Raw genomic sequence first — 57,671 nt, forward strand, 5'->3', positions numbered from 1 at the left:
GGTATCTATCTTAAAATGTATCGTAAATTAAGAACCGCCTTGGTACGGATCCGTATGCCGGGTGGTGTGGAAGGTCGCCTAGGGAATTAATCCCTAGGCTCCTATCCGATTCTTATCATTCGTTGCCTTCAACGGATTAAAATCAGTTAAATATATCATTTCTCTGAAATCGTTCTTCAATAACGTTCCGTCGAAACAAATAGATATTGTAGGGATGGATTTTAATCCGTCCTTCGCAATGCATCTTTATCGCAGCAGTTTGTCATTTCTGGGAACGAGAAATCGCACCAGAAACTCTGCAATCAAAATCGTCAATCTTTGTCGAATTACGTGTGTGATTTCTCGTTCCTCGAAAATGATAAGTTTGTGTGAAAATTAGATTTAAAGAAAAAAGCTGTGCAAAACACTTTTCGGACAGCTTTTTTTATTTTTTATAAAAATTATTGTGATCAATATAATCCCAGACTTTAGGTGGTAAAAGCGGTTGAATGTTTTTTCCTTCCTTAATGCTGTTTCTAATAAAAGTAGAAGAAATTTCAACAATCGGGGCATCAATAATATGAACCTTAGGATGCGATTTTAATTCAATATTTTCCTCTTCTTCAGAAATTCTTGGATAAACATAAATGTCGTAGTGGTCTAAAAGAACCTCGTAATTTTTCCATTTATGCAGTGTTTTCAGATTGTCTTCTCCCATAATCAATGAAAAGTCATGGGTTGGGTACTTCTCATGCAAATGAACCAAAGTATTTACGGTATAATTAGGCTGAGGTAGTTTGAACTCAATATCAGAAGGATTAATTTTTGGATAATCTTCTGTAGCAAGATAAACCATTTCTAATCGTTGATGATCGTCTAATAGGGTGGCTTTCTTTTTTAACGGATTGTGCGGCGTAACGACCATCCAAATCTGATCTAAATCGGCAAACTCAGCCATATGATTGGCAATGATTAAGTGGCCAACATGAATGGGATTATACGTTCCGAAATAAAGGCCTATCTTCATAAAAAAGGTTTTTTCATAATTTAAAAAAGTAATTGTTACAGTTAAATTATGCTGTGGTATTAAAATAGTTTAGTAACGACTCTTTTTTGAAATCAAATAATCAATAGAGAATTTGCCGCTTCCGGTTACAAGAAGAACTAAATAAAATAACAAGTATAGTATTCCCATTTCTTTAACGTCGATTGGGTCAGCACCATGAATAACAAATACTGCAACCAGCATTGTAATTATCAATGGCAGTGTTGCCAATCTTGTTGCCAGGCCAATAAAAAGAAAAAACGAACAGATTACTTCTGCAAAAACGGCAAGAGTTAAAGAAGCTGTTTTTCCTACTCCAAGAGGGTCAGGAAATTGTATTTCGCCTCCTGCTAAAAGCATATTCAATTTAGACAAGCCATGCGAAATCATTAAGGTTGCAATTGATATTCTAATTACAAGAAGAATAATATTCAGGTAATTCTCGTTTCTTTTTATTTCAAATAAATTAATCATAATATAGATATTAAAAGCTGTTTACATCCAATTCTAACGGTTGTTTTTGTAAAAAAGTATTGTCTATGTGGTCTTTAATCTTTATTTACGAAAGCTTTTACCAATTGATATGCTTCTTCTTTTGCTGTATCTAAATCGTAATTTTTTATAATGGTATCAAATTGTGGAGCAGTTGCTAATTCTACAGAAGCTTTTGCAATTCGCATATTGATTTTGTCATCACTTTCAGTAGAACGTTCTTTTAATCGGCGTTTCAATTCATCTACACTTGGAGGTTTTACAAAAACAGCTAATGTTTGATCAGGGAATTTGTGTTTGATACGTAGTCCGCCTGCAACGTCAATGTCAAAAATTACATTTTTACCCAAAGCCCAGATACGTTCAATTTCCGATTTTAAGGTTCCGTAAAAATTATCGCGATAAACCTCTTCCCATTCCAGGAAATCTTCTGCTTTAATGTGTTTTTTGAATTCTTCTAACGAAATAAAATAATAATCTTTTCCGTGTTGTTCATCTCCGCGTGGGTCGCGTGAAGCCGCTGAGATTGAAAATTCTAAATTTAAATCTTCTTTCCCAAGTAAGTGTCTTACTATAGTTGTTTTTCCCGATCCTGAAGGTGCCGAGAAAACGATTAATTTTCCTTTGTTCATTCTTTATTTATAAGTGATCAATCGTTTCAGAGATAAAACTCTTTTTTTAGGATTGATAACAATTCATTATATGAGATTAATTCATTAACGTTTGGATAACGTTTTAAATAAGTTTCAGGATTATCAAAAGAAAAACTATTTTTTAGTTTTCCGTTTTTAACATAAACTTGATAACCTACACCATCTATAACAAGAAATTTCTTTTTTACTATAATTTCCTCTCCCTTTTCTGTATCAATAAAAGGTTTTTCAAACTTGTATTGTATGCTTGTCATACTTGGTAAAAACTCTACATTGGTTAATAGTAAATTAAGCCAAATCAAATTTGCATCTTTTGGTTTTAATTTTCCAAGATTTTCTTTAGGAAATTGTATTTGATCAGTCTTAGTCACACTATTAGAGCTTTTCGAATACCAAAATATTTCTACAATCCAATTGTTTTTTTCCTCATCATGCATTCTCAATATTTTGATGGTACTTGATGTTGAATAATCTTTATAAATACGAATTTCTTTTTCAAATCCTAACGTGTCCGGTATTTCTAAAACCTTATTGATTTCTGAAATGTTTTGAGCTTTGATGTTCAAACTTATCAGAAGAAGAAGTGAAAAAAGAAATGTTCTCATTCGTTTTTACAAAACATTCAAAACCTGTTCTTTAATCTTCTCTAATTCGTCCTTCATCATCACCACTAATTTCTGCATTTGAGCGTGATTCGATTTAGAACCCATAGTATTGATCTCGCGACCCATTTCCTGAGTAATAAAACCTAGTTTACGACCGTTAGCTTCAGTACCTTTTATAGTTTCTAAGAAATAATCTAAATGGTTCGTTAAACGCACTTTTTCCTCGGTAATATCCAGTTTCTCTAAGTAGTAAATCAATTCCTGTTCGAAACGATTTTCATCAACATTCACTTTCAATTCAGCTATTGCAGTTTGCAAACGATCTTTGATAGCCTGAACACGTTCCGGATCAAGAGCCAAAGCGTCATTCATATATTGACGGATATTTCCAATTCTCAGGTTGAATTCTTTTTCGAGAGATTCACCTTCATCTTTTCTAAAAGTCAGGATATTTTGAAGCGCCTCCTCGATAATCACCTGAATTTGTTCCCAGTCGTTTTCATCGATTTCCTCACGTTCCGTTTTTAGCGTATCAGGCATACGAACCGCCATTTTCATTAATTCAGTTTCATCAGCTGCGGGATATACTTCTCTTAATTGAGCAATATAGTTTTTTACAACAGGAACATTTACTTTAGTCGAAGTTTGTTCAGAAGTGCTTTCGATGTAAATCCCGAAATCAATCTTTCCTCTCTCAAGTTTCGTAGAGATCTGAGTCCTTAAACCTAATTCCATTTCGCGATAAAGCGACGGCATTCTTACGTTTAAATCTAAACCTTTACTATTTAAGGATTTTACTTCAACGGTAATTTTTTTTGTAGGCAATTGCAAAGAAGCTTTGCCAAACCCTGTCATAGATTGTATCATATAATTGAGTATAAAGGCGCAAAGATAAATAAAACTTTGCAGTCTTGGGTTGTAAATCGCTAATCTGTTTTATGCTGAACAACTTAAAGTTTTTTTGCCACGAATTACACAAATTATCACGAATTTAATTAGTGGAAAATCATTTAATCTGTGGCTTTATTTTAAGCATAACAAATAATTCTTGCAAATTTGTCTAATTTGTGGCTAACTTTTTTAGTCCTGAAATTTTAATTTGGGCGTTCCCCGCCGCGGCGGACTGGCTATCCGCTCCCAATCTTTTTTTGAGCAGAAAAAGCTCAAAAAATGGATTTCCGCTTCAAACGAAGTTCATTGAACACTAAAATAGAATAAAATTATAGTGAAGTAATCCCTAACGCAAACCCGTGTACTTTAGAACTTTATTTTTCTAAAGCTTTCGTTACCTGTAATGTAACAGGTTGCGTATTGCCAATATAAATTTTACCATCAATAATAAAAACCGGACGGCTTAAAAAAGTATAATGTTCTAAGATATATTTCTTATAATCATCCTCAGTCAAAGATTGATTCTTTAAATCCATAGATTTATATAATTGTGCTTTTTTACTAAACAAGGCTTCGTAACTTCCGGCAAGTTGGTACATTTCCTCCAATTCAGCTTCAGTAATAGGATTTTGTTTAATGTCATGAAAAACCAAATTATTGTCTTTCGGTAAGCTTTTAATAATTTTTCGGCACGTATCGCAAGAAGCTAAGTAATATATTTTATTCATGATTTTTTAATTTAAGAGACTGCAAAGAAAATTCATTTAAAACTGAAAAATGCCTAATTTTAGAAAAAAAAATAAAATTATGAATTCAGTTTTTGAAGTACAGAAGACCATTAGAGAAATTCTTCTTAAGGTTTTAGACCATCATTCATTAGAGCAATTGAATAAAATTCCAGACGGATTTAGCAATAATTTAATTTGGAATATTGGTCATTGTATATCGTCACAACAGGTTTTAATCTATAAGTTATCCGGTTTGCCAACAATGGTTTCAGATGAGCTTATCGCCAAATACAGGAAAGGAACAAAGCCGGAAGGTGATGTTTCACAAGGTGAGGTTGATGAAATTCGAGCATTGCTTTCTACAACTTTGCAGCAAACAGAAAGAGATTTCGACAATAAAGTCTTTGTTGATTACAATGAGTACACCACTAGTTTGGGTTTTACTCTTAAAAATATAGACGGCGCATTAAGCTTTAATAATTATCATGAAGGAATCCATACGGGAATTGTCATGAGTATTAGAAAGTTTGTTTAAGCTTTTGCTTTATTTTTTGGCTGTTCGCAATTTCTACAAATAATAAACCCGACAGGTTTTAAAACCTGTCGGGTTTGAATATCGAATATGATATTTTTATTCTACTATAGTTTCAATTGTAACTTTCATGGCGCCGGCGCCTTTGTTTTTGGCGATTTCCATAAAAGCTCTTTTCGATAGATCAAGTTCTCTTGTTTTTACAAACGGACCACGATCGGTAACTTTAACTATGACAAATTTTCCGTTAGCTTCATTTGTTACTTTAATTCGGGTTCCAAATGGCAGTTTTTTGTGCGCTGCGGTATATTTACTGTTATTGAATTTGATTCCGCTAGCCGTTTTCTTTCCGTTAAATCTGTCCGCGTAGTATGACGCATGAGCATTCTTTTTATAAGGCTTTAGTTTTAAACCCTTATCTGTAAATACAGAATCAATTGGCAAGGCAAGTATGTCTGGTCTTACTATTTTTACCGTATCCTGGGTGATTTTAGGTTTAGGTTCTGTTGGTTTTGTTTGACTTATGACATAAGTAAAACAGCTTAAAAAAGTTATTGTTAGTGTAGTAAGTATAATTTGTTTTTTACTTCTCATTTTTTATTTTTTTTCAGACTTGGGGGAGTTTGTACAAATAATATGCCGAGATAAAAAAAGCCCTATAATTTTAGGGCTTTAATTGGTTTTTAGAACCATAAGTTCCATGGGATTCTACTCAATATAAGCAATAATCCTAATCCGTAATAGATAGCAAAAGTTTTAAATTTAGCTTCGCTATTAATTAATTTTTTATGTTTAGACCATCCAATAGTAATCAGGGCGATTGCTATCAGATTGATTAATGGGTGTTCTAATGAAGTAAGTCTTAATTCTGCGTTAGACATTTGTCCAAAGGCTGCTTTACCTAATGGAGACACAAAATAAAGAATCAAACCAACTAATAATTGGGTATGTGTTCCTATTAAAGCAAACAATGCAATTTTGCGGTCTTTAGCGGTAAAATCCTTTTTTGATGTTACGCCAATGATAGCATTTACAACTGCAACTAATAAAAGCAAAAGCGCTAAATAAGCCCAGCCAGAATGGAATTTTTGTAGAAAATGGTACATAAATTAATTTTTTTGTTAAAACAAATATAGCAAAAAAGGCATAAAAAAAACGGCATTAGACTAAAAGTCAATGCCGTTTTTTGGTATTTATTTAGATTCTAAATATTAGAAATCGTAACGTAGCGTAAAGTTCCATGTTCTTCCAAAACCAAAGAATACAGTATTTGCGTTAGCAACTCCATTGTAAAGCCTGTTATTAGAAGCATAAGTTCCTAAAGCAGGATTTGATGAACTTACGTTATCATCAGCAAAAATATTAGTTCTTGCCTCAGCAATGTAAATTTTGTCAAGAACGTTGTTTACGTTTAATCTGAAGTTTACCGATTTGTCTTTGTTTTTACCAGTTAACATTTTGTAAGAGAAACCAGCATCCATCAATCCGTAAGAAGGTAATTCTAAAGCTCCTTTGTTTGTTGCAGATGTAAAGTTTACCGGGTTTAATCCAGCATATAAATTACCATTGTAGTTGTAGTTTGCGTCAATCGTTACTCTTGTAACAACTTCGTAAGAAGCTCCTAAAGAAGCAGTCAATTGAGCAGCATCACCTACTTTTACTTTGTCCATGTATACTGTTGCAGCAGTATATCCTTCTACTGGAGTGTTATCTGATTGGTTGTAAGCATTTACAGTAGCATTTCCTTTATATTCCCAGATTCCGTAAGAGAACATACCTGTAATTTTAAATTGTGGAGTAATATTTGAACTACCTTCAAATTCAATTCCAGAGTGAACCTCGTTAAGACCTACGAATTCTGTATAAGTTGAGTTTGCAGGAATAGTTGGTGTTGCAGTAAGGGCGTTACCTTTTAAGTACCTGTTATTCCAGGTTGTATTGTAAAGATTTACCGTAGCATTAAAGAATCTAGAACGGAAACCGTAACCAGCTTCAAATCCAGTGATTTCCTCATTAGTAAGGTTAGGGTTTACTGTAGATTTGTTGTTAGGATAAACTGAGTTAAAGAATGGTTGTCTTGAGTAGAATCCAGCATTAACATAAACATTGTTTTTCTCGTTGATGTTGTAGTTAGCTCCACCTTTAACATTTCCACCTGTAAGGTTTTTGTAAGGAGTAGACGCTAAAGGATCAGTTGATTTGTAAACAAAATTATCTTCTCTTTTGTATCCTTGTTGTGATATAGCTCCCTGAACGAAAGCTGTTAGGTTATCTTTAGAGTATTCTAATTGAGTAAATACACCGTACCATTTTACATTACCAGTACTGTTGAATGAAATTTTCTCGTAGTCTTTCTTTTGAAAAACATTCCATTGAACATCTGTATCATAAGTTGTAGTCAAATGTCTACCAGCTGGTTTTTGATCAGCAATAAAATTATCATAATACTCACCTCCGCCTAATAAGTTATTTAGAACTGTATAGTGGTATCCTTTGTAAGTTCTTCCGTCAAAACCAAAATCTAACGTTAATGTATTAGATAATTTTTTGTTTAAGTTGATTACTGCACCAAACCAGTCATGAGAGTTGATAGATGAAGTTTGTGAAATACCAGAAGTATTAATATTTGTTTGTGGGTTATAGTCGTTTATGTTTGAACTCGTATTAAAGTAAGAGCTGTTTTGGTAAACCCCACCAATTTGTTGTCTTTGTTGAAGACCTGTCATTCCGCCAATAGTAACTGCCTGACCAGCATTGTAAGCATAGATTTTATCATAATCTACTAAACCGTCCGGTGTTCTGAAAGCTACAGCATCACTGTACGCTTTTCCTTTAATTCCTCCACTTGCACTAGCTCCTGCACCACGTCCCATAGACGCATAAAGAACAGAAGAAAGTTTTGTTGTTTCGTTGATTTTATAATCCCAGTTGAAAGAAGCAACAGGCTTGTGGTAATAATTTTTTCTGATGTTATATTCAGATCCATTCAAATATCCGTTATCAGCATTGTATCTGATGTTTGGATCACCATTATTACCATATTGTTGGTAAGTAGCAATTGTAGATATTGTAGATCTTTGGTTGTGCCATTGTGGAGCACCTGTTACAGTAAGTTGAAAGTCATGTTTACCACTTTTGTTAGCATATCCTAAAGCAACATAATAGTTAGAACCTTCAAATTGAGTTCCGTCAACATAACCGTCTCCCATTGTTTGAGATAACAAGATAGAAGCAGAAAGTCCGTTGTCTAATTTTCCAGTATTGTATGAACCCTGAATTTTAAAGTTTCTTCCATTTCCAAAACCAGAAGCGAAAGATCCACCTTCTTTTTTGTCAGAAGATTTAGTTACAATGTTAATAGTTCCCCCAACTGATGGAGTTGCTAGTTTAGATGCTCCTAAACCTCTTTGTACCTGCATTGCAGAAGTAACATCTGCTAATCCCGCCCAGTTACTCCAGTAAACAGAACCATTTTCCATGTCGTTAACCGGCATACCGTTGATCATAACAGCGATGTTATTTTGGTTGAATCCACGAATATTGATTCTTGAATCTCCAAAACCACCACCTGATTTAGTAACATACACAGAAGGAGTGTTTCTTAAGATCTCCGGAAATTCCTGAGTTCCTAATTTTTCCTGAATTTCAGCAGCTTTAATTGTAGAAACTGCTACAGGAGTTTTTCTGTCCTTTGCAATATCGACAACTGTACTTTTTACAACAATTTCGCTTAATTCGTTAGAATTAGACGTTAAAACGATAGTTCCTAAGTTAGTTGTTCCACCGGATACTGAAAATTTTAAAGTTTTGTTTTCGTAACCTAAAAAAGAAATAACGATTTCTCCTGTACTTGTTGTTGTGCTGAGAGTAAATTTACCATCAAAATCTGTAGAAGTAGCAGTTGTAGATCCTTTGATCACTACGTTTGCTCCCGGTAATGAACCACTACCGTCGGTAATCATACCTGTAATTTTTCCTTGAGAAAATGCGGTTGAAACAATCATGAACAATAGTCCAGTGAGTAACCAATTTTTCATTGTCTTCATTTGTTATTTAGTTTATTGTTTTTGGCAAAATTATAACATTTTAATCAGATAGTGTTATCAAAATGTTAAGAAAAATAAGTTTTATCTAATGTGTTGCGCATTAAAATGATTTTTTCTTTTTTTATTACATAAAATAATGTTTTTTTGAATTTTATATACCGTTTTTTGTTAAAATCGTAATGATTTACACAGTGGTGTAGTGCTAAACTTGCAATAATCAGTGCTTTACGGGTTTTTCGGGGTGTATTTATACGAAAAAACGCCTTAATTTCTGTTAAATCAAGGCGTTTCAGTTTGTTGCGAAAAACTTTTTTTAAGTTTTATTTATTCTTTAGGAAGTGATTTAGCAAAAATGAAGTAGAGCTATCATGATTTTCCACCGTCTTAGTGTTAATTTCATGTAAAATAGAGTTAGCTAATTGTTTTCCTAGTTCAACTCCCCATTGATCAAAACTAAAAATGTTCCAGATCACACCCTGAACAAAAATTTTGTGCTCATATAAAGCGATAAGTGATCCTAAGCTTTTAGGCGTTAATTTTTGAATTAAGATCGTATTGGTTGGTTTATTTCCGGTGAAAACTTTAAAAGGCAATAAGTAAGATGCTTTTTCTGCAGAAAGTCCTTGTTTGTCAAATTCAGCCTGAACTTGTGCTGCCGTTTTTCCGTTTAGCAAAGCTTCAGTCTGAGCAAAAAAGTTAGACATCAATTTATCGTGATGATCTTCGTTCCCGTATAATGGTTTTACGAATCCAATAAAATCAGTCGGAATTAATTTCGTTCCCTGGTGAATCAATTGAAAAAAGGCATGTTGTGAATTTGTTCCCGGTTCTCCCCAAATAATAGTTCCCGTTTGATAGTTTACCGGTTTTCCGTCACGACCAACACTTTTTCCGTTACTTTCCATAGTTGCCTGTTGCAAATAAGGAGCTAATTTTGATAAATATTGCGTGTAAGGAATCAAAGCTTCACTTTCGGCACCAAAGAAATTATTGTACCAAACACTTAGTAAAGCTAAGATTACCGGAATATTTTCGTCGAATTCTGCTGTTTTAAAATGGTCGTCCATTTCATTAGCACCTTTCAATAAATCGTTATATTTATCAAAGCCAATGGCTAAGCTAATACTTAATCCAACAGCGCTCCATAAAGAAAATCTTCCTCCAACCCAATCCCACATTGGGAAAACATTGTCAGGATTGATTCCAAATTCAGTTACTTTCTGGATATTAGTAGAAACTGCCACAAAATGTTTAGCAATATCTTCCTGAGAAGCTGATTTCAAAAACCATTCTTTAATAGTTTCTGAGTTTGATAATGTTTCCTGTGTTGTAAAAGTTTTAGAAACAATTAAAAATAAAGTAGTTTCAGGATTTAGTTTTTTGATTACTTCGTTTACGTGATCGCCGTCAACATTCGATACGAAATGAAGGTTCAGGTGATTTTTATAAAATTGCAAAGCTTCAACTGCCATAACTGGTCCAAGGTCAGAACCACCAATTCCAATATTTACAACGTCAGTAAAAGCTTTTCCTGTAAAACCTTTTCTTTCGCCAGAAATAACTTCGTGGCTGAAATTTTTGATTTTATTTTTTACTTCATAAACTTCAGGAATTACATTTTCTCCATCAACTTTTATAACTGCAGATTCCGGTGCGCGTAATGCTGTATGCAGAACTGCTCTGTTTTCTGTCTGGTTGATAATGTCTCCACCAAAGTATTGAGCGATTGCTTCTTTTAATCCAATTGAATTGGCTAATTCTACTAAAAGAGAGATCGTTTCCTGATTGATATTATTTTTAGAATAATCAACTAAAAAGTCATTCCATTGTAAATTGAATTTTTCAACGCGACTATTATCTTGTTGAAATAATTCTTGTATTGTAGTTTCGTGAATTGCGTTATAGTGGTTTTGCAGATTTTTCCACGCTTCAGTCCCGGTTGGGTTTGTTGTGTTTAAAGCCATTTTATTTGTTTAATTGAGAATGTGGTTATAAAAAACAAAAATACTGAAATTAGTTTTAATAGGGTACGGGTTCACAATTATATAACAAATAGTTACGAAAACGATTTATCGACTTTTAGTTTTGGATTTTGTGGTTATGATAACAGCGCCATCATTTTCTTTGTCGTTATATACAATACGGCTACTGTTTATGTTTAAAAAATCTAAACTTAGTATTTCACTTCTTTTTAGAGGTAGTATAATTGTGTCCTGTTCTTTGTTGTATTTAAAAGGAATTCCATTTATTACAATCAAAGGCGATTTGTCAATTTGATTTTTTTCAAAGGCATTGTTGACTGATTCTAATACGAAATATTTATTTTCTTTCGTGTCATTTAGAATAAAAGCCTTTGGTTTAGAGCATGCAATTATTATTGTTGAAATAAATAGTAATAAAGCTCGTTTCATTAATGGGAATTTGTTGAATGTTGTTTTGAAGTAGCAAGTTTTTTTACCAAATCTTCCACCAGGGCTTTTTATTAACCTCAATTGTTTTCTTGGTAACATCGATTTCTATTCTTTTTGTTTCTTCGGTTTTGATTTTAGAATCATCAAAAAACAGTTTGCCATTTTCATCTATTCCAATCGGGGATTTAGTTCTTTCTTGCCACTTTTCAGTTTGCAGCTCAGGAACTAAAGGTAAATTGATTTTATCTGAAAATTTTTTTCGGGCTTTTTCTATAATCTCTTCCTCTAAGTTCGAAGTTGAGTTTTTTAGTAGTGTTATGGAATTGTCCGGAATGTTTAATAAAAAAACCTGCGTTTTGTCTTTGATTTTATAAACGTCCAATACTTTAAAATAAGCAATGGAATCTAAAAGAAAGTGACCGTTTTTTGCTGAATCAGGATTGAATTTCGATAGATCTTTTGGATGGGCACTTGCAATTAAATACCTTAAATTACCGGAAAGTCCACCGCCCATAGAAGTCATGTCAGTAAAGCCTTTTTCCTGAATTATTTGTCCAATTTTATAATTTGAAATTAAATCATCAGAAAGAGTAGTGTCTCTGTAAAATAGTTTTAAACCAGAAAAAGTTTCATTATAAATTGCTTTAAGACGTGTGTTTTTCATGATCCTTCTATTTTTAGAACTGATTTTTAATAAAAGGATTACAAATTCCCAATACTGTCCAATTCTCTTTTCAATGGTTCTATTTGCGCCATGAAACGGGTTCTGTCATTTCCTGTCAAAGATTCTCCGGTTGGCAAGTTCAGTCTCAGTGCGTCTACCTGAACGCCGTTTTGCCAGAAACGGTAACAAACGTGTGGTCCTGTTGCTAATCCTGTGCTTCCTACTAATCCAATAGTTTGACCTTGCGTAACTCTCTGTCCTCGTTTTACTAAAATCCTCGACATGTGTAGATATTGAGTAGAGTAAGTTCCGTTGTGTTTTACTTTTACAAAGTTTCCGTTTCCTGCTGTATATCCTGTTGCTTCTACAACTCCGGATGCTGTTGTTGAAATAGGTGTTCCGGTTGGTGCAGCATAATCAGTTCCTTTGTGCGCTTTCCAGGTATGTTGTACCGGATGGAATCTGTTTGCAGTAAATCGGGAAGTAATTCGGCTAAACTTGATAGGTGTTTTTAGAAAGAAGTTTTTCAGGGTTTTTCCCTGATCATCATAATATTCGACCTTTCCTGAAAGCGTGTCTTTTTTAAACGGAAAAGCATATATTATTTTTCCTTTGTACTCAAAAAAAGCAGCTTCGAGGTCTTCGACACCATCATAAGTTTTGCCATTTATAAAGCGTTCTGTGAAAATTAACCCGTAACGATCTCCTTTTTTAAGTTTAAAGAAGTCAATAGACCATGAGAATACTTTTGTAATTCTGCTTGCCAATGCTGCTTCTACGCTTTCGTTTCCTAAAGTTTCAGATAATGAACTTTTTAAAACTCCGCCAATAATTTTACGTTTTAGTGTAACAGGTTTTACTTTTTTGTAGGCTTTTGCAATACTGTCCCTAAAGTCAACCACATAATATGTCAAGGCATCCGGCTGATAAATAAAAACCTGAAGTTTGTTTGTTTTGTTTTTTGAGCGAAGAATAGTGTAAGGTTTGTGGTATCGAATCGATCTTACATTAAAAGAATCTTTAATCTGTTCGACAACGTCATAGATTTTTTTGTCGCCAATATTCTGGCGCTGTATAATAGAGCCAAAAGAGTCTCCTTTTTTTATAGTATCATGAAGAACATTAAAATCAGCATAATTAAAGCCAAATTCTACTTTTTTTGTTTTCGGTTTTGTGACTTTAATTTCAACTTTTTCTGCAGTTTTATTACATGAAAATATTGAGAATAACAGGATTATAAGGACGAATGCTTTTTTCAAACTTTAAAATTTTTTTCAGGAAATTATATGGTTGTTTCGTTTCCCCAATTGGACAATTCTTCTTCGGCCCACAATTTAGGAAAAAAGATGCGTCTTTGGTATTTTGGGTGCATATATTTTTGCCAATCACTGCCTCCTGTGGCCTCACCATTGCCTTTGCCACTTTCCAGAATGTATTTTCTTGCTGTGTTTAAATGTTGCATTACCCAAGTGATGTTCACAGTTTTATCATAATGACGCATGGCGTCAATTAATTCTGGGCTTTGCTGGTCTTCGATAGGTAATTGTGTAAATTTTTGCCAGATGTTTTTAGTTTTAAACTCCGACATTTGTCTCAAAAACTGACCTTTATATTTTTTCTCAAATTCCTGAAGTAAATATGATTTTTCACCTGTCTGATAATCTTTTCCGGCAGCCTGCCAGTATAAATGTTCAAAGCTGGTTTCTAAATCGGTATTTTCGTTAAAATTTTCCTTGTATCTGCGATCTGTTAGATTGATAACGTCTGTCGAAGCAAATTCTATCAATCTATATTGTGCGCTCTGAAAACCACTTGCGGGAGTTAGAGTATTTCTGAATTTCATGTATTGGTCAACATCCATTCCGTTTTCCATAATACTGAAAGAATTTGTCAGCATATCAAAATATCGTGTGATTCTTGATAATCTCTCGCTAAAAAAAGCTACCTGAATATTTTGGGTATCTGCAATTTGATCAATTTCCCATAAGATCATTTTAAAAATCAATTCATTTACCTGATGATACATGATAAAAACCATTTCGTCAGGAAGTGTGGTGCGTTGTGTTTGTAAACTTAATAGCGCATCAGTTTGAATGTAATCCCAATAAGTAATTGGTTTTGACCAAAGTAATCCTTCTAATTGAACCTCAGTTTTTTGATTTATAGCTTGGAATTTAAGGTCAATTTCTTTTAAAATTGATTCTGAATGATCAGTAAGGTTCATTATTTTTTTACTTTAAATGGATTTTTTAATCCTTTATATTCGTCAAGATCTGCTTTGAGTGATCCCACTGCCAGATCTGCTTTTATTCTAACCGGAACTTTGTTGTCGTCATCTGTGATCCAGAGTGTTACGCTTTCTTTTTCTTTAAAAACTCTTCCTGCTTGTACCAGAGGTTTGAACATCATGGTAGAAACGGTTCCAAATTTAGTTGTAATATCTTGACGGCCTACATATTTTAACTTAAATTTTGTGATTTCGTCGTCAAAAAACATATCAATTGTTATTGCTTCGCCTGGTTTAAGTTTGTCGATAGTAGGATGATTTCTCAGATAATAAAAAGAGGAAATAATATCCTGAACATTATCCGTAATCATAATGGTTTTTTCGGTTTTACGCTTGTAGTCTTTTACTAAAACCTTGTTAGCGTTTTGGTCAAAAAGGCCTTCCTGGTCTTTTGTGTAGCCGCCTTCATTAATTTTTCGAACGTAACGATACGGACTTCCGGTTTGTTTGTCAAAATAGCTTTCGTATAAGTCTTCGACCTTAAAGAAAAATTTTGACATTCCGGTTGTGTACCCTTTACCTATAGCATGAAACACTTTTTTATTGTTTACGGTAGCGTCTTTTATTTCGAGTGTGGCATATCCGGCATTTATAATTCCGTAGTGAATTCGGAATTTAAAGTATTCTCCAGTATCGAAAGCGTCCTCTTTCTGAGTGTCGAAACTGAGGGTCGTGAGAATTAATATGATGAGGATTAATTTTTTCATAGTACAATTTTTACATTTCATTATAAAGATAAAGAAATGCAAATTCTATTCCAAATGTACCAAAACAAAAAAACTCAGTCAAGGAATGACTGAGTTTTTATGCTATTAACTAACCAAAAAACTATAAATTATGAAATTTATATCAATTCAGAAGGAAACCACCCCTTCTTGATTTGCGAGTGCAAAGGTATGTTTAAAGTTTAGAAAATAAATCGTAAAATTCTAGTTTAACATAACATTTGCATAAAAACCATCGTTTTATAGAGAATTTTTCTGCATAATGCAAAAATATTGCGATTTTACAATGTACCTCTTAATTCTTGTTCTCTTTCGATAGACTCAAAAAGGGCTTTAAAGTTCCCTGCGCCAAATCCTTTTGCTCCCATTCTTTGAATAATTTCAAAAAATAGCGTTGGTCTGTCCTGAACAGGTTTAGTAAAGATTTGTAACAAGTATCCATCTTCATCCGCATCTACCATAATGGCTAATTTTTCAATTTCATTTATATCTTCTTTCATCATGCCCATATGTGCGCCCAATCTTTCAGGAATTGCCTGATAATAGGTGTGTGGCGGAGCAGATAAAAATTCAACACCTCTTGATTTCAAATCAGAAACCGTTTTTATAATGTCATCTGTTGCGATGGCAATATGTTGAATTCCGGGTCCGCCATAGAAATCTAAATATTCTTCGATTTGTGATTTTTTCTTTCCCTCTGCCGGTTCATTAATTGGAAATTTAATTCTTCCGTTTCCGTTTGACATTACTTTACTCATCAATGCCGAATATTCAGTATTGATTTGTTTGTCGTCAAAGGATAAGAAATTCACGAATCCCATAACATCTTCGTAGAATTTTACCCAGGTATTCATTTCATTCCAACCCACATTTCCAACCATATGATCAATATATTTTAATCCGGTTGGTGCTGGATTATAATCTGATTTCCATTCTTTGTAACCCGGTAAGAAAACACCGTTGTAGTTTTTTCTTTCTACAAAAATGTGAACAGTTTCTCCGTATGTGTAAATTCCCGAACGAACAACTTCTCCAAATTCATCAGATTCTACTGTTGGTTCCATAAACGAGCGCGCGCCACGTTTCATGGTTTCTTCATAAGCACTTCTGGCATCTTCAACCCAAAGAGCAGCAACTTTTACTCCGTCACCATGCTTTTTTAAATGTTCGTTTATTGGGGAATCAGCATTTAAAGGAGTCGTTAAAACGATTCTGATTTTATCCTGTTTCAAAACATAAGAAGCTTTGTCTCTCACTCCCGTTTCTAATCCGGCATAAGCCAATGATTGATAACCAAAAGCGGTTTTGTAATAATGTGCCGATTGTTTTGCGTTCCCTACGTAGAATTCTACATAATCTGTTCCTAATAAAGGAAGGAAATCTTGTGCTCCTTCAAAGATTTTTTCTAATCCGTATTCTACTGATTTAAGTTCTTTACTCATGATAAGCCCCCTAGCCCCCGAAGGGGGAATTCCTATTAGGGGTAAATAGGATTTTAGTTAAATAATATTGTAAAAGATCAGGTATTGAGAATTCTTAATTCCCCCTTCGGGGGTTAGGGGGCTTCCGTCCAGGATTTATAGTATTGCCCATCATCAAGACCCATTGCTTCTTCTGTAACCATAAGTGGTCTGAAAGTATCAACCATTACGGCTAATTCGTGGGTTTCTTTATGACCAATGCTGCGTTCCATTGCGCCAGGTGCAGGACCGTGCGGAATTCCTTTTGGGTGTAAAGTGATATGACCCTGCTCGATATTATTACGGCTCATAAAATCTCCGTCTACATAATACAGTACTTCGTCTGAATCTATATTGCTGTGATTGTATGGCGCCGGAATTGCTTTTGGGTGATAATCATAAAGTCTTGGGCAGAATGAACAAACGACAAAAGTGGCCGTTTCGAAAGTTTGATGTACTGGTGGCGGTTGGTGAACACGTCCTGTTATAGGTTCGAAATTGTGAATAGAAAATCCGTATGGAAAATTGTATCCGTCCCAACCCACAACGTCAAAAGGATGTGTGGCGTAAACCACTTCGTGAATCATGCCTTCTTTTTTGATTTTAATTAAAAAATCACCTTTTTCGTCGTGTGTTTCCAATTCGTTTGGCAAAATAAAATCGCGTTCGCAAAATGGCGAATGTTCTAAATGCTGACCTGATTGGTTTTTATAACGTTTTGGAGTGTAAAAAGGAGAGTGAGATTCAACATAGAAAAGTCGGTTTTCCGAAGTCTCAAATTCTATTTGATAAATAATACCTCTAGGAATAACCAGGTAATCGCCATATTCAAAAGGAATATTCCCTAACATGGTTCTTAATTTTCCTTTTCCTTTATGGATGAAAAGCATTTCATCAGCATCGGCATTTTTATAGAAATATTTTGTCAGTGATTCTTTAGGAGCTGCCAGACCAATGATGCAGTCTTTGTTGACCAGCATGGCTTTGCGGCTGTCTAAAAAGTCATTTTCAGGTTTTAATTCAAAACCTTTAAAAAGTAATGATTTTATGTTTTTTCCGATTGCAATTTTTGGTTCAACGGAATAGGAATTTAAAATTTCTTTAACCTGTGTTGGTCTGTGAACATGATAAGAGAGTGACGAGTGTCCGTGAAAACCTTCGGTACCAAAGAGTTGTTCGTAATAGAAACCTCCGTTAGGTTTTTCGAATTGGGTGTGTCTTTTTTTAGGAAAGTTTCCAAGTTTGTGATATAATGGCATGGCTTTTCAATTAGATAATTTGTAAATTAGATAATTCGAAAAATTTGAATTGTGTGAACAGATAATTACATCAATATTGTAATTGACTAATTATCTCAATTCGGTAGTTTTACTCAGGATTTCTCTTGATAAGGAATTGAAGATACTCTAATAAACCTGTCCATTTTGTTTTCATTATAACAAATGTCGTAATTTTTATTGATTTAAATTATATATTATATCAATTATTAACGTTAAAAAAATGCGAAAGATATTTTTAAGTATAAAATATAGGAATCTTATTAAAGCAATATTTTAAAGGATTTACATTAGAATTGGAATCCAATACTAAACCATGTATAACTTTTAGACATTTCAGGAGACCATGATTGTTTAATCTCAATTGGGCCAATGATGGTTTCTAATCCGTAACCAACAGCATATCCGGAGTATTTAGGCATTGATACCCAGTCGACTGATGCAAAAATATCGTCTCCTAAGTTGGCGAAATTAGCAGAGAGGTTAATGTGGTTTTTTTTGAAAATTTCGTAATCTAAAGATATGTCAGCTTTTATGAAGCTGTTTCCTGCAATACTTAAAAAGTCATATCCGTAGAAATAATTAAAATTGTTTATTTTGCTATAGCCGTAACCTCCTAATATAAAGTCAAAAAAGGGAACGCTGTCGCTGCCAATATTAAATCCGGCATCGGCTCCAATTTTAATAGTTGCTTTTCTGAATAGTGTTTTTGCAAAAGCAATTTCGGCCTTTGCGATTGAGAAAGGCTTGAATTGTTTGGTGTAATTTGACGATGCTAAGTAAGTTTGTACGTCTCCAGAAAAATACAATCCTGAATGTGGGTAATATTTATTATCAAAAGAATCATATTTCAAATAGCCAAACAGACTCACGTAGTTACTTTTCTCAATAATATTTTCTGTATTAGAAAGAGTTGGTGAGTTTATTTTTAAATATTTATATTCAACACCACCGCCCATTAAAAATTTCTGAACAAAAATGGTTTGAAAATAGGCCTGATTGGTAATGTCCATAAAGTCGACATTGATCAAATTTACATTTTGATTTTCCTGAAATAAATTGCTGATACTGGTGGTAACATTACGATTGAATTGATTTAATCGGGACCTGAAACCGAAACTAATATTAAAACCATTCTCGACATAATAGTTAAAATCATATCTAAAGTTATCTCCCAGAATAATATCCAATGATGTAATATCATTTTTTAGGAATGTTTTTTTATGAGTCAGATTCAACAAAATCGCACTTTTGTAAAGTCCGTCGTAATGTAAACCAAGTTTTAAGTACGTCTGTGTTGGGTTTTCTTTTAGTACAAGATCCAGATCATCTTCTTTACCGTCCGGTTCTAAGCAATAGGAGATAGTGCTGAAGTTTTGCGTCGCATTCAGGTTATTGATTCCTGTTTTAAGGTCAGCGTAGGTAATGGTACTTCCGGGTTTAAAACGTAGTTTTCCCCGAATGTATTCTCTGGTATAGTTGTCCAGGATCTCACTGTTTATTTTTTTGATTTCTAGAGTATCAGTTGCAATTTTAAGTTTTGGTTTTTTATAAAAATTGCTTTCGTTTGATAGTGTTTTGATTTTTTCATAGACGGCAAAAGCAGCTTCTTCACCTTTTCTGATGATTTCTTCGCCTTTGTCAAAGGAGATAACGCCATAATCACGAATGTCTGGTTTGATATAAACATCAGTGTCTTTTATTTTGCTTTTCATTTTATCAATCGACTGGAGATTGGTAATCTGAACTAATATTCGGGTGGCATTTTTCAGGCTTTTTCGACTCAGTAAATCGTCCTGGACGTCAACACCAATAATAATGTCAGCGCCAAGATTGCGAACTTCTTTTATAGGATAATTGTTGACAACGCCACCGTCGACCAATAAATTGCCGTCTATCTCAACTGGTGTAAATAACGAGGGAAATGCGGCACTTGCCATCATTGCCTGAACGAGATTGCCTTTGTTTAGTAAAACTTCTTCGCCGGTTTCGATATTAGTACCAATACATAAAAACGGAGTTGGCAGTTTGTTGAAATCGCGAACATGACGCACGTTTCGGGTAAGGCTGCTCAATAAATTATAATTGTACATTCCTTTTGAAAGTGCTTCAGGAATTCCGACTTTAAACTTGCTAAATGGTAAAACGATGGCATACAATTCATCATTTTTTTTACCATAAAAGTTTTTTGATGAACGCGGAATGTAGTCATTGATAAGTTCGTCGAAATTGGTTCTTTTAAAAATTGAATCAATTTGTGATGCATTGTAACCGGAAGCATAAAGACCGCCAATGATAGACCCCATACTTGTTCCGCCAATATAATCGATTTTTATTCCGGCTTCTTCCAGAACTTTCAGGACTCCGATATGTGCAAATCCTTTTGCGCCGCCACCACTTAAAACCAATCCAATTTTAGGTCTTCTGGCTTCGTCTTGTTTTGCTTTTTCGGTGTTTTCTTGTGAAAATGTATTTTGTGAATTGAAAAATAAAAGCGTGAAAAGAACCAACTGTGCACCCCAGATGGAAATGGAAAACTGCGAGTGACAAATCGATATTTTTTCTTTTGAAAAAAGAGCGGCTTTAGAAGCTCCTTTTTTTAAAGTAGAAAGAAATCGTTTTGACCGAGTGTTTGAAATGAACAGCTGGATTGGGTGCATACAAAATAACTAGTTGGTTTTGTAAAAGTCGACAATTTTTTTGGCTTTTGATACACCAATGACATCAGATATTTCTTTTTCAGTTGCCAGTTTCAATCTTTTAACACTTTTAAAATGTTGTATTAACGTTAGCATTGTTTTTTCGCCAATGCCGGGAATGCTTTCTACCGATGAATTAAGTGCTGCTTTGCTGCGTTTGTCACGATGAAAGGTGATCCCGAATCGATGCGCTTCGTTTCGCAATTGCTGGATGACTTTTAATGTCTCCGATTTTTTATCCAGATATAACGGAATAGAATCTCCGGGATAAAACAATTCCTCAAGACGTTTTGCGATGCCTATAATGGCAATTTTTCCACGTAATTCTAGTGCGTCTATACTTTTTAATGCTGCAGAAAGTTGTCCTTTTCCACCATCAATAATAATAAGTTGTGGCAAAGGTTGATTCTCGTCTAATAATCTTTTGTAACGGCGATAGACAATTTCTGTCATCGAAGCAAAATCGTCAGGACCTTCAACCGTTTTTACATTAAAATGTCGGTAATCTTTTTTGCTTGCTTTTCCATCTTTAAAAACCACACATGCCGCAACAGGATTTGTTCCCTGAATATTCGAGTTATCAAAACATTCTATATGGCGTGGCTCAGTCGGTAAACGTAAATCTTTTTGCATTTGTGCCATGATACGATTTGTGTGTCGGTCAGGATCAACAATTTGCAATTGTTTCAATTGTTCGATTCGGTAAAACTTAGCGTTTCGAATCGATAAATCTAAAATTTGTTTTTTATCACCGAGTTGCGGAACTGTTGTTTTGATATTCTCGCCCAAATTCATTTCAAACGGAACAATAATTTCTTTTGATAATAACTGAAAACGTTCCCGAAGTTCGATGATCGCCAATTCTAATAATTCCTCATCAGTTTCGTCCAGTTTTTTCTTCATCTCTAAAGTATGCGAACGAATAATCGATCCGTGGGAGATCTGAAGAAAGTTGACATAAGCTGCACTTTCGTCTGATACAATCGAAAAGACATCAATGTTGGTAATCTTCGGGTTTACAATCGTCGATCTCGATTGGTAATTCTCGAGAACTTCTATTTTTTCTTTGATTTTTTGTGCTTCTTCAAAACGTAAATCCTGCGCATACTGGTTCATCAATCGCTTGAAATCTTTCATACTTTCTTTAAAATTCCCTTTCAGGATTTCGCGGATCGCATCAACTTGTCTTTGGTATTCTTCAAGTGGTTCTAAACCTTCGCAAGGACCTTTGCAATTGCCAATATGATATTCCAGACAAACTTTGAATTTGCCTGAATCGATATTTGATTTGCTTAAATCATAATTGCACGTACGTAATGGATACAATTCTTTGATTAACTCCAGAATCGTATGTACGGTTTTGAAACTGGTATAGGGACCAAAATATTCTGAGCCGTCTTTGACCATACGGCGGGTCGAAAATATTCTTGAAAAAGGTTCTCTTTTAATACAAATCCAGGGATAGCTTTTATCATCACGAAGCAACACATTATAACGTGGCTGCAGGGTTTTTATTAAATTGTTTTCTAACAAAAGTGCATCGGTTTCAGTAGGAACAACGATGTGTTTGATGGTTACAATTTTTTTTACCAATACATTTGTTTTGGCCGTATCGTGTATTTTATTGAAATAGGAAGAAACCCTTTTTTTTAAATTTTTGGCTTTTCCCACATATAAGATCTTTCCCTCTTTATCATAATATTGATACACGCCGGGATTGTCCGGTAAAGTTTGGATTTGAAGATCTAAAGATGGATTTTGCATTCTGTTTTGTTTCTGAAGTACCTGAAAAGCTTTTTTAAAAGTGATTTAGATTCTAAAAAAAAGCTTAACACTGATTTAGTTTCAAATTTACGAAATCAAAAGAATAATTTCTATATTTAGATTTTATAATTCTACATGAAAAATAGTACACCCTTGGTTATTTTTGGCGAATCGATTTTGCCGGGAGAAAACAAAACAATAAACGTCGAAATTGCGAGGTTGCACACAACCACAAAACTTAATATTCCGGTTATTGTGCGTCGGTCAAAGATTGAAGGTCCGGTAGTTTTATTCTCAGCCGGAATTCATGGCGACGAAATAAACGGAGTTGAAGTCGTTCGTCAGATCATTAGCAAAAAGATCAATCGTCCTGCAAAAGGAACTATTATTTGCATTCCGATTATCAATATGTACGGTTTTGTGAATAAATCCCGTGAGTTTCCGGACGGACGCGATTTGAATCGTGTTTTCCCGGGAAGTAAAAAAGGTTCTCTCGCCAGTCGTTTTGCATATCATATCGTGGCCGAAGTTTTGCCAATTATAGATTATGCAGTCGATTTTCATGCCGGAGGTGCAAGTAGATTTAATGCGCCGCAAATCAGAATTACAGAAAACAATCCCGAATTGAAAGTTTTAGCAGATGTTTTTAATGCTCCGTTTACTTTATATTCTAAAAATATCAATGGCTCGTTTAGGAATACCTGTGAGAAAGCCAATATCAAAATGTTGCTTTTTGAAGGCGGAAAATCATTAGACATTAATAATGTGATTGCCAATGAAGGTGTAATGGGAGTAAAGCGTTTGCTGGATTATCTGAATATGCTTGATCCCAAACAAGTGGTCGAAAAAGCTCATGATCCATCCATTTATATAAAATATTCGGTTTGGCTGCGTGCTAAATGTTCCGGCTTGCTGCATGATTATAATTTGATTGGCAAGTTCGTGACCAAAGGAACTATTTTGGCTATTATTACAGATCCGTTTGGTAAATTTGAGCAAAAAGTAAAAGCGCCACATGACGGTTTTGTCATCAACGCTAATCACTCGCCGATAGTTTATGAAGGCGATGCGATTTATCACATGTCTAAAAATAACCCTGAAAATGCCGACGAATAAAAAAGAACTACGACTGCACTATAAAAATCTTCGCAAAGAACTTACCAATGATAATATTGAAGAAAAGAGTTTGGCTGTTGCCAATAATCTAATTCAATTGCCCATTTGGGATAAAACCTATTATCATGTTTTTCTGCCTATCGAAGAACATAAAGAAGTAAATACAGAATATGTTTTGCATTTGCTTTCCGGAAAAGATAAAGAAATTGTGGTTTCTAGAAGTGATTTTGAAACTCGTGGAATGTCGCATTTTTTATTAACGGATAATACCAGAATCAAAAAGAACGAATACAATATTCCGGAACCTGTCAACGGATTACCTGTACCATCGGCAACAATTGATGTGGTTTTTGTACCGCTCCTGGCTTTTGATCTTTCAGGAAATCGCGTGGGTTACGGGAAAGGTTTTTATGATAAATTTCTAACAGAATGCAAACCGGAAACGATTAAAATCGGGCTTTCTTTCTTTGAAGCAGAAAATGAAATAGAAGATGTTTTTGAATCTGATGTGAAGTTGGATTATTGTGTGACGCCTGATAAAGTTTACGAGTTTTGATTTTCTTACCATATAAGTGAAATAAGAAAATATAAAGCGGGATATTTTTTACTGCAATCCCGATATCTATCAAGTGCAAAGAAATTAGGTATGGTTTGGACTTATTTTAATTTTTACATCGCATTATATAGAGACAAACTGCCGTGCATCTTCGCAAAGTTATTGTTATGCCAGATTTAGACGCACTGCTTTGCGCCTCTACAATATGCTGGGTTTAATGTTTTTTACTATAAATAAAACATTGGTCTAATCATAGTCAGGCTTAAATTTACTTATATCACTTGTATGGTGAAGCAGAATATATTTTTTAGTATAAAATATTTAACAGGAATCTTGGCATTAAATTTGGATTGCGGGAATTGCAGATAATTTTCTTAGTACATCCGGAATGCTAATTATTTATTTGATCGAAAAATCAATTACTAATTCCTAAAATTTATTTTAAAATGAAAAATAAACCTTTTTATTTGTTGGCATTCCTTATTGTTGTTTTGGTTAGTTGTAAGAAACAATCTTATTCAGAGGAAGAGTATGCCGCAGAAGCTACAGATATGGCAGTTACTACTACTGATGCAGTTCCCGAAGAGTATATTTCAGATCCTAACACTGAAAGTTATGTAGGACTGGAAGAAAATCCTTTCGAGTCTCCTCAAAAATCTCCACTTTCTACTTTTTCTATAGATGTCGATAATGCTTCTTATACCAATATAAGACGTTTTATTAATGAAGGTCAAAAAGTGCCTAAAGATGCGGTTCGTGTCGAAGAGATGGTGAATTTCTTTAAATACAATTATCCGCAACCGGTAGGACAGCATCCGTTTTCGATCAATACGGAATTGAGTGATGCGCCGTGGAATAAAAACAGTCAGTTACTAAGGATTGGTTTGCAGGGGAAAAATATCCCGATGACCAATTTGCCAGCTTCGAACCTGGTTTTTTTAATCGATGTTTCGGGTTCAATGAGTGAGCAAAACAAGCTCCCATTATTAAAAGAATCCATGAAAATTTTGGTAAAAGAGCTTCGTGCTCAGGATAAAGTTTCTATTGTGGTTTATGCAGGTTCAGCAGGTGTTGTGCTGGAGCCAACTTCAGGCGATAGAAAAGAGGAGATTTTAGATGCTTTTAATAATCTAAGTGCCGGTGGAAGTACAGCCGGAGGTGAGGGAATAGAATTGGCTTATAAATTAGCACAGCAAAATTTTATTAAAGAAGGAAATAACAGAGTTGTTATAGCAACTGACGGAGATTTTAATGTTGGTGCTTCATCAGATGCGGATATGGAAAAACTAATCGAGGACAAAAGAAAATCGGGTGTCTTTCTAACTGTTTTAGGCTACGGAATGGGGAATTATAAGGACAGTAAAATGGAGGTTCTGGCTGATAAAGGAAATGGAAATTACGCTTATATTGATAACATTCAGGAAGCAAATCGTTTTCTGGGAAAAGAATTCAAGGGTTCGATGTTTGCTATTGCCAAAGATGTAAAAATTCAAATAGAATTTAATCCTAAACATGTTCAGGCTTACCGATTAATTGGATATGAAAACCGAAAATTAAAGCCTGAAGATTTTAAGAATGATGCTATTGATGCCGGAGAATTAGGAAGTGGTCATACCGTTACTGCTTTGTATGAGATTATTCCAACAGGCGTTGAAAGTAGCTACGTTCCATCAGATTTAAAATACACAAAAGTAAAAAAAGACGACTCTAATTATAGTGACGAACTGGCTACAATTAAATTTCGATATAAAAAACCTGATGGCGATACAAGCATCGAAATGGTAAACACGATAGAGAATAAAAAAGTTATTCTTGATAAAAGCTCTTCAGATTTCAAGTTCACAACCGCCGTTGCATGGTTTGGATTAAAATTAAGAGACTCAAAATTTATAAGTAATTCCTCTTCTTCTGATATAAAAAACTTAGCGAAATCAGGTATGTCAAATGATGAAGACGGTTACAAAGCAGAGTTTGTAAGACTTGTTGAAGCTGTGAACTAGATTAAGTTCTAAAATGTAAAATCCCAAATTCCATACTAATAATTGGAATTTGGGATTTTTTATTTTGGGATTTTTAAAAGTTTTATTTCACTTCTTTAATTGTCGAGCCATCAATCCAGCCTTCAGTGCCGTCTGTTAGTTCGATTTTTTTCCATTGGCCTACAGTTTCCATAACGTAAACTTTTGCGCCTTCATGCAATAAGAAAATAGCTGCGCCGCCTTTTTGCGGTTCACTACGAACTTCACTTAATTCAGCAAAAACAATCGCCGGGCGATCATTATCGAAATGATTTTTTTCTGACATTCCTGCAAAAATGCTTAATAATAATGCGACTAAAAAAACAAACATTCCTACGAAATAGATTCTTTTAGGAAGCGTAAGCTGCGAGAAATAATATCCAATAAAACTCAATAAAAAAGCAAATGCAATTCCGATAGAAATTTTTGCCCAGGTATTATAATCAAAAATTCCGGTAAAGTTCTGAATCAGTTTTGCAAAACCTACTTTCGGGATTTCTTTGATCTCGTCGATTGTTAGTTTCTTGGCAAATTTCAGGTTGTTTAAAGTCGCAGGATCATGAGGTTTTAAAACTAAAGCCTTTTCATAGTTATAAATTGAAGGTGCGACTTTGTTGAGTTTGTAATACGAATTACCTAAGTTAAAATACAACTCTGCAGAGTGTTGCTTGTCTTCTTTGATAATACTTTCATAAACATCAACAGCCTGCTGATATTGTCCCTTTTGGTACATGGCATTTCCTTTTTCAAAGCTGCTTTGGGCAAAGAAAACCTGTGTGATTAATAAAAAAAGATATACTATATTTTTCATTTTATTTTTGTTAAACCCGACAGGTTGTTAAAACCTGTCGGGTTTGATTTTAAACTAGACAATTTGCTTTTCTAATTCCGAAATAATCAAAACAGCTTTGTCAAAATCCTGCTGAATCGAAGCGCTTGATGCCGGAGCATAACGGGCAAATTCGCAGTTTTCTGTCAAATTAATGAAATTCTGAACAGATTCCGGATTTGCATTTCTTGACAATAATAATTCACTAATGTTGTCTTTGCTCATTTCTGAAGTTTCGATATGCAATTTTGCTTTTAAGAAATTGTGCATTGCTTTCTCCAAAGCAATATAAAACAGCTCTTTGTTTTTAAGTTGTCTTTTCGCTTCAGATAAATATTTCTTCGCGAGTTTATTATTCATTCTAATTCGGTTTCCTGTCACGTCACCATCAATTGCTTCTTTTCGTTTCTTAGCCAAAACAATAATTGGTAAAATCACGAAAGGCAGGAATAATAACATATAATACAAATTAGAACCATAAAAATCATTCTTAGCAATTGGGGCTAAAATTGTTTTTGGTTTAATATACTTGAATTGTTCTGTTGTCGCAATTACATTTTTAGCAGCAGTTGGATTTGCTTCTGCCAGCGTTGGGCCATCTAAAACATCCACCATAATCTCTGGTGAAGTTATTGTTTTATAAGAACCGGTATTCACATCAAAATAAGAAAACTGCATTGCTTTTATGGCATATTTTCCTTTGTATTGCGGCACTATAGAATACTTATCAGTAATTTTTCCTGACATTCCTGAAAGTGATGTTGTCACTTGTTCATCATGAACAGGATCATACATTTCTAATGCATTTGGTACGACAGGTTTTGGAAGTGTGAACAATTTCATGTTTCCGTTTCCGGAAGCACTCACAATTAAGTCCAGGCTTTCCCCGCTTTTAAGTGTCGTTTTAGAAGGCGTAACCGTAAAGTTAAATTTACCAACAGCGCCACCAAAACCTTCTGGTTTACCTGTTTCCGGAAGTGGTTTTACGTTAATTGTTTTTGCGCCGGCAGATACAACCCTGTTATCGTCCGTTAAGATCATCTGGCCATACATATCGCGGCGATTTGAAGGCAATTGTACACCAATGTCAAGAGAAAGCGGTTCGATAGTAAGTCTTCCTGATTTTTGAGGATATAAAATAGTCTTTTTCAGAATAACGAAATAACATCTTTGTCCCTGAAAAGTTCCCTCTTCGGTAGACAATTGTTTGATATCTATATTCTGATTCCAGAAATCATTATACTTAGGTTTTGCCAATTCTTTAAAACCGGTAACATTAATGTTGTTAAAGTATAATTTATAAACCGCGGTAATGGGTTCATTTAAATATGGATTTGTTTTCGAAATCTCAGCAACAAGACTCAGGGTTTCATTTGGTACACCTTGTGGTCTGCTGTTATCATAAGGATCTCTTTCTTGTGCGACAGCATTTGTTACGACTATTTTTATAGGTGCCGTTTTATAAACCTGGCCGTTATATTCTATAGCAGCTTGTTTGATAAAAAAGGTACCTTTTTGATTGGGTTGTAAAATATAAGAATATGCTTTCTGAAAAGAACTTCTGCCGTTTACCCAGGATTGACTTACTTGCTGACTTGGTCCGCCAACAACTCTAAAGCCTTCAAATGAAGGTTGGTCAAAGTTATCGCCATCAACATTCATGATGAAGTCAATGCGCAACCTTTCGTTTATTCCAAGCGTGTTCTTGCTTACTTTGGCTTCAAATTGAACTTGAGCCATAAGCCCTTGAAAAGTGAATAGTAATAGAATTAAATATCTTTTCATTAATTGTTTTCAGTGTTTTTTACGTTAACCGTATAATCGTTAATTTGTATAATCGCCTCTACAATTAAACAAATTAACGATTATACAAATAAACCAAATTTTACCAGTCTTTCTCTGTTTTTCTAGGATTTCCTTTTACTTTTTGAGCGTTTACTTTATCCTGTATTTTCTTTTCTTCGTTGTTTACAGCATCTAATAAATTCTGGACGCGATCTTTAGAAATTCCTCCGGGCTGTGGTTTTGGTTCTCCTTTATTATCAGACTTGTCGTCTTTCTTAGGATCATCTTTACCATCTTTTTTGTCTTTGTCTTTATCGCCTTTGTCGTCTTTCTTGTCTTTGTCCTTATCCTTGTCTTTATTTTTATCCTTGTCCTTGTCTTTATCTTTGTTTTTATCCTTGTCTTTGTCTTTATCCTTATCTTTGTTCTTATCGTTTTTAGGAGGATTCTCTTTTAGTTTTTGTTTTGCCAAAGCATAATTATAACGCGTTTCATCATCTGTAGGGTCGTTGCGTAAAGCTTCTTTATACGCTTCAACAGCTTGCGTATAATCTTTCTCTTTCATGAAAACATTACCTAAATTGTGGAATGCCTTATGTTTTTCAGGTCTTGTTTTCGCATTCTTTATCGCTTTCGCGTAGGCGAATTTAGCTTCAGAAACCTGATTTTGTTTGTAAATCGTGTTTCCTAAGTTGTAAGGAGCAGTGGCACGTTTTGGAAATTTTGATTCTGAAATTCGGTAATTGGCTTCAGCATCAACAAATTTATTCTGCTTATATTCTTCATTGGCATCAGGCAATGTCTTGTCTTTCTCCTGAGCTGAAACCGCCAAAGAGAATGTTAGTAAAATATAAAGAAGTAAATTTTTCATTCTAATTTTTTATGTTTTTTATTTTGCCAAAAATTGCACTAATTATCACTAATCAGATTGTTTTTTATATTTGAATTTCAAAAAGAAGACTCATTTAAAAGGTTTCTTTTTCGTGTAAATTCGTGTAATTAGCGGCTGACTTTATTATTTTTTTTCGTTAAATAAATTCAACTCTTTTATCCAATTTGTTTTTCTTTCTAAAAGGAAGATATCAATAAACAATAGTAAGAAAGCAAAACCGATGAACCACTGAAATTGCGATTGAAAATCGGCCATTTGAGTCGCTTCAAATTCTGTTTTCTGAATGTTGTTTAAGGCGTTTTTTACATATTCTAAAACTTCCTTAGTACTGCCGCCATATACATAACCGCCTTTTGTCGCTTTTGCAATGGTTTTTAATCCTTCCTGATTTAGTTTTGTAATAACAGTTTGTCCGTTTTGATCTTGCTGATAGCTTTTGACTACGCCATTTTCTTTCAGCGGAATCGTTCCTCCTTTTTCTGTTCCAACACCAATGGTTATGATTTTCATTCCCATTTTATTAGCCTCTTCAGCTGCTGCCGAAGCGCCTTCAGAATGGTCTTCTCCATCAGAAATCAAAATCAATAACTTACTTGTTTTACTTTTTTCATCAAAATAAGTAGCAGATAATCTGATGGCTTCGTCAAGAGATGTTCCTTGTGATGAAACCATATCAGGAGTCATACTTTGCAGGAACATTTTGGCAACGCTATAATCTGATGTAATAGGCAAAACCGGGAAAGCACTTCCTGCATACGCTACAATTCCAATTCTGTCGCTTCCTAAATTATTGATGATTTGCGAAACAAGTTGTTTACTTTTCTCTAAACGACTTGGTGCCACATCTTCTGCAAGCATACTTTTCGAAACGTCAACGGCAAAAACAATGTCGATACCTTCACGTTTTACAGTTTCCATTTTTGTTCCAATTTTTGGATTTACTAACCCAATAATCAAACAGGTTAACGCCAAAAGTATTATGCTTAATTTTAATACAGGTTTAAAAACAGATCTTTCCGGGCTCAGTCTTTTTACCATTTCCAGATCACCAAATTCACGCTGTTTTTTTCTTTTCCAATACATATTGAAAAAGAAAACACACACCACAATTGGGATTAATAATAAAAGGTATAAATATTTTTTTTCGTCTAATTCCATAAATGTTTTAAAATTCCAATCCTCTAAATTTCGGGATAAATTCCAAATTCCAATTTCTGTTGTTTGTCTAAAAAGCTAATTCCAAATTCCAATTGTTATTTGGAATTTCTAAAATTGGAATTTTTTAATTTTGAAAAAATTAAATAAAGCTTCTGTAAACGGTATTTCTTAAGCCAACTTCCAATAATAATAAAAAGACTGCCAGTAAAACAAAACCTCTGTATTTTTCGTCGTAATCGTAGAATTTTAATTCCTGGATTTCAGTGGTTTCTAATTTATTAATAGCATTGTATATTTCAGCTAATTTATCATTACTGGTTGCTCTAAAATAAGTTCCATCAGTTTTACGAGCAATATTCTTCATTAATTGTTCGTCGATTTCTACTTTTTGCATTTTATATAAAAATCCACCGTTTGGAGCGTAAGCGTATGGAGATTCTGCCATTCCGTTTGTACCAATCCCAATGGTGTAGACTTTTATGCCGTATTGTTTTGCGATGTCTGATGCTGTTTCCGGTTCAATAAAACCAGCATTATTTACACCATCCGTCATCAAAATAATAACCCTGCTTTTTGCTTTACTGTCTTTAAGACGGTTTACAGCTGTTGCAAGTCCCATCCCAATTCCGGTTCCGTCTTGTAGAACTGTATCGTATTTAATTCCTTTTATAGCTTCAAGAATAATTGCTTTATCACTTGTAACTGGAGTTTTGGTATACGCTTCAGAAGCATACAAAACTAATCCAACTCTGTCATTAGGTCGTTCTCCAACAAAATCTGCTGCTACTCTTTTTAAAGCTTCCATACGGTTTGGCTTTAAATCTTTCGCCAGCATACTTCCTGAAACGTCAATTGCCAAAACAATATCAATACCTTTTGTTGTTTTAGTCTGACTGCTAATATCAACGGTTCTTGGTCTTGCCAATGCAATAATTAAAGAGCTTAGTCCCAAAATCCTGAAAACGTACAAAGAAGGTTTTAATTTTGTTAACAACGATTCGCTGTTTTTGAAACCCTGAGTCGAACTCATCTTTAAGGTAGCCGATTGCTGGTTGCGCTTCCAGAAAAACCAAGCGATTGCAATTGGAATTAATAGAAACAACCAAAAAAATTCTGGATTTAAAAAAGTTATTTTATTCATCAGTTGCTCGCTTTTCTAAGTTCAACAGAATTTAAAATTCTAGTCGTAATATCATTGGCATAGGTATCGCCTTCTTCGTGTATAATCAAAATTTGTTGTAATCCCTGATCTTGTTTAAACAGTAATAGTTCATAGTAAGCCCTTGTACTTGTTTTGTCAACCGGGTTTAAAATCGTCATTGTTCCATAACCTTTTACTCCCTGAATACCTTGACCTGTCTGGAAATCTTCTTGTTTTACAATTATATTTTGCCCGCCCTGAGATTCAATAATTTTTATGGAACCTTCTAAAGCTTTTGCTAAATCTATTTCAGTTGGTGTTTTAAATTTACTTGTAGAAACCGTTACAAAGAAATTATCGACCATGCTTCCGTAAGCAAAAAGCTGCATCTCTTTTATTAAAGCCATAGTTTCTTTTGGAAGTACTTTTTGAGTGTCCATTCGTTTTAAAACCTTTGGAGTTTCAATTAGAACACCCGGATTTCCGTATTCACTTTTTACCCATTGACCTTCTAGTAATTCTTTTGATGCATTACCCAAAACATTGTCTTTTACAACCTTAAAGCCTTTAGTCGCTATAAAGAATACAGTTGTAGCAATTATTAAAAACAAAACTGTTCCCACAGCAATGGCAATACGTTTGTTGCGTTTTTTTAATAATTGAAGTTTAATCTGCTTTTGTTTCTGCGCTTCATTTAATAACTGATCTTCTTCTTCAGCCGGAACTTCAGTTGGGATTGCGTTATCAAGCGTTAAAATTACTTTCTGGATTTTATTTCGGTCTTCAGTAATTTCAAATTCTAAAGGTTTAGATTTTGCAAATTTCACCAAATCGGCCTGACGTAAAACACGCTCTAAATTCTCAACAGTTTCAGGAGTTAACGTCATCTTCTTTTTAGTAGAAGCATTCCTGATCGCCTGGATCAATTCAGAAGTGGTGCTTTCCATTGCCGGAATATGAATCGCTTCTTCAATATAATTACGGGCAATATCTGTTAGTTCACTATAGTATTCCTTAATCTCTCCTTTTTGAACAAGTTCTTTTTGCTCCAGATTATTCAATAAACTTGTGGCTTTTTCGATAGGAGTTTTATAAACTTCTTCTTCAATTTTTTTCTTTTGATGTTTTTTAACGTACCAGTATACAAAAGCCCCAATTCCTAAAATTACGATCAAAGCTAAAATGTATTTCCACCAATCGCCAAGACCAGTATCTGGTGACGTAATATCTTTAATATCATACATTTTTTGCTGTAGCGTGTCCACTTTTACACTGGCAACTTCAACACGAATAGAATCAGTTAGATATGGCTTTTTGTCAATCAGAATCTTAATACTTGGAATAGTGTATTTTCCGGAATCAAATTGCGTTAAACCATATTTTTTGATCAGCTCATAAGTGTCATTCTTTTTAACCGTATCAATTGGATATGATTGAATTACTTCTAACTGACCAATGGTTTTTAGTTTAGGAAAAACAACTTTAGATTTAGAGCTGACAACCGTTTTAAGCGTAAGCTTAAATTCGGCTCCAATTTTATTTTTTGTAGTATCAATGCTCGTCTCTACTTGTTTTTGCTGGGCAAAAATAGCTGAGGAAAGTAAAAATAAAAAGATGTAAAACTTTAATTTCATTTGATTTTTTTAATTTCAGATTTTATTCTAAAATGAATGCTTAATTGGCACGCGGATGACGCGGATTCAAGCGGATTTTATTTTTGGATATTTATATTTTTAAAATCTAATATTCTAACAATCTAAGAAGTCTAAGAAATCTAAAATTATCTTGATTTGAAATATCCCAACAATTTAGTCACATAATTCTCGTCAACTCTTGTGTTTACGACGCCGGCGCCAGATTTACTGAATATTTCTTTGAAATAATTCACTCTGTCGTGATAATGTTTTTCGTAATTCATTCGCACCGTTTTTGAACCTGTGTCGACCAGTTGAATTTTCCCAGTTTCGGCATCAAGCATCGTAACCATCCCTAAATTCGGGATTTTCTCTTCACGAATGTCATATACGCGAACTCCGGTAATATCGTGTTTTTTGGAAGCAATTTTTAAGGTTTGCTCATAATTTTCAGACATGAAATCAGAAATAACAAAAACGATTGCTTTCTTTTTCTGAGTTCCTGATAAAAATTTTAAAGCAGCTCCAACATCTGTTTTTTGACTTTTTGGTTCGAATTCGATCAATTCACGAATGATTCTTAAAACGTGTGAACGGCCTTTTTTTGGCGGAATATACAATTCTACATTATCAGAAAATAATATTAAACCAATTTTGTCATTATTTTGTGTAGCCGAAAAAGCCATCGTTGCCGCAATTTCGGTGACGATGTCTTTCTTGAATTGACTTTTTGAACCAAAACCTTCTGAACCCGAGATATCTACCATTAACATCATGGTCAATTCACGTTCTTCTTCAAAAACTTTTACGTGGGCTTCGTTGTAGCGTGCAGTTACATTCCAATCGATGTTACGAATATCATCGCCGTATTGGTATTGACGTACTTCACTAAAAGTCATCCCGCGCCCTTTGAATGAAGAGTGGTATTCTCCCGAAAAGATATGATTACTCAGTCTTTTGGTTTTGATTTCTATTTTCCGTACTTTTTTTAAAAGCTCTTTTGTATCCATTTTATTTGTTTAAAGTTTAGAAGTTTCAAGTTTCAAGTTTGCTTTACAACAACCTGAAACTTGAAACATTAAACAAATTTTTAAGGTACTTCAATCTCGTTTACGATTTTGTTGATAATGTCTACAGAAGTAATGTTTTCAGCTTCAGCCTCATACGTGATTCCAACTCTGTGACGTAGAACATCATGTACAACAGCACGAACATCTTCCGGAATTACATATCCACGACGTTTGATAAAAGCGTAACATTTTGCTGCAACAGCTAAATTGATACTTCCACGTGGTGATGCTCCAAAACTAATAAGAGGTTTTAAGTCCGCAAGTTTGTACTTCTCTGGGTAACGAGTAGCAAATATGATGTCTAAGATATATTTTTCGATTTTTTCGTCCATGTAAACTTCACGAACCGCTTCCTGAGCACGTAAAATTTGCTCTACAGAAACTACTGCATTTACTTTTTCGTAAGATCCTTTTAAGTTTTGACGAATTACAAAACGCTCTTCGTCAATTTTTGGGTAATCAATTACGGTTTTAAGCATAAAACGATCGACTTGCGCTTCCGGAAGTTGGTATGTTCCTTCTTGCTCAACAGGATTTTGAGTTGCCAATACTAAAAACGGACGATCAAGTTTGAAAGTTGTGTCGCCAATTGTTACTTGTTTTTCCTGCATCGCCTCCAAAAGTGCCGACTGAACCTTTGCCGGAGCACGGTTAATCTCATCGGCAAGGACGAAATTAGCGAAGATTGGTCCTTTTTTAATCGAAAACTCATTTGCTTTGATGTTGTAAATCATCGTACCAACTACATCGGCAGGTAATAAGTCGGGAGTAAACTGAATACGGCTGAATGAACCCTGCACTGCTTGCGACAAAGTATTTATCGCTAAAGTTTTGGCTAATCCCGGAACACCTTCAAGCAAAATGTGCCCTTGTCCCAGAAGTCCAATTAGTAAACGCTCGACCATATGTTTCTGGCCCACAATAACTTTGTTCATTTCCATTGTAAGAAGGTCTATAAAAGCACTTTCTCTTTCAATTTTTTCATTTATCGCTCTAATGTCTAAAGTCGTTGTATTTTCTTCCATATGAATATTTTTAAAACCTTTTTAAAACCTTGATTTTTATGCCTTACTTTTGAGAGTGCAAATTGAATATTTTTTGAGAAGTAAGATGTTAAAGAATGGTTAAAACTTCGACCAACGACCTAATTTTAAGGACTAATTGTGAATCTATTTTTATATTTTTAAGAACTTTGATGATTATGCTTCAGAAAAGCATATTTATTACCAAAAATAACGCAATACAACCATGAGTAAAACAGCATTATCGCCCATAATTTCGGGCACTATGAATTGGGGAGTTTGGGATAAAAACCTTACAACTAAAGAAATGGAGAATCTGATACAGCTATGTATCGAAAACAAAATTACAACTTTTGATCACGCAGACATTTACGGATCTTATACCACAGAAGCTGATTTTGGAAAAGCATTTCATAACAGCAAAATCCCGAGAGAGAAATTACAATTAATTACTAAATGCGGAATTCAGATGATTGCTGAAAAACGCCCGGAAAACAAAATCAAACATTACGATTATTCTAAAGAATATATTATTTGGTCTGTTGAGGAATCACTAAAAAAACTGAAAACAGATTATGTTGATGTTTTTTTATTGCACAGACCTAGTCCTTTAATGCAGGCCGATGAAATTGCAGAGGCAGTAGAACAATTAAAAGCAGAAGGAAAAATTATTGATTTTGGACTTTCGAATTTTACGAGTTCTCAAACGGAATTGATTCGTCAGAAAACAGAAGTAAGTTACAATCAGGTGCAATTTTCGGCTACACATTATGAGCCAATGACAGATGGAAGCTTAGATTATATGCAAACACACGGAATCCGACCATTGTCATGGAATCCTCTTGGAACTGTTTTTAGAGAAGATACCAAACAAACACGTCGTTTGAAAAAATTATTGTCTGATTTGGTTCAGAAATATGGTTTCGGTTCTGATACGCTTTTGTTAGCCTGGATCTTAAAACATCCTTCAGGAGTAGCTCCAATTGCGGGAACAGTAAATATTGCCAGAATTCAATCGCTTATGAAAGCTGTAGAATTAGAAATGGATAAAGAAGACTGGTTTGCTGTCTGGACAGAAAGTATGGGAGATGATGTGCCTTAAATAGTACATTCTGAAATGATACGATTAGAAAAATTCGATACAAAAGACTATTCACAATTAATCAATAGTATTAAGGATGCCCGTGAATTGATGCAATTTGCAGGACCGGAATTCACTTTTCCTTTAACAGAAGAACAAATAGAGAGATCGCTTTCTGATAAAAACAGGATTGCTTTTAGGGTTGTAAATGTTTCTAATGATTCGACTATCGGACATTGTCAAATTTGTTTTAAAGACAAGTTTGCAAATCTGGGAAAGATTCTGATTATGGATGAATTGCTTCGGGGAAAAGGAATTGGGAAACAAATCCTGACTTTGCTTCTGGAATTTATTCTTGAAAATAGTAAGCAGAGAAATGTTGAGCTCAATGTTTTTGACTTTAATACGAGTGCCATCAAATGCTATGAAAAGATTGGTTTTGTTATTAATAGGGATAAAAAATTTGTTCGGGAAATGGATAGTGAAACCTGGACAGCTCTCAATATGCAGTTGGATTTAGATAATTGGATCAGGAAAGATTAAAAATTTTTATGCCACAGATTAAATGGATTATAAAATCATTTTAATCCATTTAATCTGTGGCAAAATAAATAAACACATAGAATCATAGATTTTTATTGTTTTGAATAAGGTAAAAATAGATGATAAATCATTTTTACATAGCGATGAATTCATGCAAAGTAAAACGCCTTTTTTAAGCTTTAAACTATGTATCTATGTGTTAAAAATAATATTTACAATGAAAAAAACAGTTTTGATTACTGGAGCTACAAGCGGAATTGGGAAAGCAACCGCACAAATAATGGCTAAGAATAATTATAAAGTTGTGCTTTGCGGAAGACGTAAAGACCGCTTAGTGGAGCTTGAAAAAGAGCTTTCGGCTTTTACAGAAGTACATTCTTTATCATTTGATGTTCGCGATAAAAAAGATGTTCTTGAAAAAATTGATTCTCTTCCTGCTGCATTTTCAGATATTGATATTTTGATCAATAATGCCGGAAATGCCCATGGTTTAGATCCGATTCAGACAGGAGATTTAGACGATTGGGATGCTATGATTGATATCAATGTAAAAGGGCTTTTGTATGTTTCAAAAGCAGTGATTCCGAAAATGACAGAAAGAAAGTCCGGACATATTATTAATATAGGTTCAACGGCGGCCAAAGAAGTTTACCCAAACGGAAATGTGTATTGCGGTACAAAACATGCAGTTGATGCTATAACTGCCGGAATGCGAATTGATTTAAATCCTTTTAATATTCGTGTTGGAGCAATTCATCCCGGAATGGTAGCGACAGAATTTAGCGAAGTGCGTTTTAAAGGAGATGTAGAAAAGGCTTCGAATGTTTATAAAGGTTTTGATCCATTGCAGGCAGAAGATATTGCAGACATTATTCATTTTGTAGTTTCAAGACCGTATCATGTAAACATTGCTGATTTAGTAGTGATGAGTACGGCACAAGCATCGTCGACAATTGTTAAGAGAGTGTAAAATATTATTTATTTCTATTTTTTATTATGATTATCATAGTCCCAGCGGGACGCCATATTTATAGATTTTTTTAAATTTATTAAACATCAACCCATCGGGGTGAAATATTATATAAATCAGTGCTCAGATATCGCTCCGCTGGAGCTTTGCTTCTTGATAGACATGTATTATTAGCTATAAATATAACGCTCCGCTGGAGCTTTATTTTGAAGTTTTAAATTTGGGAGTAATACAAATTTAAAAGTGTTTCGGATAAATAAAATTAATGTAAATTAGTGCAGTTCGTGGCAGAAAAAAACTAAACTATGATCAATAAACGCCTTTTAATAAAAAATCTACTTGCTCATAATGATGAGAGCAGTTTTTATGACAAAAAAAGGCAATTGAATTTGCATTCTCGTGAAGGCAAGGGGAAGTTTCTGAAACACATTTGTGCGTTGTCGAATTCAAACCCAACTAATAATTCGTATATCGTGGTTGGAGTCGAAGATCATGATAACGAAATTGTTGGCGATGACTTTTTCGACGATAGCAGAATTCAGAATCTGGTAAATGCTTTTCTGGAAAATCCGCCTAAAATTCAATACGAAAATGTGCCGTTTCCGAATCTTCCAAAAGATAAGGTAGTAGGGTTGGTTACCATTAAACCCAAAAGCAAAATATCGTATTTCAAAAAAGGAATTCACACAACTCCGGCCAATAGTGTTTTTATACGACGCGGCAGCAACTCTGTTCCTGTTGAAGGAGAAATTGAAAAAAATTATCAAAATACTGAAACCGTAATTGGGATCGAGAATAGTTCCCGCAATAGTATTCAGTATACACTTGATGGGGTAATCGATTTTATGAATTTCAGGCACAAAGACATGTCGCCTAAATATCATGTTTTTAAAGAATTATTTGTGATTTGCTGGGCGGGAGTTTCTAATAAATCCCGTGATAAAACCTTTTTGTCACGTGTTGATATCGAATTGATCAACGAACAAATTAAACTTTTTTATTCGGCTCAGGATGTGGTTACGATTGTTTTTGACGACGATAGTTTTACGATAACCGAATATGTTCCGCTTGGATTAAATGATAAAACAAGTTTTTATCCTTTAGAGAAACAAACAATTCACTTTTTTGATAACGGTTATTATAAGATCGATCGGGTAATGCTTTTTCAGCCACCGGAATTCAATAGAAAAATGTTGTATCATATTTATAATGCAAATACTGCATTGCTTCAAAAACTGCAAAAAGGTATTGCATTATCTGAACGGGAACTAAAAGACCTGGAGAATCTTCCATCAACTTTTATGATTTGTTATTTAAATGGTTTTGATGATGCCAAGCAAAAGCTGATTGACGCTAAATTGCTTTTGAAACCTTTTGGAAATATCTATTTATCTTTTAAAGAAGCGTTGAGGATTCTTAGAAAAATGAAATATGATTTTCAGGAAGGGACTAAATAAGGTTCAGAGGTTCAAAGTTACAAAGTGGCAAAGGTTTTCTGTAGAGTTTGATCGTAGAGGCGCACAGCAGTGCGTCTAATACAAAGGGTTTTTTAAGGTTCAGAGGTTCAAAGCTACAAAGTGGCAAAGGTTTTCTATAGAGTTTGATCGTAGAGGCGCACAGCAGTGCGTCTAATACAAAGGTTTTTTTTAAGGTTCAGAGGTTCAAGCTACAAAGTGGCAAAGGTTTTCTGTAGAGTTTGATCGTAGAGGCGCACAGCAGTGCGTTTAACATAAAGGGTTTTCGTTTTTTGAATTGCCTCCAGCTAAAGCTCAATGTCATTAGTAAGGGAAGATCTATGATTCTTTTGTCGAATAGATCTTGCGCAAAGGCGCTAAGTTACATCCATTTCCTTTGCAACTTTGCGCGAATTTTTTAGCCATAATTGTTTAAAAAAAAGCTTGATTTAATGACATTGCGCTTTAACTGGAGATTATGATTAATGAGTTGTGTTCATTGGCTTTAGCCAAATTATCGATATTTCAAGTCAAAAATAAATTATTGATACTTCAAATACTTACTCACTTTTTCATAAGGAAACAAAATCTCTTTTGCACCATCTGCATACGAAGCAGCTTCATAAGAGTTGTAATATAAAAGCAAACCTTTATTGGTATAAAAGATATTTTGAGGTAATTGAAATTTGTCATTTTCGAACATTAATCCTGTAGCATTAATATTTAAATTTTCTGGAATTTTATATTTCGCCCTGAATTCTTTTTCGGCGAAAGCTTTAAATTCTTTTTCGTTTTTGAATATTTGATGGGTAAAAATGGTTTTCCCGGTTTTAGGATCGAATAATAAAGATCGAAAACCCTGATAACCATGAGCGCCACCGGTAAAAGTATAATGGTCAAGTTTTATATTGATAATCTGATCGGATTCAAATTCGACGTTTCCTTTTATTTTGCCTTCCCAGCCAAAAGTTTCAGAAGGGAATTTTTTGTGCATTTCTTCATAAGAAGTAATAAAAGAGGCTGCCAGACTTTTATAATCATTTGCTTTTGATGGATCTTCCTCAAAATAAACAATCTCTTTTATAACCGAAAACACTTTTTTGTTGATGCTGTCAGCAACTATAGGAACATTTTTGGCGACAGGAACTGAGATAGTAATTTTTGGGCAATCTTTTTTACAAGTAATTGTAGATTCTTTTTCAAATGTCTCATTTTCAAATGCAAGCTCTTTGTGGCAACTTGTGAGTACTAAAAACAAAAAGGCTGATAAAATATAATGTTTCATATCAAAAAGTGTTAATTATATACAAAGGTAAGAAGTTGTATCAGGATTAAAATAAATTAAACGGTAAATTTGTACCACGTTTAAGCATTTAAAATTTGTAACATTATGAAATTCAATACTAAAGTTATACATGGCGGTCAACATCATGATCCAAGTACAGGAGCTGTTATGCCTCCGGTATATCAAACTTCAACTTTTATACAAACAAGTCCGGGAAAACCTTTGGCGGATTATGAGTATAGCAGGGCGTCGAACCCAACTCGTACGGCTTTAGAAAATGCTTTGGCAAGTATTGAAAATGGTACTCGGGGATTGGCTTTTTCATCAGGTTTAGCAGCGACAGATTGTGTTTTAAGATCGTTTAAAGCTGGTGACGAAATCATTGCGATGGATGATTTATACGGTGGAACATATAGAATGTTCTCACGCATTTATAAAGATTCAGGAATTAAATTTCATTTTGTTGATATGACAGATATCGAGAAATTGAAATCCTTGATTAACGAAAATACGAAATTGATTTGGGTTGAAACACCTACAAATCCGTTAATGAAATTAGCAGATATTCAGGAAGTAGCAAAAATTACTAAAGCGAATAATATTTTATTTGCTGTTGATAATACATTTGCAACACCATATTTGCAAAAACCACTTGATTTGGGAGCTGATATTGTAATGCATTCTGCTACAAAATATTTAGGAGGACACTCTGATGTTATCGCCGGAGCTTTGATTGTAAAAGACGAGGCTTTAGGAGAACAATTGCATTTTCAGCAATTTGCAACTGGCGCAACACTTGGACCAATGGATAGTTTTTTGGTTTTAAGAGGGATCAAGACACTTTCGTTACGAGTGCAAAGACATTGCGAAAACGGAGAAAAAGTAGTAGAATATTTAAGCAATCACCCTAAAATAAATACAGTTTATTACCCGGGTTTAAAAAGCCATCCGTTTCATGAAATTGCTAAAAAGCAAATGAAAGCTTTTGGCGGAATGGTTTCTTTTACTTTTAAATCAGGTAAAAAAGAAGATTCTATTGCATTTTTAGAAAAGTTGAAAGTATTTACTTTGGCGGAATCTTTAGGCGGAGTTGAATCGTTGGCCAATCATCCGGCTTTAATGACACATGCTTCTATTCCGGCAGAAAAAAGAGCTGAAGTTGGTATTACTGACGATTTGGTTCGATTAAGTGTTGGTATCGAAGATGCTGAAGATTTAATTGCAGATATTGAGCAAGCTCTTGCATAAAAACAGAAAGCCCCAACTCTAAAGAATTGGGGCTTTCTGTTTATTTTTACTAATAATTCTTAATACAAAGTCCGATTAATGAATTTTTATTAAAAATATTAAAATAATGAATATAACAGTGTCAAATTACTGTAAATTAGCGAACCTGAAACGTAGATATTTCAGATAAGTCATATTATAGACAAAAGTTGTAATTGATGTTTAATTTTTTTTTAGTAAATATCAATTTAGAGTACATTTGCCATTAACGAAAACGTTTTCTTAAATATTAATAATCTAATAATCATGTCACAAAGTATTGCCGCTTTTATGGATTCGGTTAGCGAAAAAAACCCGAATGAATCAGAGTTTTTACAAGCAGTTTTAGAAGTTGCCGAAACGGTAATTCCTTTTATTGAAGAAAATAAAAAATATCAGAATAAAATGCTTTTAGAGCGTATGGTTGAGCCTGAACGTGTTATCATGTTTAGAGTAAACTGGTTAAGCGATAAAGGCGAAATTCAGGTAAACAGAGGATATAGAATTCAAATGAACTCTGCCATAGGACCTTATAAAGGCGGTTTGCGTTTTCATCCATCAGTTAATTTAAGCATTTTAAAGTTTTTAGCTTTCGAGCAAACTTTCAAAAATAGTTTAACAACATTACCAATGGGTGGTGGAAAAGGTGGTTCTGATTTTGATCCAAAAGGAAAATCAGATAATGAAATCATGAAATTCTGTCAAAGTTTTATGACAGAGCTTTCAAGACATATTGGTGATAATACTGATGTTCCTGCAGGTGATATTGGAGTAGGTGGTCGTGAAATTGGTTATTTATTTGGTCAGTACAAAAGATTAAGAAATGAGTTTACCGGAGTTCTGACAGGAAAAGGAATTCAATACGGAGGATCGTTAATACGTCCAGAGGCTACAGGATACGGAACAGTTTATTTTGCTCAGAGCATGCTGGAGACAAAAGGAGATAGTTTTAAGGGGAAAACGGTTGTTGTTTCCGGTTCAGGAAATGTTTCGCAATATGCAGTAGAAAAAGCCAACGAATTAGGCGCAAAAGTAGTTACTCTTTCTGATTCTAATGGATATATCTATGATGCAGACGGAATTGATGCTGAGAAATTAGCTTTTGTAATGGAGCTTAAAAATGAATTGAGAGGAAGAATCAGTGAGTATGTATCGAAATATCCTAATGCAAAATATGTAGAAGGAAAACGTCCTTGGGAAGTAAAATGTGATGTTGCTTTGCCTTGCGCTACTCAAAATGAATTAGATGGTGATGAAGCTAAAACTTTAGTTGCTAACGGATGTATTGCTGTTGCAGAAGGAGCTAATATGCCATCTACGCCAGAAGCAGTTACCGCTTTTGTAAATGCTAAAATTTTATTTGCTCCAGGAAAAGCTTCTAATGCCGGAGGTGTTGCAACTTCAGGACTTGAAATGTCACAGAATTCTTTGCGTTTAAGCTGGAGTTCTGAAAAAGTTGATCAAAGATTAAAAGAAATCATGTTAGCAATTCATGCTTCATGTGTAAAATACGGTTCAGATAAATCAGGATATATTGACTACGTAAAAGGAGCTAATATTGCAGGATTTGTTAAAGTTGCAGATGCTATGCTTGCTCAGGGCGTAGTATAAATTTTAACCGAAGATTTTAAGATGCCTTCATTTATCTTTTTAAAAGATGTGTGAAGGCATCTTTGTTTTTAAAAGCACAGATTTTACGAATTTGCCCAAAATTTAATTATGTTAATCGGGTTGGTGGAATTAATTTCAGCAACTAATTAATGACAATTAGTGAAAATCGTGTTTATTTTGTCCTTATGTTCAAAGGTTAAAGTAACTTCGTGAATAATATTTAAAATCTTATTTTGTTAGTAAAAACCAAAGCAATAGTAATCTCGTCATTAAAATTTCAGGAGAAAAGTTTGATTGTAAAATGTTTTACGCTTTCAAACGGCTTGAAAACGTATTTTGTACGTGATGCTTTTTCGAGTCGGAAAGCCAGTCAGAAAATTGCTTATTTTCAGCCATTATCAATTCTCGAAATCGAAGCCGTGCATAAAAATAAGGGCACGTTAGAAAATTTCAAAGAAATAAAAACAGCAGTCCCTTTTCAGAGCATTCATACTGATATTGTAAAAAGCACAATGGTGATGTTTTTATCAGAAATGCTGCATTACTCCATTCAGGAAGAAGAAAAAAATGAGTCACTTTTTGTTTTTTTAGAAACAGCTTTAACCTGGTTGGATCATCATGATGAAATTTCTAATTTTCATTTGATTTTACTTTTAGAAATAACAAAATATTTGGGTTTTTATCCTGATACATCAGACATTGATTTGCCATATTTTGAAATGAACGATGGTGTTTTTACGCACTTTCATGGTTTGAGTGCGCTTACGGAACACGAAACAAATTTGTTTAAAAAACTAATAGATTTGAAATTTGATAACGCCCAAAAAGTCTTTCATGTCATCGAGAGACAGATTTTATTAAAAATTCTGATTGATTATTACAGTTTTCATTTAGATGGCTTTAAAAGGCCAAAATCCCTTGATGTTTTGAAAGAAATATTTTCTTAATAACTCATGCTTTAGTGAGATTTAAAAAGACTTTTTTTATATAAAAAATAATATTTAGAATTGATTGGTTTCTGGATTATTAACTCGGTTTTTTGAGATTAGTACCGGAAACTAATCAATTCTTATGTTTTTGTACCAATTATCTCAACAAAAGTTTGTGAAATTTCAAGAAATTGATGGTCAATAATCCAAAATTCCTTACTTTCGCACCTCGTTTAAGAAAAGGATAAAATGAGCACAAAATTTACTGAATACAAAGGACTTGACTTGCCAGCGGTAGCGTCAGAAGTACTTGATTTTTGGAAGGAAGAAAATATATTTGAAAAGAGTGTAACTACTCGCGAAGGTGCAGAGCCTTTCGTATTTTTTGAAGGTCCGCCTTCAGCAAACGGATTACCGGGAATTCACCACGTGATGGCACGTGCGATTAAAGATATTTTTTGCAGATATAAAACTCAAAAAGGTTTTCAGGTAAAAAGAAAAGCCGGTTGGGATACTCACGGATTGCCAGTAGAATTAGGTACCGAGAAAGAACTTGGAATTACAAAAGAGGATATTGGTAAAACAATTTCTGTCGAAGAATATAACGAAGCGTGTAAAAAAACCGTAATGCGTTATACTGACGTGTGGAATGACCTGACCGAAAAAATGGGATATTGGGTAGATATGGAAGATCCATATGTTACCTACAAACCTAAATATATGGAGTCTGTTTGGTGGCTTTTGAAACAAATCTATGATAAAGGTTTGTTGTACAAAGGATACACAATTCAGCCATATTCTCCTAAAGCAGGAACAGGATTGTCTTCTCATGAAGTAAATCAGCCTGGAGCATATCGTGATGTTACAGATACTACAATTGTAGCACAGTTTAAAACATTGCCGGAAACATTGCCTTCATTTTTACAAGGTTTTGGAGATATTCACATCTTGGCCTGGACGACAACTCCATGGACATTGCCGTCGAATACTGCATTGACAGTTGGTCCAAGAATTGACTACGTTTTAGTAAAAACATTCAATCAATACACTTTCGAACCAATCAATGTTGTTTTAGCTAAAAATTTAGTTGGTAAACAATTTGGGAAAGGATTTTTTGCAAGTGAAGACGATGCTGACTTTATTAATGTAAAAGAAGGTGATAAAAAACTTCCGTACAAAATTCTGGCAGAAGGAAAAGGTTTAGATCTAGTCGAGATTCGTTACGAACAATTATTGCCATATGTATTGCCTTATCAAAATGCTGAAAATGCATTTAGAGTAATCGCCGGAGATTTTGTAACTACAGAAGACGGAACCGGAATTGTTCATACTGCTCCAACTTTTGGTGCTGATGATGCTAAAGTAGCAAAAGAAGCAAAGCCGGAAATTCCGCCAATGTTAGTTTTAGACGAAACCGGAACGGCAGTTCCTTTGGTCGATTTACAAGGAAAATTCACTTCGCATTTAGGAGATCTTGCCGGTAAATACGTCAAGAACGAATATTATGATGCAGGACAAGCTCCGGAGCGTTCTGTAGATGTAGAAATTGCTATTCGATTAAAAGAAGAGAATAAAGCCTTTAAGGTTGAGAAATACGTACACAGTTATCCACACAGCTGGAGAACTGACGAGCCGTTATTATATTATCCGCTAGACTCCTGGTTCATAAAAGTAACCGATGTAAAAGATAGAATGTTCGACCTGAACGAAACTATCAATTGGAAGCCTAAGTCTACTGGTGAAGGACGTTTTGGGAATTGGTTGAAAAATGCCAACGACTGGAACTTATCTCGTTCTAGATATTGGGGCATTCCGTTGCCAATTTGGAGAACAGAAGATAAAAAAGAAGAAGTTCTTATTGGTTCTGTTGAAGAATTGTACAATGCGATTGAAAAATCTATTGAAGCAGGTTTTCAAAAAGAAAATCCGTTTAAAGGTTTCGAGATCGGAAATATGTCTGAATCTAATTATGATTTAGTGGATCTGCATAAAAATGTAGTCGATCAAATTACTTTAGTTTCGGCTTCCGGCCAGCCAATGAAACGCGAAAGCGATTTAATTGATGTTTGGTTCGATTCTGGAGCAATGCCTTATGCACAATGGCATTATCCTTTCGAGAATAAAGACAAAATTGACGAGAATAAAGATTTTCCTGCTGATTTTATTGCAGAAGGTGTAGATCAGACTCGTGGCTGGTTTTATACATTGCACGCAATCGGAACATTGGTTTTTGATAAAGTAGCGTATAAAAATGTAGTTTCGAATGGTTTGGTTTTAGATAAAGACGGAATTAAGATGTCTAAGAGTAAAGGGAATACAATTGATCCTTTTAAAACCATTGCAGAATACGGTCCTGATGCCACACGTTGGTACATGATTATGAATGCAAATCCTTGGGATAACTTAAAATTTGATCTTGAAGGAATTGCTGAGGTACGTCGTAAATTCTTCGGAACATTATACAACACCTATTCATTCTTTTCGTTATATGCCAATATCGATGGATTTAAATACGCTGAAGCGGAAATACCGTTAAACGAAAGACCTGAAATCGATCAATGGATTATATCTGAATTGCATACATTAATAAAATTTGTTGATGAATGTTATGCGGATTATGAGCCTACCAAAGCAGCAAGAGCAATTTCTGACTTTGTTCAGGAAAACCTGAGTAACTGGTATGTTCGTTTATGTCGTCGTCGTTTCTGGAAAGGAGAATATGCCCACGATAAAATTGCAGCTTATCAAACGCTTTATACTTGTCTGTTAACGATCAGTAAATTAAGCGCTCCGATCGCTCCTTTTTTCATGGATAAATTATACCGTGATTTAACGACTTCTACAGGAACCGAGCAATATAGCAGTGTTCACTTGGCTCAGTTCCCAAAATTTGTCGAAAACTTTGTTAATAAAACGTTAGAAAGCAAAATGCAGAAGGCGCAAACCATCTCATCTCTTGTTTTATCGCTTCGTAAAAAGGAAATGATTAAGGTGCGTCAACCTTTGCAAAAGGTAATGATTCCGGTACTTGATGAAAATCAAAGAGCCGAAATTCAGGCAATTTCTGAGCTTATAAAAGCGGAGGTAAACGTTAAGGAAATCATACTTTTAGAGGATGATTCAGATATACTGGTAAAACAAATTAAGCCTAATTTTAAAGCGTTAGGTCCTCGTTTTGGTAAAGATATGGGGTTGATTTCCAAAGAGATACAATCTTTTTCTGCAGATCAGATTAATCAATTAGACAAGCAAGGCACGTTAGACATTGTTATTGCTGGAAATAGTGTAACTTTATCATTAGAAGATGTCGAAATAACATCTCAGGATATCGAAGGCTGGTTGGTTGCAAATTCAAACGGAATAACAGTTGCGCTTGATATCACAATCTCTGGAGAATTGAAAAACGAAGGAATCGCAAGAGAGTTGGTAAACAGAATTCAAAATATCCGTAAAGATTCTGGATTTGAGGTTACTGATAAAATTAAAGTTCAAATAAAAAGAAGCGGTATTTTAGAAGAAGCAATTCTGAAAAATATAGACTATATAAAGTCTGAGACATTAACAGATGAATTGGTTTTTGTGGATGCATTAGAAAACGGCACAGAAATTGAATTCGATGATATAAAAACAATGATATTAATTTCAAAATAATATAAATACCATGACAGATGAAATTACAAGATACTCTGATGCTGATTTAGCTGAGTTCAAAGAAATAATTCAAAATAAAATACAAAAAGCACAAGCCGATCTGGATTTAATAAAAAGTGCTTATATGAATGATTTGAATAACGGAACAGATGATACTTCTCCAACTTTTAAAGCATTTGAAGAAGGAAGCGAAACAATGTCAAAAGAAGCAAACTCACAGTTGGCTATCAGACAGGAAAAGTTTATACGCGATCTGAAAAATGCATTATTCCGTGTTGAAAATAAAACATACGGTATTTGTAAAGTAACAGGAAAGTTAATTGGCAAAGAAAGGCTAAAAATCGTTCCTCATGCTACAATGAGTATCGAAGCGAAAAACTTGCAACGATAATAAATACTTAATAAAATAAGCGCTCCTTTTAGGGGCGTTTTTTTTTTGTTTTGTTTAATGTTTTACGAAAATGTGTTTATGGATAGCTGTAAGGCTTTTGAAAGAATTTAATTGCAATTTCTAAAAAGAAGTCGAAATTGTATCCGCTTTTTTTTGTAAGAAGTAAAAGCATTCGATTTGGGGCGAAGATTGTTTGTTTTAAATTAGAGCTATCCTGAATACAGATAGCTCTAATTTAAAATAGAACTAAAAAATTAAGCTAAGTTTTTCTCTAGCTCTAACTTGTGTTTTCTTAAGACAGCTCTTGTCATTCCTAAATTTGCCTTACTTGCATCTGCGGCAAGATAAATCATGAATTTTTTGTTTGGAGAAATGTCGATAATGTGAATTTGATTCGAAAGAGTAATCAGGATATCTTCAATGTCCTGGTTTAAGTTTAAGGCCTTTACCGCGTTTAGTTTTGCCTTTACAACCTCAAGGTTGTAAGCTGCTGCAAGTTCAGGATCAAAACCGGGGTCAACTGTTAAATTTCCAAAACTTAATCCTGATTCAATTTCGGTTACAGCCACTGCTATAAATCCATTTACGTTGGTTTTCATTTCGTTTAAAAACACATTTAAAAAGTCGTTACTCATAATTTAGGTGGATTTGTTGGGTGAATAGATTTATGTTATTTTAATAGGGAATTCTTACTCAATTCTGTCGCAACTTCATCTGTTGACCGCATTAATAAACCCAGATTGCTTCCGTCTTTTGAAAAAGCAATAATAAAATTAGTACCGCTTATTTTATTTCCAACGACAACCCCTTCAGATGTTTTAAAAAAAAGCTGTTTTAATACACCTTTGTCTAAATCAATTAAGAATTTTTCGCTCATTGATAAAATTGCAGCGCTCATTGCAGCGACACTGTCTCCGTAATCTATATTTAAAGATGTGATTAATTTTCCTTTTCCATTTAAGATTAATGCAGCAGAAGATTTGGTGTTAACCAGGAAGTCGTTTAGTGTGGATGTGATCTCATTCATATTTGTAGGATTTGGGGGAATTGTTAAAATTAATTCATTTCGATGTCTATTAGTGAAAAATGTTGCTTTTCGATCTAAACAAGTGTTAATTTTTACTAACAAATATAAATTAAATTATGTATTATTGTAATACCAAATCATTAATAATTTATTTATTTAACATAAAAAACTTACACAATGGCTAAAGTATTGAAATTCAAAGACGTGAACTCTGATGTGGAGAGCAGATTGAAAGATTTTGAAAAAATCCGCATTAAATTTAAATCCGATGTAAAAAAGGCTGAAGCCAAGAAGGCAACAGCAGGAAAAGAGGGTAAAGGTTTGCTTAAGTCTATCTCTGATTTTTTTGCCGATAGTCCAAAGAAACCTGTCCAGTCAACGGTTAAAAAATAAACTTTTTGATAGTGATTAAAATAAGCCGACGCATCTAAGTTTGTGTTGTGAAAGAATTAACGCTCCTTAGGGGGCGTTTTTTTTGTTTAAATTGTTACTTTTGCCCATCAAAATTTATTTAAATGTCATTACGAAAAGCGTATTTCCTTATATTTTTAGTTTTAATTGTTGATCAGCTTTCAAAAATCTATGTAAAAACAAACTTTGCTTTAGGTGATGAGGTGGTAGTTTTTGATTGGTTCAGAATTCATTTTATCGAAAATGAAGGAATGGCCTGGGGTACAAAAATACCGGGGCAATATGGAAAATTGATCTTAACTATTTTTAGAATTTTTGCTGTTTTCGGAATTGCCTATTGGTTGTCTGATTCGATCAAGAAGCGTCATTCGACTTATTTAGTCGTTGCAATTGCGCTTATTTTTGCAGGTGCGGCAGGAAATATAATCGATTCTGTTTTTTACGGGGTTATTTTTGATGACAGTAATGGTAATCTTGCAACACTTTTTTCTCCGGAACCTTACGGAACCTGGTTTCATGGTTTAGTGGTAGATATGTTTTATTTTCCGATATGGAGAGGAACTTTGCCAAATTGGTTTCCTATTTGGGGTGGTGAAGATGTGTCATTCTTTAATGCTATTTTTAATGTTGCTGATATGGCCATTTCTACAGGAGTGGGAATTTTGTTAGTTTTTAATAAAAGAGTCTTTCCTAAAACAGCTTAGTTATTGTATAAAATTCAAAAGAATAATTAATTCCAAATTCCAATATTTGACGTATTCATTGCGGGCAGATATTGGAATTTGGAATTTTCTATTATTGGGGTTTAATATTTATTGTGCTATTTTTGCAGTATAAAACTAAAGTTATGCAAAGTCCGTCCTTTTCTCTTTATGATGCCTCTGCAGGTTCGGGAAAAACCTATACTTTGGTTAAGGAATATCTTAAAATTATTCTTTCTTCTTCTAAAAATGATGCTTACCGAAATATTCTAGCGATAACATTTACTAATAAAGCGGTTCACGAAATGAAAAGCCGTATTGTAGGGAGCTTGTCTGAATTTGCAAAAGAAGAGCCTTCGGCAAAAGCACTTGACCTAATGGAAGATTTGTCTCGCGATACAGGTCTTTCTATCATTAAAATCAAAATAAAGTCTCAAAGCATAATAAAACATCTTATTCATAATTATGCTGCTTTTGATATTTCTACAATTGATAAGTTTACGCATAAAGTGATTCGTGCTTTTGCACATGATTTGAATTTGCCAATGACGTTTGAGGTAACTTTAGATACTGAAAATCTATTGGTAGAAGCAGTTGATGCGATTATTGCGCAGGCTGGTCAGGATGAAACTTTGACGAAATTATTGATTGACTTTACGATGGAGAAAACTGACGATGATAAAAGTTGGGACATTTCACGTGAAATTTTAGATACCGGAAGACTAGTTCTTAATGAGAATAACCGAAATGAAATTTCTCATTTTCAGGATAAATCTATCGAAGAGTTTGTTGTAATAAAAAAGAAGATGCTGGCTCTTTGTAAAGGCCTGGAATCTGAAAATGGAAATTTTGCTACGGAAGCGCTTTCACTTATTGATAAAAGCGGTATTGATTTAAAATCATTTTCCAGAGGAACCTTCCCAAATCATCTGGAAAGTATTCGTGACGGGAAATTTAATCCCCGTAATAAAACGTTTCATGAGTTTGATGATATTGCAATTAATAAAACGGCTAAAGACAAAGCATTAATCGAAAATATAATTCCTGAACTACTTCAAATTTTAGAGAAGATTTATAAAAATTTCGAAAAAAGAGATTTTTATAAAGCATTCCTGAAAAATATTACGCCACTTTCCCTGTTAAATACCGTTAGTAATGAATTGGCAAAAATACAATCTGAACAAAATATCTTATCAATTTCAGAATTTAATGCTATAATTCATCGGGAAATTCAAAACCAGCCAGCCCCTTTTATTTATGAGCGTATTGGAGAACGGTATCGTCATTTTTTTATTGATGAATTTCAGGATACTTCAGAGATGCAATGGCAAAACCTGATCCCGTTAATCGATAATTCGCTTTCTGGTTTAGATGATTTTGGAAATAAAGGAACTTTGATGATTGTGGGAGATCCCAAACAATCTATCTATCGTTGGCGAGGAGGAAAAGCAGAGCAATTTATAGAATTGAGTAAGGGCTTAAATCCCTTCAATAATAAGGATAAGGTAATAAAACATTTAGATACCAATTACAGAAGTTTTAGTGAAGTAATTGATTTTAATAATGATTTTTTTAAGTTGATTTCGACAGAGTTTTCTAATGAAGATTATAAGGATTTATACGAGAATCACAGTTTTCAAAAGTCGAATTCAAAAAACGGAGGTTATGTCAATATTTCTTTTCTTCCGATAATAGAGAAAAATGATTTTGCTGATGAAGAAGAAGTTGTAGAGAAATCAGATTTGTATGTTTTAGCAACTTTAAATACAATTCAAAAAGTAAATAGTGAAGGTTTTGAGTATAATGATATTGTTATTCTGACCCGAAAAAGAGATCAGGGAATTGCAATTGCAAATTATTTGACGGAACAAGGAGTTCCTATTTTGTCTTCAGAGACATTGATGATTCAGAATGCTGTTGAAGTTCGTTTGATCGTTCATTTGTTGAAATATCTAAATAATAGTGCTGATCTGGAATCGAAAGCTAATTTCTTGCATTTTTTAGCATCAAACAAAGAGCTTGAAATGCCGGTGCATGATTTCATTGCAAAAGGAATGGCGCAAAAGATTGAAGTTGATTTTGAAAAATGGCTTTTGACTTTTGATGTTTCTCTTTCTTTTGAAAATGTTCGGAAAAAATCACTTTACGAAGCAGTAGAAGTTATTATTTCAAAATTTATACCTCTTTCAGAAGGAAATGCATATATTCAGTTTTTTCTGGATATTGTTTTAGAACGGGATATTAGAAATCAGGCCGGAATTGCTGATTTTCTGACTTATTGGGATAAAAACGGGGAGAAGTTTAGTATTCCGTCTCCTGAAGGAATTAATGCGGTGCGAATTATGACGATCCATAAGTCGAAAGGATTGGAGTTTCCTGTGGTGATAATGCCCTTTGCTGAAGAAGATTATAATCGCAAGCCAAAAGATAAGTTATGGCTTGATACTGACGGTGCTGATCTGGATGTGCCAAAGGCTTTGATTGATAACAGCAGCGCGGTTGAGGGTTTTGGAGAAAGTGCTTCGGCTGTTTTTAATTTAAAAAAACAAGAAGAATTACTCGATAATATAAATGTTCTCTATGTAGCATTAACCCGTGCAGAAGAGCAGTTGTATGTAATCTCACAATCTCTAAAAGAAAGAAAAGACGGAGAGTTCCCGAGTAATATGGCTTCTTTTTTTATTAAATATCTAATTCATAAAGGATTGTATGATTCTGAGCAGCTAGAATATGAGTTTGGAAATAAGGTCAAACTTTCGTTGCCAATAAAAGCAGTCGATTTGGTAAAAACAATACCTGTTGTGTCAGAAGTTTTAAATCCTAAAAATATTAAGATAGCACAGCGTGAAGCTTTAATGTGGGGAACGCATCAACAAGAAGCAATCGCATACGGAAATATAATTCACGAGATTCTGGCTTTTGTTAAAGACAAGTCAGATGTCGATTTGGCAATTACAAAAGCAATCGAAAATGGTTTGATTAAAGTGGATCAAATGGATATGGTTTTAGGATCTCTGCAGGAAATTGTGCATCATCCTGAACTTAGTATTTGTTTTGATGGGAATTATACTATTCTAAATGAACAAACGATTGTTCAGAAAGAAGGAAGGATTTTGAAGCCGGACCGAATCGTATTGACTCCAGATAAAGAAGCATATCTTTTAGATTATAAAACCGGAGCTGTGAATTCAAAATACACACAGCAAATTCAGGAATATCAGGATGCTATTGAAGATTTAGGGTATAAAGTGTTAAAAAAGGCTTTGGTATATATAGGAACAGAAATCGATGTGGTAAATTTGTGAAGAAATTAATCAGGTGTTAAATTATAATTTGGGTTTTAAGAGATCTAATTTGTTAATTTTTAACGTTTTAAATAAATAAAAAATGTACGGTAAAATAAAAGAACATTTGCAAAGTGAGTTGCAGACTATTGAAGAAAATGGGATTTTCAAAAAAGAACGAATTATAACTTCTGCACAAGGTGCTGAAATTACTATTTCGACAGGAGAAAAAGTTTTGAATTTTTGTGCCAACAATTATTTAGGTCTTTCATCACATCCTGAAGTAGTTCAGGCAGCAAAAGATGCGATGGATACTCACGGTTTCGGAATGTCATCTGTGCGTTTTATTTGTGGAACTCAGGATATTCATAAAACATTAGAGAAAAAAATCGCTGAGTTTTATGGTACAGAAGATACAATTCTTTACGCTGCTGCTTTTGATGCTAATGGTGGGGTCTTTGAGCCTTTGTTGGGAGAAAACGATGCGATAATTTCAGATAGTTTAAATCATGCTTCTATTATAGATGGTGTGCGTTTGTGTAAAGCAGCGCGTTACCGTTACGAAAACAGTAATATGGAGGATTTAGAACAGCAATTAATCAAGGCTAATGAAGCCGGAGCGCGTTTTAAATTAATTGTTACCGATGGTGTTTTCTCAATGGATGGTCTTGTAGCGCCATTAGATAAAATTTGCGACCTGGCAGATAAATACGATGCTATGGTTATGGTAGATGAATGTCATGCTGCTGGATTTATTGGTGCAACAGGTAAAGGTACGCTTGAAGCAAAAGGTGTTATGGGAAGAGTTGATATTATAACGGGAACCTTAGGTAAAGCTCTTGGCGGAGCAATGGGTGGTTATACAACAGCAAAAAAAGAAATAATAGAATTATTACGTCAACGTTCTAGACCATATTTGTTTTCGAACTCACTTGCGCCGGCAATTGTGGGGGCATCTATAAAGGTCTTTGAATTATTAGAAAAAGATACTTCTTTAAGAGATAAATTAGAGTGGAATACAAACTATTTCAAAGAGGGAATGAAAAAAGCAGGTTTTGATATTATTGATGGAGACTCTGCGATAGTTCCTGTTATGTTATATGATGCAAAATTGTCGCAAACAATGGCAGATGAGCTTTTGAAGAAGGGAATTTATGTAATCGGATTCTTCTTTCCTGTTGTGCCCAAAGATAAAGCCAGAATTAGGGTTCAATTATCTGCTGCACATACTAAAGAGCACTTAGATAGGGCTGTAGAAGCGTTTATAGTTGTCGGACAGATGTTAAAAGTTATATAATTTCCACTTAGAGGAATTTTTGTAGGTTTTTTTTAACATTTCATTTTGTATTTAAAAAATTTGGTGTTACTTTTGCTTGTAATTAACTAAATTGTAATTAAAAAAAATTAAGTATGAAACATCTTAACAAACTTTTAGTTGCTGTGATGATGGTGATGGGTTTAACTTCTCACGCACAAGACAGTAACAATCCATGGGCTATCTCTTTTGGAGTTAATGCCGTTGACACTAGAACCAGTTCTGGTGCAGGAAGTGGTTTCTTTGATCAACACTTTTCTCAGCCATTCGCTGCAAAAGACAACTGGAATATTCTTCCTTCTTTATCTTACATTGGTGTGTCTAGATACGTAGGTAGTGGTTTCTCTATTGGTTTACAAGGATCTGTGAACAAAATTGATAAATATGTTACTTTTAATCCAGCTGCTCCAGGGCACGATTCAAGAGGTAATGTTGTAACTAATCCTGGTGATTTGATGTATTACGGAATTGATGCTACTATTAAATATAGCTTCCAGGAATTAATCAAATCTAAAGTAATCGATCCTTCGTTATCTGTTGGTGGAGGTTATACTTTCTTTGGTGATAGTAGCTATGGAACTGTAAATCCAGGTGCTGGAATTACTTTCTGGTTTACTGATGCTATTGGTCTTGAGCTTGCTACAAGATACAAATGGTCAGTTAGTGGTGATAGAGAAGATGCAGCTGGTGTTCCAGATGCTCCATCTCACTTTCAACACACTGCTGGTTTAGTTTTCAAATTCGGAGGTAAAGATACTGACGGAGACGGAATCTACGATAAAGATGATGCTTGTCCAGACGTTGCTGGTTTAAAACAATTCAACGGATGTCCTGATACTGACGGAGACGGAATCGTTGACGCTAGTGATGCTTGTCCTACTGAATTTGGTTTAGCTGCATTAAACGGTTGTCCAGACAGAGACGGAGACGGAGTTGCTGATAAAGATGACGCTTGTCCAGATGTTGCTGGTTTAAAACAATTCAACGGATGTCCTGATACTGACGGAGATGGTGTTCCAGACAAAGATGACAAATGTCCTACAGTTGCTGGTCCTAAAGAAAATGGTGGTTGTCCTTTCTTAGACGCTGACAAAGATGGTGTAGCTGATAAAGATGATGATTGTCCTACAGTTTACGGTCCTGCTTCTAACAGAGGTTGTCCTGAAGTTACTACTGAAGCTTTAGAAGATCTTAAAGTTCAAGCAAGAGCTGTATACTTTAACACAGGTAAAGCTACTTTCAAAGCAGGAGACAAAGAAACTCCAGCTAGATTAGATGCAATTAAAGAAATCCTTAAAAACTATCCAAACGCGAAATTCTCTATTGAAGGACACACAGATAGTACAGGTTCTGCAAAAATCAACGACAAGTTATCTAAAGAGAGAGCTGAAGCTGTGATGAATGCATTAATCGAAAGAGGTGTTAATCCAGAAAACTTAGAAGCTAAAGGATTTGGATCTTCTCAACCAGTTGCAAGTAACAAAACTGCTGCAGGTAGAGCACAAAACAGAAGAACAGAAATTAGACATATTGGTTCTAAATACCAAGGTAAAATCTAATTTACTTTCTAAATAAAATCTAAAAGCCATTCTTAATTGAATGGCTTTTTTTATTTTTATCAAATGATAAATACTTCTTTTCTCGGAAAAATTGCAACTGTTATAATTCAGGATTATTCAACTAAACTTGTTCAGACTACCATTGTATTGCCAAATAAAAGAGCTAAAGTTTTTTTGATTGAAGCTCTGAAAAATGAAACTCAGCATACAATGCTTTCGCCTGAAATCATTAGTATTGAGGATTTTGTGCAAGATGTCGCATCAATACGATCTATCGATGCAATTGAACTTTTATTTGAGTTCTATGAAGTTTACTTGTCAGTAACTGAGAAACAACATCAACAATCATTTGAGTTATTTGCAAATTGGGCAAAAACACTTTTACAGGATTTTAATGAGATTGATCGCTATTTATTAGATCCGGCGCATGTTTTGTCTTACTTAAAAGATATTGAAGACATAAAAAAATGGGGAATAGAAGTCGAAAACAGTACAAAACTCTTAGAGAATTATATTGATTTCTGGAAACTTCTTCCCATGTATTATGACGCCTTATACAATCATTTGCTTAATAAATCTGTGGGATACCAAGGATTGATTTACAGGGAAGCAGTGAATAATCTGAATCACTTTTCTAATACCGTTTCAAATAAGACTTTTATTTTTGCAGGCTTTAATGCTTTAAATGCTGCGGAGGAAAAAATTGTACAGCAT

At 34.2% G+C, this 57,671-nt stretch carries 49 protein-coding genes (1 of these 49 running past the window's edge); 19 read left to right on the forward strand and 30 right to left on the reverse strand.

Annotated elements, in window-relative coordinates; genetic code table 11:
• Nucleotides 1–424 precede the first annotated feature (424 nt).
• The 6 genes from nadD to NJT12_RS17410 form a co-directional block, all read right to left on the reverse strand.
• The gene (nadD, locus tag NJT12_RS17385) at nucleotides 425–1,006 is read right to left on the reverse strand and encodes a nicotinate (nicotinamide) nucleotide adenylyltransferase (protein WP_271337199.1); all 582 of its coding nucleotides are present in this window, start codon (nucleotides 1,004–1,006) and stop codon (nucleotides 425–427) included.
• A 69-nt stretch (nucleotides 1,007–1,075) separates the two neighbouring features.
• Nucleotides 1,076–1,498, reverse strand: a complete 423-nt coding sequence (locus NJT12_RS17390) for a DoxX family protein (RefSeq protein WP_271337200.1) — start codon at nucleotides 1,496–1,498, stop codon at nucleotides 1,076–1,078.
• 74 nt (nucleotides 1,499–1,572) lie between these two features.
• A complete protein-coding gene (gmk, locus tag NJT12_RS17395) occupies nucleotides 1,573–2,148 on the reverse strand; it encodes a guanylate kinase (protein WP_271337201.1) in 576 nt (191 codons plus the stop codon).
• Nucleotides 2,149–2,174: 26 nt separating this feature from the next.
• Entirely contained in the window at nucleotides 2,175–2,774 is a 600-nt protein-coding gene (locus NJT12_RS17400) for a hypothetical protein (protein ID WP_271337202.1), read from the reverse strand.
• A 6-nt stretch (nucleotides 2,775–2,780) separates the two neighbouring features.
• Nucleotides 2,781–3,641 carry a YicC/YloC family endoribonuclease gene (locus tag NJT12_RS17405; RefSeq protein ID WP_271337203.1) on the reverse strand — a complete coding sequence of 287 codons (861 nt, stop codon included), beginning with the start codon at nucleotides 3,639–3,641 and terminating at the stop codon, nucleotides 2,781–2,783.
• Between the two features lie 398 nt (nucleotides 3,642–4,039).
• Entirely contained in the window at nucleotides 4,040–4,393 is a 354-nt protein-coding gene (locus NJT12_RS17410) for an arsenate reductase family protein (protein WP_271337204.1), read from the reverse strand.
• Between the two features lie 79 nt (nucleotides 4,394–4,472).
• Here NJT12_RS17410 and NJT12_RS17415 point away from each other — a divergent pair, with 79 nt between their 5' ends.
• Entirely contained in the window at nucleotides 4,473–4,928 is a 456-nt protein-coding gene (locus NJT12_RS17415; RefSeq protein ID WP_271337205.1) for a DinB family protein, read from the forward strand.
• A 96-nt stretch (nucleotides 4,929–5,024) separates the two neighbouring features.
• Here the strand turns inward: NJT12_RS17415 and NJT12_RS17420 are convergent, their stop codons facing one another.
• From NJT12_RS17420 to uvrC, 13 genes are all read right to left on the reverse strand, one after another.
• A complete protein-coding gene (locus NJT12_RS17420; RefSeq protein ID WP_271337206.1) occupies nucleotides 5,025–5,519 on the reverse strand; it encodes a septal ring lytic transglycosylase RlpA family protein in 495 nt (164 codons plus the stop codon).
• Nucleotides 5,520–5,608: 89 nt separating this feature from the next.
• Nucleotides 5,609–6,031 (reverse strand): hypothetical protein, encoded by a 423-nt coding sequence (locus NJT12_RS17425; RefSeq protein WP_271337207.1) that lies wholly within the window; start codon nucleotides 6,029–6,031, stop codon nucleotides 5,609–5,611.
• A 105-nt stretch (nucleotides 6,032–6,136) separates the two neighbouring features.
• Entirely contained in the window at nucleotides 6,137–8,971 is a 2,835-nt protein-coding gene (locus NJT12_RS17430) for a TonB-dependent receptor (protein ID WP_271337208.1), read from the reverse strand.
• Nucleotides 8,972–9,291: 320 nt separating this feature from the next.
• Nucleotides 9,292–10,935, reverse strand: coding sequence for a glucose-6-phosphate isomerase (pgi, locus tag NJT12_RS17435; protein WP_271337209.1), 1,644 nt, complete (start codon nucleotides 10,933–10,935; stop codon nucleotides 9,292–9,294).
• 105 nt (nucleotides 10,936–11,040) lie between these two features.
• On the reverse strand, nucleotides 11,041–11,481 hold the full coding sequence (locus tag NJT12_RS17440; protein ID WP_271337247.1) for a hypothetical protein: 441 nt from the start codon (nucleotides 11,479–11,481) through the stop codon (nucleotides 11,041–11,043).
• Nucleotides 11,426–12,046 (reverse strand): hypothetical protein, encoded by a 621-nt coding sequence (locus NJT12_RS17445; RefSeq protein ID WP_271337210.1) that lies wholly within the window; start codon nucleotides 12,044–12,046, stop codon nucleotides 11,426–11,428. The genes NJT12_RS17440 and NJT12_RS17445 overlap by 56 nt, the downstream gene beginning before the upstream one ends.
• Before the next feature lie 38 nt (nucleotides 12,047–12,084).
• Complete coding sequence (locus NJT12_RS17450; RefSeq protein WP_271337211.1) at nucleotides 12,085–13,305, reverse strand: M23 family metallopeptidase; 1,221 nt, start codon at nucleotides 13,303–13,305, stop codon at nucleotides 12,085–12,087.
• 23 nt (nucleotides 13,306–13,328) lie between these two features.
• Entirely contained in the window at nucleotides 13,329–14,270 is a 942-nt protein-coding gene (locus tag NJT12_RS17455; RefSeq protein ID WP_271337212.1) for a tryptophan 2,3-dioxygenase family protein, read from the reverse strand.
• The gene (locus tag NJT12_RS17460) at nucleotides 14,270–15,040 is read right to left on the reverse strand and encodes a DUF3108 domain-containing protein (RefSeq protein WP_271337213.1); all 771 of its coding nucleotides are present in this window, start codon (nucleotides 15,038–15,040) and stop codon (nucleotides 14,270–14,272) included. The genes NJT12_RS17455 and NJT12_RS17460 overlap by 1 nt, the downstream gene beginning before the upstream one ends.
• 299 nt (nucleotides 15,041–15,339) lie before the next feature.
• Nucleotides 15,340–16,500 (reverse strand): 4-hydroxyphenylpyruvate dioxygenase, encoded by a 1,161-nt coding sequence (hppD, locus tag NJT12_RS17465; protein WP_271337214.1) that lies wholly within the window; start codon nucleotides 16,498–16,500, stop codon nucleotides 15,340–15,342.
• Between the two features lie 113 nt (nucleotides 16,501–16,613).
• The gene (locus NJT12_RS17470) at nucleotides 16,614–17,777 is read right to left on the reverse strand and encodes a homogentisate 1,2-dioxygenase (protein ID WP_271337215.1); all 1,164 of its coding nucleotides are present in this window, start codon (nucleotides 17,775–17,777) and stop codon (nucleotides 16,614–16,616) included.
• Between the two features lie 308 nt (nucleotides 17,778–18,085).
• Nucleotides 18,086–20,455, reverse strand: a complete 2,370-nt coding sequence (locus tag NJT12_RS17475; protein WP_271337216.1) for a patatin-like phospholipase family protein — start codon at nucleotides 20,453–20,455, stop codon at nucleotides 18,086–18,088.
• Nucleotides 20,456–20,464: 9 nt separating this feature from the next.
• Nucleotides 20,465–22,258, reverse strand: a complete 1,794-nt coding sequence (uvrC, locus tag NJT12_RS17480; protein ID WP_271337217.1) for an excinuclease ABC subunit UvrC — start codon at nucleotides 22,256–22,258, stop codon at nucleotides 20,465–20,467.
• 135 nt (nucleotides 22,259–22,393) lie between these two features.
• Here uvrC and NJT12_RS17485 point away from each other — a divergent pair, with 135 nt between their 5' ends.
• The 3 genes from NJT12_RS17485 to NJT12_RS17495 all read left to right on the forward strand — a co-directional run bounded on the left by NJT12_RS17485 (nucleotide 22,394) and on the right by NJT12_RS17495 (nucleotide 25,930).
• On the forward strand, nucleotides 22,394–23,374 hold the full coding sequence (locus NJT12_RS17485; protein WP_271337218.1) for a succinylglutamate desuccinylase/aspartoacylase family protein: 981 nt from the start codon (nucleotides 22,394–22,396) through the stop codon (nucleotides 23,372–23,374).
• A complete protein-coding gene (locus NJT12_RS17490) occupies nucleotides 23,361–23,930 on the forward strand; it encodes a 5-formyltetrahydrofolate cyclo-ligase (RefSeq protein ID WP_271337219.1) in 570 nt (189 codons plus the stop codon). Before NJT12_RS17485 ends, NJT12_RS17490 begins: the two co-directional genes overlap by 14 nt.
• 446 nt (nucleotides 23,931–24,376) lie before the next feature.
• Nucleotides 24,377–25,930 carry a vWA domain-containing protein gene (locus NJT12_RS17495; RefSeq protein ID WP_338083392.1) on the forward strand — a complete coding sequence of 518 codons (1,554 nt, stop codon included), beginning with the start codon at nucleotides 24,377–24,379 and terminating at the stop codon, nucleotides 25,928–25,930.
• Nucleotides 25,931–26,012: 82 nt separating this feature from the next.
• Here NJT12_RS17495 and NJT12_RS17500 read toward each other — a convergent pair whose 3' ends face one another.
• The 8 genes from NJT12_RS17500 to NJT12_RS17535 all read right to left on the reverse strand — a co-directional run bounded on the left by NJT12_RS17500 (nucleotide 26,013) and on the right by NJT12_RS17535 (nucleotide 35,482).
• Nucleotides 26,013–26,759, reverse strand: coding sequence for a tetratricopeptide repeat protein (locus tag NJT12_RS17500; RefSeq protein WP_271337220.1), 747 nt, complete (start codon nucleotides 26,757–26,759; stop codon nucleotides 26,013–26,015).
• Nucleotides 26,760–26,813: 54 nt separating this feature from the next.
• Nucleotides 26,814–28,562 (reverse strand): BatD family protein, encoded by a 1,749-nt coding sequence (locus NJT12_RS17505; RefSeq protein WP_271337221.1) that lies wholly within the window; start codon nucleotides 28,560–28,562, stop codon nucleotides 26,814–26,816.
• Between the two features lie 100 nt (nucleotides 28,563–28,662).
• The gene (locus tag NJT12_RS17510; RefSeq protein WP_271337222.1) at nucleotides 28,663–29,433 is read right to left on the reverse strand and encodes a tetratricopeptide repeat protein; all 771 of its coding nucleotides are present in this window, start codon (nucleotides 29,431–29,433) and stop codon (nucleotides 28,663–28,665) included.
• Between the two features lie 144 nt (nucleotides 29,434–29,577).
• Nucleotides 29,578–30,612, reverse strand: a complete 1,035-nt coding sequence (locus NJT12_RS17515) for a vWA domain-containing protein (protein WP_271337223.1) — start codon at nucleotides 30,610–30,612, stop codon at nucleotides 29,578–29,580.
• A gap of 139 nt (nucleotides 30,613–30,751) precedes the next feature.
• Nucleotides 30,752–31,753 carry a vWA domain-containing protein gene (locus NJT12_RS17520; protein WP_271337224.1) on the reverse strand — a complete coding sequence of 334 codons (1,002 nt, stop codon included), beginning with the start codon at nucleotides 31,751–31,753 and terminating at the stop codon, nucleotides 30,752–30,754.
• On the reverse strand, nucleotides 31,753–33,387 hold the full coding sequence (locus tag NJT12_RS17525) for a hypothetical protein (protein ID WP_271337225.1): 1,635 nt from the start codon (nucleotides 33,385–33,387) through the stop codon (nucleotides 31,753–31,755). Before NJT12_RS17525 ends, NJT12_RS17520 begins: the two co-directional genes overlap by 1 nt.
• A 146-nt stretch (nucleotides 33,388–33,533) precedes the next feature.
• Nucleotides 33,534–34,397, reverse strand: coding sequence for a DUF58 domain-containing protein (locus tag NJT12_RS17530; RefSeq protein WP_271337226.1), 864 nt, complete (start codon nucleotides 34,395–34,397; stop codon nucleotides 33,534–33,536).
• An 80-nt stretch (nucleotides 34,398–34,477) separates the two neighbouring features.
• Entirely contained in the window at nucleotides 34,478–35,482 is a 1,005-nt protein-coding gene (locus NJT12_RS17535) for an AAA family ATPase (RefSeq protein ID WP_072964260.1), read from the reverse strand.
• Between the two features lie 223 nt (nucleotides 35,483–35,705).
• On the opposite strand from NJT12_RS17535, the gene NJT12_RS17540 reads away from it, so the two are divergent.
• The 4 genes from NJT12_RS17540 (at nucleotide 35,706) to NJT12_RS17555 (ending at nucleotide 39,530) form a co-directional block, all read left to right on the forward strand.
• Nucleotides 35,706–36,581, forward strand: a complete 876-nt coding sequence (locus NJT12_RS17540; RefSeq protein WP_271337227.1) for an aldo/keto reductase — start codon at nucleotides 35,706–35,708, stop codon at nucleotides 36,579–36,581.
• Nucleotides 36,582–36,596: 15 nt separating this feature from the next.
• Entirely contained in the window at nucleotides 36,597–37,103 is a 507-nt protein-coding gene (locus NJT12_RS17545; RefSeq protein ID WP_271337228.1) for a GNAT family N-acetyltransferase, read from the forward strand.
• A gap of 217 nt (nucleotides 37,104–37,320) precedes the next feature.
• The gene (locus NJT12_RS17550; protein ID WP_271337229.1) at nucleotides 37,321–38,073 is read left to right on the forward strand and encodes an SDR family NAD(P)-dependent oxidoreductase; all 753 of its coding nucleotides are present in this window, start codon (nucleotides 37,321–37,323) and stop codon (nucleotides 38,071–38,073) included.
• A gap of 305 nt (nucleotides 38,074–38,378) precedes the next feature.
• Nucleotides 38,379–39,530, forward strand: a complete 1,152-nt coding sequence (locus tag NJT12_RS17555) for an ATP-binding protein (RefSeq protein ID WP_271337230.1) — start codon at nucleotides 38,379–38,381, stop codon at nucleotides 39,528–39,530.
• 538 nt (nucleotides 39,531–40,068) lie between these two features.
• Here NJT12_RS17555 and NJT12_RS17560 read toward each other — a convergent pair.
• Nucleotides 40,069–40,812: a DUF3298 and DUF4163 domain-containing protein gene (locus tag NJT12_RS17560; protein ID WP_271337231.1), complete on the reverse strand. Its 744-nt coding sequence runs from the start codon at nucleotides 40,810–40,812 to the stop codon at nucleotides 40,069–40,071.
• A 105-nt stretch (nucleotides 40,813–40,917) separates the two neighbouring features.
• On the opposite strand from NJT12_RS17560, the gene NJT12_RS17565 reads away from it, so the two are divergent.
• The 5 genes from NJT12_RS17565 to NJT12_RS17585 all read left to right on the forward strand — a co-directional run bounded on the left by NJT12_RS17565 (nucleotide 40,918) and on the right by NJT12_RS17585 (nucleotide 48,660).
• The gene (locus NJT12_RS17565) at nucleotides 40,918–42,060 is read left to right on the forward strand and encodes a cystathionine gamma-synthase (RefSeq protein ID WP_271337232.1); all 1,143 of its coding nucleotides are present in this window, start codon (nucleotides 40,918–40,920) and stop codon (nucleotides 42,058–42,060) included.
• A gap of 285 nt (nucleotides 42,061–42,345) precedes the next feature.
• Nucleotides 42,346–43,689: an NADP-specific glutamate dehydrogenase gene (gdhA, locus tag NJT12_RS17570; RefSeq protein WP_271337233.1), complete on the forward strand. Its 1,344-nt coding sequence runs from the start codon at nucleotides 42,346–42,348 to the stop codon at nucleotides 43,687–43,689.
• A 233-nt stretch (nucleotides 43,690–43,922) separates the two neighbouring features.
• Nucleotides 43,923–44,636 (forward strand): DNA repair protein RecO, encoded by a 714-nt coding sequence (gene recO / locus NJT12_RS17575; RefSeq protein ID WP_271337234.1) that lies wholly within the window; start codon nucleotides 43,923–43,925, stop codon nucleotides 44,634–44,636.
• A 231-nt stretch (nucleotides 44,637–44,867) separates the two neighbouring features.
• On the forward strand, nucleotides 44,868–48,269 hold the full coding sequence (gene ileS, locus NJT12_RS17580; RefSeq protein WP_271337235.1) for an isoleucine--tRNA ligase: 3,402 nt from the start codon (nucleotides 44,868–44,870) through the stop codon (nucleotides 48,267–48,269).
• Nucleotides 48,270–48,279: 10 nt separating this feature from the next.
• Nucleotides 48,280–48,660 carry a TraR/DksA family transcriptional regulator gene (locus NJT12_RS17585; RefSeq protein WP_072964239.1) on the forward strand — a complete coding sequence of 127 codons (381 nt, stop codon included), beginning with the start codon at nucleotides 48,280–48,282 and terminating at the stop codon, nucleotides 48,658–48,660.
• Nucleotides 48,661–48,914: 254 nt separating this feature from the next.
• Here the strand turns inward: NJT12_RS17585 and NJT12_RS17590 are convergent, their stop codons facing one another.
• Nucleotides 48,915–49,295 carry a hypothetical protein gene (locus NJT12_RS17590; protein ID WP_271337236.1) on the reverse strand — a complete coding sequence of 127 codons (381 nt, stop codon included), beginning with the start codon at nucleotides 49,293–49,295 and terminating at the stop codon, nucleotides 48,915–48,917.
• 35 nt (nucleotides 49,296–49,330) lie between these two features.
• Nucleotides 49,331–49,687 carry a roadblock/LC7 domain-containing protein gene (locus NJT12_RS17595; RefSeq protein WP_271337237.1) on the reverse strand — a complete coding sequence of 119 codons (357 nt, stop codon included), beginning with the start codon at nucleotides 49,685–49,687 and terminating at the stop codon, nucleotides 49,331–49,333.
• Between the two features lie 177 nt (nucleotides 49,688–49,864).
• Here NJT12_RS17595 and NJT12_RS17600 point away from each other — a divergent pair, with 177 nt between their 5' ends.
• From NJT12_RS17600 to NJT12_RS17625, 6 genes are all read left to right on the forward strand, one after another.
• Entirely contained in the window at nucleotides 49,865–50,080 is a 216-nt protein-coding gene (locus tag NJT12_RS17600; protein WP_271337238.1) for a hypothetical protein, read from the forward strand.
• Between the two features lie 122 nt (nucleotides 50,081–50,202).
• Nucleotides 50,203–50,802, forward strand: a complete 600-nt coding sequence (locus NJT12_RS17605) for a lipoprotein signal peptidase (protein WP_271337239.1) — start codon at nucleotides 50,203–50,205, stop codon at nucleotides 50,800–50,802.
• A 143-nt stretch (nucleotides 50,803–50,945) separates the two neighbouring features.
• Nucleotides 50,946–54,104, forward strand: a complete 3,159-nt coding sequence (locus NJT12_RS17610) for a UvrD-helicase domain-containing protein (RefSeq protein WP_271337240.1) — start codon at nucleotides 50,946–50,948, stop codon at nucleotides 54,102–54,104.
• 82 nt (nucleotides 54,105–54,186) lie between these two features.
• On the forward strand, nucleotides 54,187–55,380 hold the full coding sequence (kbl, locus tag NJT12_RS17615; RefSeq protein ID WP_271337241.1) for a glycine C-acetyltransferase: 1,194 nt from the start codon (nucleotides 54,187–54,189) through the stop codon (nucleotides 55,378–55,380).
• A 113-nt stretch (nucleotides 55,381–55,493) separates the two neighbouring features.
• Nucleotides 55,494–56,957, forward strand: coding sequence for an OmpA family protein (locus NJT12_RS17620; protein ID WP_271337242.1), 1,464 nt, complete (start codon nucleotides 55,494–55,496; stop codon nucleotides 56,955–56,957).
• Nucleotides 56,958–57,020: 63 nt separating this feature from the next.
• A protein-coding gene (locus tag NJT12_RS17625; RefSeq protein WP_271337243.1) for a PD-(D/E)XK nuclease family protein crosses the window boundary here: on the forward strand, nucleotides 57,021–57,671 show its start. Its footprint extends 2,115 nt past the window's final position; 651 of the gene's 2,766 nt are visible here — the first part of the coding sequence; its start codon is at nucleotides 57,021–57,023; its stop codon lies off the right edge, out of view.

This window comes from Flavobacterium azizsancarii (assembly GCF_027980145.1).
GTDB classification, from domain to species: Bacteria; Bacteroidota; Bacteroidia; order Flavobacteriales; family Flavobacteriaceae; genus Flavobacterium; species Flavobacterium azizsancarii.

Coding starts and splice junctions, on each gene's coding strand:
- NJT12_RS17600 (WP_271337238.1), top strand. CDS start 49,865: ATGGCTAAAGTATTGAAATTCAAAGACGTGAACTCTGATGTGGAGAGC.
- NJT12_RS17440 (WP_271337247.1), bottom strand. CDS start 11,481: ATGTTACCAAGAAAACAATTGAGGTTAATAAAAAGCCCTGGTGGAAGA.
- NJT12_RS17555 (WP_271337230.1), top strand. CDS start 38,379: ATGATCAATAAACGCCTTTTAATAAAAAATCTACTTGCTCATAATGAT.
- nadD (WP_271337199.1), bottom strand. CDS start 1,006: ATGAAGATAGGCCTTTATTTCGGAACGTATAATCCCATTCATGTTGGC.
- NJT12_RS17455 (WP_271337212.1), bottom strand. CDS start 14,270: ATGAACCTTACTGATCATTCAGAATCAATTTTAAAAGAAATTGACCTT.
- NJT12_RS17475 (WP_271337216.1), bottom strand. CDS start 20,455: ATGCACCCAATCCAGCTGTTCATTTCAAACACTCGGTCAAAACGATTT.
- pgi (WP_271337209.1), bottom strand. CDS start 10,935: ATGGCTTTAAACACAACAAACCCAACCGGGACTGAAGCGTGGAAAAAT.
- NJT12_RS17605 (WP_271337239.1), top strand. CDS start 50,203: ATGTCATTACGAAAAGCGTATTTCCTTATATTTTTAGTTTTAATTGTT.
- NJT12_RS17460 (WP_271337213.1), bottom strand. CDS start 15,040: ATGAAAAAATTAATCCTCATCATATTAATTCTCACGACCCTCAGTTTC.
- NJT12_RS17500 (WP_271337220.1), bottom strand. CDS start 26,759: ATGAAAAATATAGTATATCTTTTTTTATTAATCACACAGGTTTTCTTT.
- NJT12_RS17530 (WP_271337226.1), bottom strand. CDS start 34,397: ATGGATACAAAAGAGCTTTTAAAAAAAGTACGGAAAATAGAAATCAAA.
- NJT12_RS17390 (WP_271337200.1), bottom strand. CDS start 1,498: ATGATTAATTTATTTGAAATAAAAAGAAACGAGAATTACCTGAATATT.
- NJT12_RS17400 (WP_271337202.1), bottom strand. CDS start 2,774: ATGAGAACATTTCTTTTTTCACTTCTTCTTCTGATAAGTTTGAACATC.
- NJT12_RS17515 (WP_271337223.1), bottom strand. CDS start 30,612: ATGGAATTAGACGAAAAAAAATATTTATACCTTTTATTATTAATCCCA.
- NJT12_RS17550 (WP_271337229.1), top strand. CDS start 37,321: ATGAAAAAAACAGTTTTGATTACTGGAGCTACAAGCGGAATTGGGAAA.
- NJT12_RS17420 (WP_271337206.1), bottom strand. CDS start 5,519: ATGAGAAGTAAAAAACAAATTATACTTACTACACTAACAATAACTTTT.
- NJT12_RS17425 (WP_271337207.1), bottom strand. CDS start 6,031: ATGTACCATTTTCTACAAAAATTCCATTCTGGCTGGGCTTATTTAGCG.
- NJT12_RS17540 (WP_271337227.1), top strand. CDS start 35,706: ATGAGTAAAACAGCATTATCGCCCATAATTTCGGGCACTATGAATTGG.
- NJT12_RS17590 (WP_271337236.1), bottom strand. CDS start 49,295: ATGAGTAACGACTTTTTAAATGTGTTTTTAAACGAAATGAAAACCAAC.
- NJT12_RS17545 (WP_271337228.1), top strand. CDS start 36,597: ATGATACGATTAGAAAAATTCGATACAAAAGACTATTCACAATTAATC.
- NJT12_RS17560 (WP_271337231.1), bottom strand. CDS start 40,812: ATGAAACATTATATTTTATCAGCCTTTTTGTTTTTAGTACTCACAAGT.
- NJT12_RS17595 (WP_271337237.1), bottom strand. CDS start 49,687: ATGAATGAGATCACATCCACACTAAACGACTTCCTGGTTAACACCAAA.
- NJT12_RS17610 (WP_271337240.1), top strand. CDS start 50,946: ATGCAAAGTCCGTCCTTTTCTCTTTATGATGCCTCTGCAGGTTCGGGA.
- ileS (WP_271337235.1), top strand. CDS start 44,868: ATGAGCACAAAATTTACTGAATACAAAGGACTTGACTTGCCAGCGGTA.
- gmk (WP_271337201.1), bottom strand. CDS start 2,148: ATGAACAAAGGAAAATTAATCGTTTTCTCGGCACCTTCAGGATCGGGA.
- NJT12_RS17620 (WP_271337242.1), top strand. CDS start 55,494: ATGAAACATCTTAACAAACTTTTAGTTGCTGTGATGATGGTGATGGGT.
- NJT12_RS17520 (WP_271337224.1), bottom strand. CDS start 31,753: ATGAATAAAATAACTTTTTTAAATCCAGAATTTTTTTGGTTGTTTCTA.
- NJT12_RS17495 (WP_338083392.1), top strand. CDS start 24,377: ATGAAAAATAAACCTTTTTATTTGTTGGCATTCCTTATTGTTGTTTTG.
- NJT12_RS17410 (WP_271337204.1), bottom strand. CDS start 4,393: ATGAATAAAATATATTACTTAGCTTCTTGCGATACGTGCCGAAAAATT.
- NJT12_RS17510 (WP_271337222.1), bottom strand. CDS start 29,433: ATGAAAAATTTACTTCTTTATATTTTACTAACATTCTCTTTGGCGGTT.
- uvrC (WP_271337217.1), bottom strand. CDS start 22,258: ATGCAAAATCCATCTTTAGATCTTCAAATCCAAACTTTACCGGACAAT.
- hppD (WP_271337214.1), bottom strand. CDS start 16,500: ATGAGTAAAGAACTTAAATCAGTAGAATACGGATTAGAAAAAATCTTT.
- gdhA (WP_271337233.1), top strand. CDS start 42,346: ATGTCACAAAGTATTGCCGCTTTTATGGATTCGGTTAGCGAAAAAAAC.
- NJT12_RS17505 (WP_271337221.1), bottom strand. CDS start 28,562: ATGAAAAGATATTTAATTCTATTACTATTCACTTTTCAAGGGCTTATG.
- NJT12_RS17525 (WP_271337225.1), bottom strand. CDS start 33,387: ATGAAATTAAAGTTTTACATCTTTTTATTTTTACTTTCCTCAGCTATT.
- NJT12_RS17470 (WP_271337215.1), bottom strand. CDS start 17,777: ATGCCATTATATCACAAACTTGGAAACTTTCCTAAAAAAAGACACACC.
- NJT12_RS17405 (WP_271337203.1), bottom strand. CDS start 3,641: ATGATACAATCTATGACAGGGTTTGGCAAAGCTTCTTTGCAATTGCCT.
- NJT12_RS17485 (WP_271337218.1), top strand. CDS start 22,394: ATGAAAAATAGTACACCCTTGGTTATTTTTGGCGAATCGATTTTGCCG.
- NJT12_RS17490 (WP_271337219.1), top strand. CDS start 23,361: ATGCCGACGAATAAAAAAGAACTACGACTGCACTATAAAAATCTTCGC.
- NJT12_RS17585 (WP_072964239.1), top strand. CDS start 48,280: ATGACAGATGAAATTACAAGATACTCTGATGCTGATTTAGCTGAGTTC.
- NJT12_RS17415 (WP_271337205.1), top strand. CDS start 4,473: ATGAATTCAGTTTTTGAAGTACAGAAGACCATTAGAGAAATTCTTCTT.
- NJT12_RS17445 (WP_271337210.1), bottom strand. CDS start 12,046: ATGAAAAACACACGTCTTAAAGCAATTTATAATGAAACTTTTTCTGGT.
- NJT12_RS17430 (WP_271337208.1), bottom strand. CDS start 8,971: ATGAAGACAATGAAAAATTGGTTACTCACTGGACTATTGTTCATGATT.
- NJT12_RS17535 (WP_072964260.1), bottom strand. CDS start 35,482: ATGGAAGAAAATACAACGACTTTAGACATTAGAGCGATAAATGAAAAA.
- NJT12_RS17565 (WP_271337232.1), top strand. CDS start 40,918: ATGAAATTCAATACTAAAGTTATACATGGCGGTCAACATCATGATCCA.
- kbl (WP_271337241.1), top strand. CDS start 54,187: ATGTACGGTAAAATAAAAGAACATTTGCAAAGTGAGTTGCAGACTATT.